This is a genomic window from Pilosibacter fragilis (assembly GCF_032490495.1).
Lineage (GTDB): Bacteria > Bacillota > Clostridia > Lachnospirales > Lachnospiraceae > Pilosibacter > Pilosibacter fragilis.
The window spans coordinates 1-57,671 of sequence record NZ_JAVYJB010000014.1; the positions used below are offsets into that span (position 1 = coordinate 1).

Below are 57,671 nucleotides of genomic sequence, written 5' to 3' on the forward strand. Positions count from 1 at the left end.
ATGAAAAAGAGTTAGAGAGTCTTATGCCATGGTCAAAAGATCTTCCGGCTGAGTGTTATAGCAAGCGCCGCAAATGAGCGGCGCTGTATTTGGCGTGGGGCGAAGGATTTGACCTTTACGATATTATTTATATGCTGGAAGATTATACAGGGCTTACAGAGGGCTACTGTATTCTGGGTATCAGAGTAACAGACTATACGGGTAAGATGTCCGAAACGGACACAGAAAGCGGGGCGGTAAATGTTTGAGTTTATGGACGGCGTAGTAGATGCGATGGAAGAAACGGGAAAGGTAGTAGTAGACGGGGTGGTATATTGCCTGATATGCGTAGCTAAACTGGCGTTGATAATAACAGCGCCAGTATGGGCGCTGCCGTATACGATATGGAGAAAGGGGCGTAAGCAGTGAAATACAGACAGTGGAAAAAGAACTATAAGAAAAAGCATGGAGTAAACCCGCCGTTAGAGCTGGACAAGCGAAAACAGCGCAGGCTTGCAAGAAAAATGGCAAGACAGATAAATAAAACCTTGCCAACAGCAGCAGAAACATTGACGGCAGCTATTAACCGCTGGGCGCAGAGTATAAAGCCAGCACTGGCGACATTATGCGAGAACGTAGCAGCGGCGTTTAGCAATATGGCAGCAGGATTGAGAGAAGAAAGCGAGGCGGTAGAAAATGACTAATATTTTACTGGGAATTATAGCACTGGAATTGCTGGCTATATTTTCAAAGCTGGACAAACTGGAAGAGAGGGGCAGAGAGAATGAATAACGTATCACTTACAGGGCGGCTTACAAGAGAGCCAGAGCTTAGATATGGCGGGCAGGACAATAGCACAGCTATTACCCGCTTTACGCTTGCAGTAGACGACGGGAAAGACACAGATTTTATAAATATTAAGTGTTTCGGACGTACTGCGGAATGGGCGCAGAAATGGTTAAGCAAAGGCAGCAGGGTAGAGGTTACTGGCAAGATTAAAACAGGCAGCTACGAGAGCCAGCGCACGGGCAGTAAGGTATATTACACAGAGGTTGTGGCAAATAGCGTAGGCTTTGGAGAGAGCAAAGCAGAGGCAGAGGCGAGAGGGCAGCAGCTGCCGGAGAGTGACGGGTTTATGAATATCCCAGAGGGAGCAGACGAAGAGCTACCGTTTAATTAACAGAAAGCGAGGTACAGAACATGGAGCAGGAAGAAACAAAGACAACAGCGGCGGCAGGGGTAGAAATGCCGCCAGAGGCTGAAAGCTGGGTACAGCTGCATGAAAGCGAATTAACAGAGCTGATGCAGAAACAGGCAAAGGCTGCAATAACGGAACTGAAACGACAGGAAAAGCAGGAGAGGAAGAAAGAGAAATACCACAATACTTTTACGCTTATGAAATGTTACCGTGATGCGGTTTTTCATATCGAGAACGCCATAAGCGACGGGCAGCAGTTAGAGCTTAAGGGCATGACGGACGAGCAGCAGCGTACATACTTAGAGAGTATCAGACGCACACGCTTTAAGACATTGATAATGACAGCACATATAGACAAGGCAGTAGAAGAGATAGAGCGTCGCAGAGAGGCAGCAGGCAGAGGCGTAGAGTACAAGGCTTTTGAAATGTATTTCATGCAGGGTATGGACTATGCGGAAATTGCAGAGGAACTGGACACAGGAAAGAACACACCGAGGCGCTGGGTTACGGGCATCATAAACGAGCTGTCAGTATTATTGTGGGGGATTGACGAAGAGAGGGTAAAGTAAGTGTTTGAAAAAATAAAAGCATGGATAAAAAGAAAGCGGGAAACAGCGAGAGAACAGCAGGCGGCAGACAGGTTGATAAAGCATATAGAGCAGGCGTTAGGATTTGAGCTTTACGAGCAGCTAAGAGCAGCAGGCGTGCCAGTAAGAGAAATGATAACAGAGCAGCAGCGGGTAATATCGTGGTAAAAACGTGGTGTTTACATGGGAAAACAAAAGAGATACAATGGTAGCATGAAATGAGTAGGCGATAGCTTAAGCCATGTGCGGCAGCAGTTGCCTACTCTTTTTCTATTCATTCTTTAGCCTCCACCCAGCGCATGAAACTTAGGGCGCTGGGGAATGAAGAAAGAGAGGGGACAGTATGAAAGCATGGGCTAAGAGTTTTTATTTATCAGCGGCATGGGAAAAAACCAGAGCCGCTTATTTAATGTCACAAGATTATATTTGTGAACGCTGCGGGCAACCAGCAAAGATAGTGCATCATAAGCGCTGGCTTAACAGAGAGAACATAAACGACATAAGCGTTACGTTGTGCTGGGATAACTTAGAGGCGTTGTGCCAAGACTGCCACAACAAGGAACACCACAAACAGGAGAGACATAAGCGGTATCGGTTCGACGAGAACGGCGGCATACTCCCCCCATATCAGAAAAATAATTAAAGGGGGCGAATACCGAGGGGGATACCCTAAAATTACCCTACGGGCGTGCGCACGGGTGGTGTAGGGGGTGTGGTGCGGCGCAGGAATGGAAAGCGGGGTAAAGGAATGGCAACAAAGAAAGAGAAAACCAAAGAACAGAGGATAAAGACAGAAAAGACCAGACTTAAAGGAATTTTTAAGGACTTAGACGAAAACAAAAGAAAATTAGTAACGCCGCTGATAGAAAAGGCTGCATTTATGAGCGTTGAGCTGGACGACTTGCAGGCGACACTTGAAAAAGACGGCTGGACGAGTGAATACCAGAACGGGCAGAACCAGTGGGGAACAAAGAAAAGCCCAGAGGCAGAAACATACATAGCGCTTAGTAAGAACTATGCAGCAGTAATAAAGCAGCTGACGGAATTAGTACCAGCTGCAAAACGAAAGACAAGCAAGCTGGCAGCCTTGCGGGAAGAGTAAGCAGGATTGCCGCCATATCGAAATTATATCTATGAGTACCACGCAAAGATTACAAGCGGCGAAATCATAGCGGGAAAATGGATAAAAAAGATATACGAAATCATTATAAACGGGCTGCAAAAGCAAGAGTATTTTTTTAATGCAAAGGCAGCAAACAAGGCTATAAAATTCATAGAGAATTTTTGCCACCACAGCAAAGGGCGTAATGATTTAATCAAATTGGAACTATGGCAAAAAGCCATAGTTTCTGTTGTTTTTGGCATACAAGACGCAGAAAAAATACGTGTTTTCCGTGAAATTTTTATTGTTATTGGCAGAAAAAACGGAAAAAGTTTATTTGCATCTGCGATTATTGCATATATGGCATATTTAGAGCCAGAGTACGGGCAAGAGATATATTGCTTAGCACCAAAATTAGACCAAGCCGCATTAGTGTATGACGGATTTTATCAAATGGTACAGGCAGAGGACGAATTAGCAGAGCTGGCAAAGAAAAGGCGCAGCGATATTTATATTGCAGAGAGCAACACGGTAATAAAACCGATTGCTTTTAACGCTAAGAAGTCCGACGGATTTAACCCGCAGCTTGTAGTATGCGACGAAATGGCAGCATGGAGCGGAGACGCTGGACTTAAGCAGTACGAGGTTATGAAATCTGCTTTAGGCGCACGTACTCAACCAATGATATTAAGCATAAGCACTGCGGGATATATCAACGACAGTATTTATGATGAACTGATGAAACGTAGCACAAGTTTCTTGAAAGGAAACAGCAAAGAGCGCAGGCTATTACCATTCCTTTACATGATTGATGATATAGAGAAGTGGAACGACATAGACGAGCTTAAAAAGGCTAACCCTAACATGGGTGTATCTGTAAAAGAGAGCTTTTTTATAGACGAAATAGCCGTAGCAGAGGGCAGCTTAAGCAAAAAAGCAGAGTTCCTTACAAAGTATTGCAATATCAAACAGAACAGCTCTATTGCATGGCTGGAATATCAGACAGTAGAGAGCGCAGGCGTAGAAAAGACCTTAGAGGACTTTAGGGACTGCTACGCAGTGGGCGGCATTGATTTAAGCCAGACAACAGACTTGACGGCGGCAAGCGTGGTTATTCAGAAAGACGGCATACTGTATGCGTTTACACAGTTCTTTATGCCACGGGGCAGGCTGGAATATTTGCAGGCTACGGACGGTGTGCCGTATGACATTTTTGTAAAAAAAGGACTGATAACACTAAGCGGCGAGAACTACGTAGACTATCACGACGTTTACGGCTGGTTTACTATGCTGCTGGAAGATTACGGCATACGACCTCTAAAAATTGGATACGACAGATACAGCGCCCAGTATCTTATTACCGATATGGCAAATTACGGTTTTCACATGGACGACGTTTACCAAGGCGAAAACCTTACACCAGTTATACGGGAATTTGAGGGCATCATAAAAGACGGCGATTTTAAGATTGCCGACAACAATTTACTAAAGACACATTTCTTGAATGTTGCGCTTAAGCACAACATGGAAACAAGAAAATTCAGACCTATAAAGATTGAGCAGCGGGCGCATATCGACGGCTTTGTATCTGTCATAGATGCAATGACCGTGCGGCAGAAATACTGGGAAGAGTGCGGCGAGCTGCTTAAAAATGCCGCATAGAAAGGAGCGTAAACGGCATGAAATTTTTAGATTACCTTTTTCATGGTAAAGAGCTGCGATATATCGACAGCTATTTTAAAATGCTGAACGGATACAGCCCGACGTTTACCAGCTACAACGGCGGCGTATATGAAATGGACTTAACCAGAACAGCAGTAAATAGTTTTGCTACGCATTGCAGCAAATTAAAGCCAGAGATTGAGGGCAGCGCCCTTAAGTCGCTGGAAAAGACACTACAGCATAAGCCTAACTATTTCATGGATACAACAAAATTTATTAAACGTCTGGCAACGTATGTAGCGGTGGAACACACCGCTTTTATTATACCTATCGACGACGAATACGGACGGCTTTGCGGCTGGTATCCGTTGAGAGCGCAGCGTTGCGAGGTAGTAGAGGCAGCAGGGCAGGTATATTTACGTTATCTTTTTGCGAATGGAGAGTATGGAGCGATAGAGTTTGAGCGTGTAGGCATTATGACAGATTTTGAATACACAGACGACCTTTTCGGAGAAGATAACAGGACGCTTAAGCCGACAATGCAGCTGATACATACGCAAAATGAGGGAATTATAAACGCTGTAAAAAATTCTGCAAATATTCGTTTTCTGGCAAAGGTAGCAAATATGTTAAAACCAGAGGACATAAAGAAAGAGCGGCAGCGTTTTACAGAGGATAACTTAAGCGCAGACAATGACAGCGGCATGATTATTTATGATAACAAGTTTAGTGAACTGAAACAGGTAGAAAGCAAGCCGTATACACCAAACGCATTGCAGATGCAGCATATACAGGAAAATGTATGTACGCATTTTGGTACAAATATGGATATTCTGCAAAATAAGTTTGATGAAAATACGTGGAACGCTTACTACGAGGGAAAAATAGAACCGTTTGCAATACAGTTATCGCTTGTTATGACAAATATGAGCTTTACCGAAAGAGAAAGAGCATGCGGTAACGCTATTTTCTTTTCTGCAAACCGTCTGCAATATGCCAGCAATGCAACAAAGCTAAGCGTAAGCACGCAGCTTTTCGACCGTGCGCTACTGAACAGAAACGGCGTAATGGATATTTGGAATATGGCGCACGTAGAGGACGGGGAAAAGTATTATATCCGCAAGGAGTATACAGAGGTAAGCGAACTGCAAAAGAGCAATGAAAAACCGCAGATAATCATACAGCAAACGCCAGCAGCGACAGGACAAGCGACAGAGCCGCAGCAGACACCGCCAGCGGCAGCAGGAGAGCCGACAGGCGAGCTGAAAGAGAAAGAGGGTGTAAATAATGCCGATTAAGAAAGAACGGGAATATAGGGCGCTGGCTGCGCCATTAACTGCACAGGCAGCAACAAAACTGATACAGACAGAGTATTACGTAGAGGGCTATGCAACTACGTTTGATACACCGTACTTATTATATGAATTTGAGGACGGTACAAAGATTTACGAAAGAATAGACGCACACGCACTGGACGGCGCAGATATGAGCGACGTTATCATGCAGTACGACCATGAGGGCAGGGTATTTGCCAGACAATCTAATAAGACGCTGATTTTACAGCCAGATTACAAAGGGCTTAAGGTGGCAGCTGATTTGGGTAAGACAGATTTAGCCCGTGGGTTGTACCAAGACATAGACGCAGGCATGATAAATAAAATGTCGTGGGCGTTTACGGTAGCAAAGGAAAGCTACGACAGGGAAACACACACACGAAATATTTTGAGAATTAAAAAGGTTTATGATGTATCAGCCGTGAGTATTCCAGCAAACGGAGATACTGAAATAAGCGCCCGTGCTTTTGCGAATAGGAGATATGAGCAGGAGCGGCAGGAGTTGCTTAAAAGACGGGCAGCAATACTAAAGATTAGAGCGAGCTTATAAAAAACAAAGACAAGAAAGGAAACATAACCATGAGATTAAAAGAAATCGAGGAAAGATTAGCAGCAATTAAAAACGAGCTTACCACAAGAGCAGCGGAGCTGAAAGAGGAAGAAATTACAGCGTTGGAAAATGAGGTAACGGCTTTACAGGAAGAGAGAGCAGCAATTAAGGCGGCGGCAGAAAAGCGTAGCGCATTGCTTGCAAGAATTGCAGCAGGAGAAAACGTAGGAGACGGCGAGGGCGACGGCAGCGGACAGCAGAGAGTGCTTAGAAATTTTAAGGGAGCAGCTGGCGAGGGAGACAACGACGACAAATACGGCAGCATGGAATACCGCAAAGCATTTATGAAATACGTATGCAGAGGCGAGGCACTGCCGAAAGAGTACAGACAGAGCGAAGTAAGCAAGAGTACAGACGTAGGCGCAGTAATTCCTACGACAGTGCTTAACCAGATTGTAGAAAAGCTGGAAAGCACAGGTATGATTTTGGCACTTGTAACCAGAACAGCATACAAAGGCGGCGTATCTATTCCCGTATCCACTGTAAAGCCTACTGCAACATGGGTAAATGAGGGAGCAGGCAGCGACAAGCAGAAAAAGAATATTGCAAAAGACGGCATGATTACTTTTGCATACCATAAGCTGCGCTGCGCAGTAGCTGTATCGCTGGAAGTAGATACAATGGCAATCAGCGCTTTTGAGACACTGCTTATTAACAATATCGTTGAGGCAATGACAAAGGCACTGGAACAGGCGATTATTGACGGAAACGGAACAGGAAAGCCGAAAGGAATTTTAGCAGAGACACCAGCAGACGGGCAGACAATCGAAAGCGCCGCACCGTCTTACGCAGATTTGATTAAGGCAGAGGGTGCATTACCTATGGCTTATGAAAATGGCGCTGTATGGTGCATGAGCAAAAAAACCTTTATGGAATACGTAGGCATGACAGACAAGAACGGGCAGCCTATCGCAAAAGTGAACTACGGAACATCTGGAAAGCCCGAAAGAACGCTTTTAGGTAGAACCGTTGTACTTTGTGATTATGTAGCAAGCTACAGCGCAGCACTTGCGAAAGATACAATTTTTGCGTTCCTTTTCAATTTCAAGGACTACGTGCTTAATACCAACTACTCTATGGGAGTAAAGAAGTATGAGGACAACGACACAGACGACCAGATTACAAAGGGCATTATGCTTGTAGACGGCAAGGTAGTAGACAAAAACAGCCTTGTAGTTGTAAAGAAAATCGAGGCAGTGTAATTAACAAGGCAGCTGGTGTATAAGCACTGGCTGCCAGAAAGCGAGGTAGACCATGAAAGGGCATTTAGACGCTAAAGAGCTGGAAAGCTACAAGAAAGAAGATTTGCAGGAACTGGCAAAGCAGCTGGGAGTAGATGCAGAGGGAACAAAAAAAGAAATTGCCGCACGCTGCGCAGCAGTCGAGGTAGAGATACCAGACGACAGCGAACTTACAGAAGAGGAAAAGAAAGCAGCGGAAGAGGCGGCGGCAGAGGCAGCAGCCAAAGCCGAGGAAGAGAGAAAGGCGGCAGAGGCAGCAGCCAAAGCCGAGGAAGAAAAGAAAACAGCAGGACTGGTAAAAGTGAGAGTAAAGAACCGTTTTCTTGATAAGGAATTGAACCAGATTAAGGATACAGGAGATACTTACACAGTAACCAGAGAACGTGCAGCAGTTCTGGTAAATGCAGGAGTAGCGGAAGAAACAGAGTAAGAAAGAGGGTGCAGGCTATGGCAGCAACTGCCACAACATTAACCGAAAAGATGCGGGCGGCGCTGCGTATCAGCAGCACAAGCGAAAAAATCACGGAAGAAATAAACGACTGCATAGCCGCCTGCAAAATGGATTTGCAGGACGTAGGCGTAAAGAAACTGGAAGAAACAGACGCACTGATTATTAGAGCCATTACGCTATACTGCAAGGCAGAATTTGGATACTCTGATAAATCAGAGCAATTCTGGAAATCTTACGAGTGCCTTAAAATGCACTTAAGCCTATCCAGTGAATACACAGGCGGCGTTACGCCAGATACTGCGGACGACGAAGTAGGAGAGCAGGATATTAAGGATTTGTTTGGATAGGAGAAATAAGAGCAATGGCAATTAAGAGAGTTACATACGATACCCTTAAATTTCTGGTAGCGGAAATTAAAGAACGCTATGCAGAAAAAGGCGACATAGGGGCGCTGGGGGGGCTTGATAAGGTAGCTGTAGAAAATCTTACAGAAGATTTGAAAAGCCTTATAAACGGGAAAGCAGATGCAGCTACAACACTTGCAGGCTATGGAATTAAAGACGGAATGACCGCAACAGAGGTAGCCGCCGCTATTTCCACAGCGATTGCAGGGACAGACCACTTAAGCCGTGTAATGGTAGACAGCACGGGAGACATTGATACAGTAGCGGACGACGCAGAAAAGAAAATTTACATGGTAAAAAATGCCAGTGGAGAGGCAGGAAACCTTTACAGCGAATACATGGTAATTAACGGTAAACTGGAAAAGGTGGGAGACTGGAAAGTAGACTTAAGCAGTTATGCAAAGACTACGGAAGTAACGGCAGCCATTGCAAATGCACTGACAACATACGCAAAGACCGCAGACGTGACAAAAGCAATCAACGAGGCAGTAGCGGGACTTATCCAACTGGACGACTTAAGCGTAACAGTTACGGGTGCAGGCAATGTGATTACAGGGCTTGCGTATGATAACAAAACAGGCAAATTTACAGCTACAAAAGGAATAACGGCACTGACAGCAGCAGACCTTACAGAAATTACGCAGCAGGAAATAAAAGCCTTGTTTGCATAAGTGAGGTGCTGGCATGAGGTGGTTTAGCTTTACCAGCTTAAAGGCATTGATACAGGAAATGAAAGCCAGAGAAAGCAGCAATATGCAGGCTGTAAATAATACGTTTTCAGAAGTTTACGAAAACATGGAAACATTGGACGGGCGCATAGATGCCTTAGAGCATAAAACAGATGCTGCATATCTGGGTAACTGCTATTGCGGTAGCGTTTATTTGGGCTATGTGTCCGAAACGGACACCTAAAAGAGAGGTAAGGTATGGACTGGGTAGACGAAATAACGCTGATAAGCGAGGCAAGCGAAAAAGACAGGGTAAACAAAAACGGATTTGCGACAAAGCCGAAAGAAAGCACCCGTACTGTATTTTGTAATAAAAAATCAGTGGGGTATAGCGAGTATTTCAAGAGCCAGCAGACAGGAAAGCTGGTAGAGGCAAAGTACGAGGTACATAAGGCAGATTATGGCGGCGAGGACGTAGTAGAAGTAAACGGGCGGCGCTATTTTGTACTTAAGACCTACGATACAGGGACAGACACCATAGAGCTTACGCTTACAGATTTACGCCACAGAAACGAGGTGTAAGCATGGGAGAATTTAATACAGTCGGGCTGGAAGATATTATAGACGCTTTCGGCAGGAGAGAAACCGCCACGGTTGAGGCAGTACCGAAAATGCTTAAGGCTGGCGCAGATGTGCTGATAGAGGCACAGAAAGCAGAGGCACAGGCAATGGGACTGAACGAAACGGGCGGTTTTATCAATTCCATAAAAGCTACGGACGTAAAGGGCGACGATACGGAGAAATACGTAGAGATATACCCGCAGGGACGGGCAGGGCATGGAAACGACAGGAAAGGCGATAAAAGCAAAGTGCGCTATGCAACAATCGGCTTTGTGGCAGAATACGGGACAAGCAGCCAGCAGGCACGCCCGTATATGACAACGGCAAACGCCAAGGCGCACGAAAAGGTAGTAGAGGCGCAGCACAGTATATGGGAGAGTGAAACGGGCAAATGAGCATACAGGAGATTTTAGAAAGCGCAGGGCTGCCAGCCCAGAGGGGCGTATACACTGGACGGGATAAGCCGGACGCATACTATACGTTTCTGCGGCTGCTGGGTACGTCTGCGGTAAATGCAGACGACGAAGAGAAAGAGCGCAGGGAAATGTATAGAGTTACGCTTTTCCATAAGGGCGATTTTGAGGCGCAGCTTGATAAGACAAAAGAGGTATTGATAGCAGCAGGCGTTTATATCAACAGCATAGATGCAGAAAGCTACGAAACAGAAACGGGGTACTGGTTAGTGCCTATCACAGTCGAGATTTTGAAAGAGGAGTGATTAAACAATGACACTGGGACTGAAAGATTTATATTATGCCGTATGCACAGAGGCAGACGGCGTAGAAAGCTACGGAGCGCCTAAGAAAATGGCAGAGGCAATGACAGCCGATTTATCCGTAAAGACCGCAGACGGCAGTTTATATGCAGACGATACGTTAAGCGAGAGCGTCACGGAGTTTGCAAGCGGCACGCTTAAGCTGGGAATTAAAGACCTTACGCCGGAAGTGCTGGCAGAGCTGCTGGGGCAGGAAGTGGACGAGAACAGCGTAGTATGGGCTGGAAAAGAGGACGAGCCGCCGTATGTTGCGGTAGGGTTCAGAGCAAAGAAAACGGGCGGCAAATACCGCTATGTATGGCTGCTTAAAGCAAAATTCAAAGTACCGTCTGAAAAGTATGAAACTAAGGGCGAGAGCATCAAGTTTAATACGCCGGACATTGAGGCAGATTTTACAGCCAGAAAGAAAGATAACCGCTGGAAAGCAGACTTTGTGGGAACAGAGGACAGTAAGGCGGCTAAGACATGGTTTACAGCCGTACCCGAACCGGCAGCGGCAATGAAGGAAGTATAAGAGAAAGGAGAGAGGCGCAGCGCAGGCTGCGCCTTAATTTATAGCATGAGCGCAATTAAAGACGGACGTATGCCCGTAGAACTGAACGGCAAGACCTATTATTTACTGTTTTCCCTTAATGCACTGGACGAGATGCAGGACAGATTTGGGGGATATGACAAGCTGGACAAGGCTTTTGACCAGAGTAACCCGACCATGATTAAAGATTTACGCTGGTTGCTTACCCTCATTATCAACGAGGGCATGGAAGAGGGAGAAACACCGCTTACAGAGCAGCAGGTAGGTAAGTTAATTCATATCGGCAATCTGCCGCAGATTAAAGACGCTATTTTCTCTGCTTTTGTATATTCCACAAACGGCGGGGAAGAGAAAGAGGCAGCAGACGGAGAGGCAGACACAACAGAAGAGGGAAACAGAGTAGCCGTGCAGGACGAATAGACACCGCACGGCTGCTTTATATAGCAATGGCTATGCTGCATTACACGGAAAGCGAGGCGTGGAAAAAGACACCTTACCAGATTATTAAGCTATTCGGCTATCACAAGGAGTATAACCCGCACATTTTCGGGCAGGAAAGCAGCAGCGCACCAGCACAGGCAGCAGAGGGCATGGACGACATAGACATAGCGTTAGGGGGCTTGTAAATCATGGCTGATAAAACAGACAATATTAAAACCAAACTTAGTTTTGACGGCGAGGCACAGTATAAAGCAGCCTGCAAAGAGATTAACAGCACCCTTAAGCTGCTTAACTCTGAAATGAAACTTGTAACGGCAGAGTATAAGAGCAATGCGAGCAGTGCAGAGGCGCTGAAAGCCAAGCAGGAAGTATTACGCAAAACTTACGACGAACAAAAGAAAAAGGTAGAGGAAACAGAAAAAGCCCTTGCAAAGTGCAAAGAGGCTACAGGAGAGAACAGCGAGGCAAGTAAAAAGCTGGAAACGCAGCTTAATTACCAGAAAACAGCCCTTGCGAATACAGAAACAGAGTTAGGAAAGACCACTACAGAGCTGGACAAGGCAGAAAAAGCCGCAGACGGAATGGGAAACGAGGTAGAGGACAGCGGCAAACAGGCGAAAGAGGCAACAAGCAAATTCAGTGGCTTTACAGAGGTTGTAAAAAAGGTTGCAACAGCAACGGCAGCAGCGGTGGCGGCAATCGGCACGGCAGCCGTAGCAGCAGGCAAGGCACTTTATGATATGGCGAGTGATACGGCATCTGCGGGCGACCAGATAGACAAGGAAAGCCAGAAAATGCAGATAAGCGCAAGCCTATACCAGCAGTTAAGCTATGCCTGCGAGAGAAGCGGCAGCAGCGTAAGCGACTTAACAAAAGGCGTTAAGAACATTACTACAGAGCTGGGGAAAACAGCAGAGGGAGCGAAAGGCGCAGGGGCAAGTTTTGAGGCTATCGGCGTATCGCTGAAAAATACAGACGGAAGTATAAAAAGCACGGAGCAGGTGCTTTTAGAGAGCATAGACGCACTGGCGGGCATGGAAGATGAAACACAGCGAAATGCAGCCGCACAGGATATTTTTGGAAAGAGCGCAGCCGAGCTTTTACCGTTGCTTAATTCTGGCGCAGACGGAATTAAGCAGCTTATGGACGAAACAGAAGAATATGGCATGATAATGTCGGACGAGGCAGTAGCAGCAAGCGCAGCGTTTGAGGACAGTTTAAGCCGCCTGCAATGGACATTTAGCGGCGTAAAGAACAGTATCACTGGCGAAATGCTGCCGTCTATCACAATGATTATGGACGGGCTAAGCGACCTTATGGCGGGGCAGGACGACGCAGGCGAGAAGATAAAGCAGGGCGTTACTGGAATAATCAGCAATATTTCACAAATGATACCGCAGATATTGGAAGTGATAACGAATATAGCAGGGGCAGTGCTGGAAAGCGCACCCTCTATTATGCAGGCATTGGCGCAGGGAATTATAACGGCGCTGCCTACGTTATTGCCGACCATAACAAACGTAGTAACCAGCATTGCAACTATGCTGATACAGCTACTGCCGCAGATTTTAGAGGCGGGTATGCAGATACTCATAAGCCTTGCGCAAGGTATCGCACAGGCGCTGCCTACATTGCTGCCGACAATCGTAACGGTGGTTACGAACATTGTAACCATGCTGATAGAAAATATACCGCTGCTGATTACAGCAGCCTTACAGCTTATTACAGGGCTGGCGCAGGGACTGGTAGCAGCGTTGCCCGTACTGATTGAGGCGCTGCCGGAAATCATAACGGCTATCATAAATGCGTTGATTGAGGGTATACCGCTTATTATCGAAAGTGCGGGCGATATTATAGTTGCGCTGATTGACGGCATCATAGATGCAATACCGCTTTTAATCGCAGCTATGCCGCAGATTATTGCAGCCATTGTAACAGGACTGATTACGGGGCTGCCTAAGATTTTGACGGCAGCAGGCAAGCTGGTAACAACAATCATAAACAAGATAAAAGAGCTGCCTACTCTGATACAGCAGGCAATCGCTGCGGGCGTTGAGAAAATAGCAGAGTGGGGCGCAAATATGCAGGAAAAAGGCGACACGGTTATAACAGATTTTGTAACGAAAGTTATAGATATTGTTAAGGAGCTGCCGCAGAAAATCTGGAACAGTATAGTAAGCGCAGTTACCAGAGTGGCTACATGGGGCGCAAATATGCAGACCAAAGCCAAAGAAGTAATGAACACAATGCTTATGAACATTGTAACGATTGTGAAAGAAACGCCTGCTAAAATCTGGAACAGCATAGTAGGAGCAGTTACCAGAGTGGCTACATGGGGCGCAAATATGCTTACGAAAGCCAAAGAGGTAATGAACACAATGGTAACAGGCATTGTTACTATCGTGAAAGAAGTACCGCAGAAAATCTGGAACAGCATAGTAGGAGCAGTTACCAGAGTGGCTACGTGGGGTACAAATATGCTTACGAAAGCCAAAGAGGTAATGAATACAATGGTAACAGGCATTGTTACTATCGTAAAGGAAATACCAGAGAAGATATACAACAGCATTTCTGGCGCAATTTCCAAAGTGGCTACATGGGGTACAGAAGTAAAGAACAAAGCCGTAGAGGGCATGAAAAATGTAATTACTGGCATAACCGACGTATTTAAGGATATTGGCAGTACGTTTGCTGGGTTCGGTAAGAACATGGTAGAGGGCATCTGGAACGGCATACATGGAGCTACGCAGTGGATAAAGGACAAAATAAGCGGCTGGGTAGGTAATGTTACCGACTTCCTTAAGGGATTATTTGGAATTAACAGCCCGTCTAAGCTGATGCGTGACGAAATCGGCGTATATCTGGCGCAGGGTATCGGCGTTGGCTTTTCTGATGAAATCGGCGGCGTTAAGAAAATGATTGAGGACAGCGTACCGCAGGAGTTCGACGTAGGCGCAAAGGTAAACGTAGGCAAAGAGCTTACAGACGATTACGACGACAAAAAGCCAAAGCCGAGAGGTGGCGGCAGTGCAGCAGGCGGCGTAGTTGTCAATCAGTATATTTATGCGAATACTACGGACTACGCAAAGCAGCAGAAAGAGGCAGCCCGACAGTTCAGAATGATAGCAAGGACGGTGTAACGCATGGAAAATGAAAAACTGACTTACATAAATTCAAGGGGCGAGCGGTTAGAGCTGGGAGTAGACAGCGTATACCATTGCAACATAAGTAAAGACGTAGAGGGCATTTCCGGCGTTACGAGCGTCATTTACAGCACAAACAGTATGGGACAGCACGGCGACACCTACGTAGGGCAGCGTATCGAGGCAAGGGACATAGACGTAGTGGGGCATATCAACACACGGGATAAGGCGCAGGCATTGGAACTGCGCCGCCGTATGCTTAAGATATTTAACCCAGAGCTTAGCGCTACGCTGGTGTATGAGTACGGCGGCTTTAAGCGTGTGATTGATTGCAGGGCGTATGGAGAGCCTAAGATACTAAAGAAAGAGGTACTTTATGAGTTTGATTTACAGATAGAGTGTCTTAACCCGTTCTGGCGGGAGGAGGAAGAAACAAAGGAAGATATAGCAAGCTGGGTGGCTGCGTGGCATTTCCCTTGCGTTATCGAAAAGGACAGCACAAAGAGCATGATATACGGATACCGAGCGGAAAGCGTAATAGTGGACTGCTACAACGAGGGCGACGTATCCACAGGAATGAGGATAAGGTTTACAGCACTGGGGACAGTTTCAAACCCGATACTGCTTAATGTGGATACAGAGGAATTTATACAGATTAACGCCACTATGAAAACGGGCGACGTGATAGAGATTAACACGAAGTACGGCAGCAAGGGCGCTAAGCTGATAAGGGACGGCGTAGAAACCGACTATTTCCGCTACATTGATGTAGACAGTACATTTATGCAGCTTGCCATAGGCGACAATATGTTTAGGTATGATGCAGCCAGCGGCGTAAATTCTCTGGAAGTATCCATATTCTACAGCAAGGAATTTTTAGGAGTGTGACGGTATGGAGCTTAGAGTATTCGACAAGACAGTACAGCCGCTGGGAGCTATAGACGAGCTGGCAAGCCTGCTATGGCATACAAAGTATTTTGACGTAGGAACTTTTAGCCTGCTTGCGCCGATTACGGACAATAACAGCCGTTTGCTGGTAGAGGGTAACTTAATAACCAAGCACGACGGAAAAAAGGAAGTAAAGACCGCTGACGGCGGCGTATGGCGCAGGGCAGCGCAGATAACCTACGTACACATTACCAAAGACGAGAACGGCTTAGAGCAGTTAGAGGCACAAGGCTATATGCTTAGCTGGTGGCTTAATAAGCGCTGCATTTATCCGCAGATTGTGGCGACAGGTACAAACCAGTATCTTATAAACCTTATGGTAAAGAACAACTGCGGCAGCGCAGCAGGAACAAAGCGGCGTTTTCCATTGCTTACATTTCTGGCGCAGGAAACCATAGACGGCGTGGCGGTTGAATATGCAAACGAGGTATACGCACAACTGGGGCAGGAAGTAAAGGCAAGGGCGCAGGCTGGAAAGCTGGGCTATGACATTCTGCTTAACGAAAGAGAGAGACTGTTTGGCTTTTATCTGTATAAGGGCAATGACCTTACAGCCACAAATACCGAGGGTAACACACCCTGCATATTTTCAAGAGATTTTGATAATGTCAACGAGCAGGAATATACAGCCAGTATAGAGAACTGCGGCAACTTTATTTATGTGCAGGGAGCAGCTGACGACGACGGCAGCCAGCCAGTAACCACAGTGGACGGCGAGGGCGCAACGGGGCTGGATTTAGTAGAGGTATTCTGCGACGCTACGGACATTGCCAGAAAGTACCAGCAGGGGGAAACAGAGGTAACAATACCGCTGAATACCTATATTGCAATGCTGAAAACGAGAGGCAGCGCAGAACTGGAAAACTACGGCAAGAACATAAATTTTGTAAGTACCATAAATACAAATTCAAACTTAAAATTTAAGGCTGATTTTGATTTAGGCGACCGTATTACTTGCAAAGAAACCAAGTGGGGCATACAGATAGATGCACGCATTACAGAAGTAGCAGAAACATACCAGAAAGGCGAGGAAACCATAGAGGCGACTTTTGGCGACAGCCTGCCGACACTGGTAGACCAGATTAGGAAAGTGAGGTAGCAGAAATGGCAAACAGCTTACCGTTTAATGCCGTGGCAGTAGACGGAGAGTACGACAGGGTATATAAAGCCGAGGATTGGGCGTGGTACTTTGCTACTTTCATTGCAAACGGCATTTTTCCAAAGCCAAGCGACGGGCTACAGGTGGTAGCTTACAGCGGCATGGAAATAAGAGTAAATGCAGGCTATGCCTTTATAAACGGCTACGCCTTTAGAAATCCTGCAACGCTTAGCGTAACACTGGATACGGCAGAGGGAGCGCTTAACAGGGTGGACAGGGTAGTAGTTCGCTGGGATTTGCCGCAAAGAGATATGTATATTGCGGTGCTGAAAGGCACACCGTCTGCAAAGCCGACAGCAACGGCAGTAACACGCACTACGGAAATATGGGAGCTTGCGCTTGCAGATATTTACGTAGGCAAGGGCGTAACAAGGATACAGACGCAGAACATCACAGACCAGCGGTTTAATAGCGCAGTCTGCGGCATTGTAACAGGAACGGTGGAAGAGATAGACGCAAGCGTGCTTACAAAGCAGTTTACGGACTTTTTCAACACCTACAGCGCAGCCGTGCTGGACGAGTTCAGCGCATATAAGCAGAGTATGGAAAAGTACCTTACAGAGATTGCGGGCGTATATGACAGCTACGTAAGCAAGACAGAGGGCTTATTTGCACAGTATGAGAGCCAGTTTAACGAAAGATACAGCAGTTTTGAAAGCACGCTTGACAACTGGGACAAGGAACTTTTAAGCGCCTATACAGAATTTATGGCAAAAATTAAGTTATTCCAGTCGGACGCTGAAAACGAATTTAACACATGGTTTGAGAGTATCAAGGACAAGCTGGGCGAGGACATAGCAGGCAGCCTGCAACTGCAAATTGAAGAGCTGGCAGCAGCCATGCAGGAAGTGAAAAAGCAGGCAGAGGCAGGCACGAAAGAAACAAAAGAGGCAATAGCAGCGCTGGACGAGCGACTTAAGAGAGTAGAAAGCGGCTGGGGCATTGACTATAAGCATGATGCTGTGCTGGGATTGTGTTACATGGGTGCAGCATACATGAGCCAGCATTACGAAAGAACAGTAGAAACGGCAGTGTTAGGGGCTACCTACGTGGGTAATTCCTATCTTGCAAATACATTTTAGAAAGGCGGCAGACCATGAAAGGATTTCCTAAAGTATTAAAGACAAAAGAGGATTATTACAACTGCCTTGCTATGGTAGCAAGCGGAGAACTGGCGGCAGCAGATTTGCTGGCGAAAATCGAGAGCGCAGAGAACCAGCGTTATATTGAGTGTGGCGTAGCAGCTGTAGAGGAAGAGAAAAAGGCGGTTACGGTATATTACTGCGACGAGGCAGCGGTAGGTATGAAATTTGTAGCGGGCGACGTATCCGGCACGGTGCAGGGAGTAACACATATCCAGACCGACGAGGCAGCGGCAGCAGGAGAGGCAGGAAACGACAGAACAGCCCTTACACTTTCCAAAGCGGTAAAAGCGGGCTGCAAGGTAATTGCGCTGGAACGCACAGACACCGTGGCAGGAATGACAACAGACGACATTGCAGCACTGAAAGGAGTATTAAAGCAGTATGAGTAGATTATTAGTGGACGACGTTACAAAGACCGACGCAAGGGCGCTTTTGAACGTAAATAAAATGGCTACAATCAGCGATATTGTAGCACCGAGCAATGAGTACATTTACGCCAGCGGAGCAAATGAACTGACCGTAGTAGAGGGCTGCGTAATTGCCGTGGGTGGTGCTGGAATTTTCAAGACAGCAAATACCATTCTTACGGCTGCTAATCTGGACGCAGGCAGCGCTTTTGCGGTAGGTAAAGACTATTACGTATATATCTGCGACAGCAGAATTGACAGCGCAGACGAGAAATACGTAATTTCCCTTAACTCTACATACCCGACAGGCTGGAACGCTACAAACAGCCGTAAAATCGGCGGCTTTCATTATGGACGCTGCCGCAAGGTGGACAGCAATTTACAGCCGCTTAATGGCAGCAGTGTTATTTTTGGCACAGGCTGGGAAAGTGCAGTAAGCAACGGCATTGTACCACGTTCTGTATGGACACTGGGACACCGCCCGAAATGCAGCCCAGAGGGTATGGTATATTTAGGCGGTGGCACATGGGTAGATATTTACCTTAATTCTGACGACGGAGCAAAGGGCTTGAAATCAGAGTACGGCTGCGCACCTATGACGGGTACAGAAAGCATGAACTGGTATAACTTTGTAGAACGTCTGGCAAAGAGCGGTAAACGCCTGCCGAACTATGCAGAATTTTGCGCTTATGCTTTTGGCAGCCCTGCCGGACTGGATAACGCAAATACAAACGCATGGAGCGCCACCAGCAACACAGGTAGGGGCGTAACAGGCAGTGTGGTAAATGCCGTTTCTTCCGTGGGCGTTGTAGATGCCGTGGGGCGTGTCTGGGAGTGGCTGGACGAGCTTATTACAAGAGCGGAACACGCCACAAATGCAGACTACCACGCAAGCGTAGCGTGGGGCTGGGACAAGAAAAGCCCATTGAACACAGGCGAGAAGTCTTACGACGTTGGTAACATTTACCAGTATTACGCATATTCTCTGGCGGCGCTGCTAGCGGGCGGCAGCTGGAGCAATGGGGCGAATTGCGGCGCTCGTGCCGTGGGTTGCAGCTATTACCCGTGGAATGTCATTACGAACATTGGCGCTCGTGGGGCGTGTGACTCTCTGTAGACGGCGGGCGAAAGCCCAGCCGGATAAACGGGGGTAAGGCATGGACATACAGACAAAAACAGATATTATACACCAGAAAATATACGATTTTCTGCTATATATTTACCCTCTGCTTACGAAGTACCCAAAGTATGAGAAATTCAGTTTACAGACGGCGACCAGAAACGCAATTCTTGAAATGCTGCAAGAGGTTATAAAGTGGGATAAGACGGCAACGAAAAGCCATTTATACACGGTGGATACGGCATTGCAGGAAAGTAAAGAATTGCTGCGGCTGGCGCATGATTTGAAATATAGCGCCATGAACGCACGGCACTACGGCGAGAGCTGCCGCAAGCTGAAAGAAATAGGCGTTATGCTGGGCGAACTGATAGAAGAGGTAAAGACCAGAAAATAGCAGGATATGGGGCAGCTGCTTACTTACAGCCTCTGGCGGCGCTGATAGCGGGCGGCAACTGGAACAATGGGGCGAATTGCGGCGCTCGTGCCGTGAATTGCAACAATTACCCGTGGAATGTCAATACGAACATTGGCGCTCGTGGGGCGTGTGACTTAGTGAGAACATTACAGGCACAGAGTTCTACGGAATACTGGCAAGGACTTAGAAAGGGATAAGACCGAGTGTTTAATATCCTATAGTCAGAGCGGCTGTCCCGCCGTGAGGCAAAGAGAAAAAATACGGCTGCTGGTTAGTAGCTACGGCGAAAGGCAGGAGCTTAATACTTGAAGAGAGTAGGATACATTACCGATAAGGACGGGCGGCGCATTACGCTTTTAGAGGCTATGGGCGACTATGGAAACGTACAGAAAGCCTATAACAAAGCCAGAAAGTGTAAACGCCACAGAAAAGACGTACTGATTTTTACGAAAGACAAAGAGGAAAACTTAGACAAGGTGCGGGAAGATATTCTAAACCTTGCCTATGAGCCGAGCGAATACCATTACTTTAAGGTGTACGAACCGAAAGAGCGGCAGATAATGGCGCTGCCGTTCTATGACAGGGTGGTACAGCACGCCATAAACAACGTGTTAGAGCCTATATTTGATAAGAGGTTTATATCGCAGTCTTACGCCTGCCGGAAAGGTAAAGGTATGCACGCTGCGTCTGATACGCTAAAAGAGTGGCTGTATGAGTGGAACAAATACCACCCAGACCAGCCGCTTTATGCTATCAAGGCAGATATACACCACTATTTCCAGAGCATAGACCATGCGGTATTAAAAACTGAAATACGTAAGGTTATAAAAGACGCTGGGGTACTGGCATTGCTGGACAGGATAATAGACCACAACGGCAATATGCCGGACGGCGTAGGGATACCAGTAGGAAACCTTACCAGTCAGTTATTTGCAAATATCTATCTGGACGCATTAGACCAGTTTATTAAGCATGAGCTGGGCGTAGAGGCGTACATACGATATATGGACGACTTTGTAATATTAAGCCCAGACAAGGAACAGCTGCGCAGCTGGCTTGCACGGATAGAGCAATTCTTACGGGAAGAGCTTAAGTTAGAGTTTAACCCGAAAACTACCATACTGGCAGCAAAGAACGGTATAGACTTTGTAGGCTACAAACACAGGGCAACGCACAGGAAAGTACGAAAGGACAGCATAAAGCGCATAAAGCGTACTATCAAGAAGTGCGAGAGCGGGAAAATCACAAAAGAGCAGTTACAAAAGAGTATACAGAGCTGGACGGGACACGCAGGACATGCCGACAGCTATAACCTACGAAAGAAAATAGAAACGCTGGCAGAGGCAGCCATAGAAAAGGCTGCTTAAGCGGCAAAATGCAGGAGCGAGTACATGAGTAGCAATTTATTAAGGGTAGTACAAGAACAACAGGAAACCATAGAAAAGCAAAGCAGGCTTATTGCTGATTTAATAGCCACTCTGGAAAGCTGGGAGCAGACAGCAGGCTACGACGGCGCAGAGCTGAAAGAGCGGGCAAAAGATTTGCAATTAAGAGAAAGGCAGGATTTATGAACATGACTATTACAGAATTTATTGAGGCGGCGGCACATAACAAAATTATCCAGCTGGTAGTATTGGCGATTGTGTGCGACACGGTTTTTGGCGTGCTGCGTGCAATCAAAGAGAAGAAATTTAACAGCTGCGCAGGCATTGACGGGGCTATCAGAAAAGTAGGTATGCTTATTTCTCTGGTATTCATGCTGGCAATCGACGTACTGATTAAGATTAACTTAATCGGATTTATACCGGAGCAGGCACGTACATATTTAGGGCTTGATACCGTGGGCGTGGCTGAATTTTTCGCATTGCTTTACATTGCCTATGAGGTAGTGAGCATTTTTAAAAATATGGCATTATGCGGGCTGCCCGTAAAAAAGGTATGGGAAAAGGTGCGGGAGTTTCTGGCGAAGTATACGGACGAACTGCCGGACACAGACGAACTGGACGGGGACAGCACCACAGGCAACGTAGAGGAACACAGGACACAGGAAAGATAAGAATAATAAGGACATAGCAGCAAAGAGCGCTTGCGGGACACCGCAGGCGCTTATTTTGTATGCGGAAAGGCAGGAAATATGAACATTAACAGAAAGATAAGTAAGTACAATTTCAATAAGGGCAGCGTTTCCAGAATTAAGTATATTGTTATACATTATGTAGGCGCACTGGGCGGCGCAGAGGACAACTGCCGATATTATGGCGGCGGCAATAGAAATGCGTCGGCGCATTACTTTGTAGGATTTAACGGCGAGGTATGGCAGTGCGTAGAGGACGCTAATATAGCGTGGCATTGCGGAGCGTCGAGCTATAAGCACGCAGAGTGCCGAAACGCTAATAGTATCGGTATTGAAATGTGCGTAAGGAAGAAAAACACAAAGAGCATGGGCGCAACAGATAAAGACTGGTATTTTGAGGACGCAACAGTAGAGGCAGCGGCAGAGCTTACCCGTTACCTTATGAATAAATACGGCGTGCCTGCATCTCATGTAATCAGACATTACGACGTAACGGGCAAGATTTGCCCTAACCCGTATGTATATAACACCAGCGCCCACACATGGGACGAGTTTAAGCGTAAAATCAGCGGACAGGCAGAAACACCGCAGGGCGGCAATGAAAAAACAATCTGGAATTTTCTTACAGGAAAGGGCTTAAATGCTTATGCCGTGGCTGGTATTATGGGTAATCTGTATGCTGAAAGCGGGCTTATGCCGAACAACTTACAGAACATCTATAACAATAAGCTGGGTAAGACGGACGCAGAATATACAGCAGCGGTGGATAATGGCAGCTATGGCAATTTTGTAAAGGACAGTGCAGGCTATGGGCTGGCGCAGTGGACGTATTGGAGCAGAAAGCAGGCGTTACTTAATCATGCAAAACAGGCGGGCGTATCCATTGCAGACCTTAATATGCAGCTGGGCTTTTTATGGGAAGAATTGCAGGGATACACAGCAGTAATGGACGCACTGAAAAAGGCGGGCAGCGTGCGTGCTGCATCTGATGCCGTTCTTACTGGATATGAAAAGCCAGCAGACCAGAGCGAAACAGTAAAGAAAAAGCGTGCAGAGTACGGCGAGGGATACTATAAAAAGTATGCAGCAGGAAACGGTACAAAGTATTACAGAGTGCGCAAGAGCTGGACGGACGCAGCAAGCCAGCTGGGGGCGTTTACGTCGCTGGAAAATGCAAAGAGCGCTTGCAAGGCGGGCTATACCGTATATGATGATAACGGCAAGGCGGTATATGCCGCAGCGGGGCAGCAGGCAAGCGCAGGCGTTCCGTTTAGCGTACAGGTAGATATTTTAGACCTTAATATCAGAACGGGAGCAGGCACAAACTATGCAAAAACAGGAGAAACCACAGGAAAGGGAGTATTTACCATTGTGGAAGTGAAAGCCGGACAGGGCGCAAGTGCTGGCTGGGGACGCTTGAAGAGTGGCGCAGGCTGGATTAGCTTAGATTATGCCACAAGATTAGCTTAAGTTTTCGAGGGTGGGCGGTTCGCTGTCTGCCCTCTATTTTTTTGCAATTTTATAGGATTTTCTGCATAAAAGCGTTGACAAGTTACCCAAATGGGTATATAATTAAATTATGGAAAGGAGATAAGAACAAATAAGAGGCAAAGCCACTGGAAAGGAGAAACGGCACAATGGGTAAGAAAAAGAAACAAAAGAAAAAGCCTATCAAATGGCGAGACTTGGCAATCAACGCATTGATAGACTTAATCATAGGAATTATACTTATCATAATTGGTAAGTACATAGGTTAGGGCGAAAGCCCTAACCAACAGGCGGGCGATAAGCCCGCCGCCTATAAAAAATATAACACAAACCCACAGCCGAGTAAAGAGTATGCTTTTGAAATTAGGAGTATTTTTAGTAGCAGTAGGACTTGTAAAGCTGCTTATTGCTTTCATTTTGAGAGCGAAAGAAAAGAGAGGTAAGGCATGAATTTAGGCGAAAACATAAGGAAAGCACGAAAAGCGGCAGGCGTGACGCAAAAGGAACTTGCAGAGCGCCTGCAAGTTTACCCGAAAGATATAAGCCGTTGGGAAAACGGAGAAAGAACGCCGAGCGTGCCAGCGTTTGCGAAAATTTGCAGAGAGCTTAACGCCTCTGCTGATGAAATTTTAGAATTGAAGTAGATACGAAAGCGAGGGCTTACTATGACAAAGAAAAAGGTAATTTTATTGGTAGTGGCTGCATTATTTGCAGTAAGCGGTTTAACGGCGCTGCCGCCTGGAAATATAACAGGCGGGGTGGGCTGCATTGTGGTTGCGGCAGTATGCGCCTATTTTGGACTGAAAAAGAAAAGCGCAGGAAAAGAGAACGGAAACAGAACGCCAGCGCCTGCCGCTGCATCTGGTGGCAGAATTTTAGATACAATCAGAACGAAAGTAGTAGGCGTGACGTTCAATAATGAGGACGGAGAAAACAGGCAGGATATTTTAAGCAGAATGTCCGGCAGTGAAGATATTACAGTAGAAAAGTATACATACAACGGAGAGCCTGCCGCATACGTAAAGTGGGGCGATAAGGTAATAGGCAATCTATCGGCAGAGCTGGCGGGGGACTTAGCGAGAAAGTACCCGAAAGCCCGCTACACCGCAGAAATACTGGAAATTTCTGGGGGGGGGGGTACAGACGTTCGGGTGCAATATAGAGCTTGACGTAATCGAGGACACAACGCCCAGCGTAAGCCAGCATACGGGAGAAACTACGGTATATGTAGACCGTAGCAACAAAAAATACCATAGTAAGCCTAACTGTTCGGGAATGAAAAACCCAAAGAGCATACCGCTAAGCCAAGCAAAGAAGAAATACACCGCTTGTAAAAAGTGTTGTAAATAGGTAAAGGCATAAGCCGCAGACTTGTAAAAGAGTTTGCGGCTTTTCGTCGTATATGGGGAAAGAACAGGAACGAAAGAGAGGTAGCAGAAATGGCGAATAAGAAAGGCAGCCGACAGCTGACATGGACAGACCGTATAAGCCTTGAGGCGTTGAAAAAAGCGGGGCATAGCGTGATAGAGATAGCAGAGCAGCTGGGCGTACACCGCAGCACTATATATAATGAGCTTAAGAGAGGGCAGTATATGCACCGAAACAGCGACTATACGGAAGAACTGCGCTATAGTCCAGATATTGCACAGGAAAAGGCAGAGGAAAATTTAAAGGCGAGAGGCACACAGCTTAAAATAGGGAATGATATTGCATACGCAAATTACATAGAGGATAAAATAGTAAATGAAGATTACAGCCCAGCGGCGGTACTGGGAGAGCTGAAAGCGCAGGGAAAAGAGGGGGACTTTTCCGTAACGGTATGCGTAACGACTTTATACAGCTACATTGATAAGGGCATTTTCCTTAAGCTGTCTAACAAGGATTTGCCAGTAAAGAAGAATAAAAAGCGGAAATATAAGAAAGTGCAGCGGCAGCAGTCAAGGGCAGCAGCAGGCGAGAGTATAGAGAAACGCCCGAAAGAGATAGATACACGGGAAGAGTTCGGCAACTGGGAAATGGACAGCGTTTTAGGCAAGCGGGGAAAGTCAAAAAATACGCTGCTGGTGCTGACAGAGCGGAAAACCAGAAACGAGATTATATTTAAGCTGCCAGACCATACAGACGAGGCAGTAGTAGCGGCGCTGGATAGATTAGAAAGGAAATGGGGCGCTGATATGTTTAAGCGGGTATTTAAGACAATCACGGTAGACAATGGCAGCGAGTTTGCAGACGCAGAGGGCTTACAGCGTTCTATTATCAACGAGGGAGAAAAGCGGACAAAGGTATATTACTGCCACCCGTACAGCAGTTGGGAGCGTGGCACGAATGAGGTAACAAATAAGATGATACGCCGGAAGATACCGAAAGGCACAAATTTTGACGACAGGACAGAGGAAGAGGTAGAGAGTATAGAGAACTGGATAAACGGATACCCACGCAAAATACATGGCTATCATTCAGCAGGGGAATTATTCAAGGAAGAGGTAAAGCAGCTTGCATAACAACGGATACAGGGAGCGTGAGAGGCTGGCAGCAGTGGCAGCCTTACTACTGCGTTGCCTAAAAGTGAAAATATACAATAAAACAGGCTGCGTATTGTGCAAAATGGCAAAACGATAAAAACATGAAAAAATGTCGATTTTAATGTTGACATTTTTAGAATCCGGGAAAAACGTCGAAATGCATTGACAAAACATATCCTCATGTTAAAATGGACTTATATGACGATTTGTAGCTGTGAAAATACCAGGCAGTTACGATTATTTGAAATACAGGAGGGGGAACCAATGAAGTTTTTCATTGATACAGCCAATGTGGATGAAATCCGCAAAGCAAATGACATGGGAGTGATCTGCGGAGTTACAACAAATCCGTCCCTGATCGCAAAAGAAGGAAAAGATTATGTTGAGACTTTAAAAGAGATCGCTTCTATCGTAGACGGACCGATCAGCGGTGAGGTAAAGGCAACAACAACTGACGCGGAGGGAATGATCGCGGAGGGCCGCGAGATCGCGAAGATCCACCCGAATATGGTCGTTAAGATCCCGATGACGGTGGAAGGCTTAAAGGCGACAAAAGTGCTTTCTTCCGAAGGCATCAAGGTGAATGTGACCCTGATCTTCTCCGCCAACCAGGCACTTCTTGCAGCCAGAGCAGGCGCAGCTTATGTGTCCCCGTTCGTAGGACGTCTCGATGATATCTCCCAGCCAGGTATCGATCTCATCGACACTGTTGCAGAGATCTTCGCTCTCCATGATATCGAGACAGAGATCATCGCGGCAAGCGTACGACACACCATGCATGTAACAGAGTGTGCACTTGCAGGCGCTGATATCGCGACGGTTCCGTATAAAGTAATCGAGCAGATGACACATCACCCGTTAACTGACCAGGGAATTGAGAAATTCCGTAAAGACTATGAAGCAGTTTTCGGCAAATAAGGGAAATTCATGAGGACGCCTCCGGGCGTCCTTTTTTTGCGCGCTTTTCTGTGATAAAGAGGTAGTGAAAAGAATAGAAAACGTGGAAAATTGCAAAGGAAAAAATTAAATAATATAAAATATATAAACAATACAAACAACAATAAACAGAATATAAAGAGAAAGGAAACAAAAAAAAATGGAAACATCAGAAACAAAACAGAACAAGGCGGCATCTGTCGTTATCCAGACTGCGGTTATCCTGTTTGGTCTCACGGTCTACGCTGCGGGAGTCGTCCTCTTCATTCTGCCGTTGGACATGATCGCCGCGGGAACCACAGGACTTGGTCTTATGGCACAGCATTTCTTCGGGATCCCTCTTTCCGGCTTCGTGGCGGTCTTCAATATCGCCATGTTCGGTCTCGGCTGGCTGGAGTTGGGGAAAAAATTTGCGGCGACGACCCTGCTTGCGACATTTTATTACCCGTTCATCCTTGACCGCCTGACCGCCCTGGCGGGAGACTTCGTATTCACAACGGATCCCATGCTCTGTGCCATCTTTGCTGGGATCATGATCGGATTCGCTCTGGGGTTCGTGATCCGCTCCGGTGCCTCCACCGGCGGCATGGACATCCCTCCGCTTGTCCTGCAGAAACGCTTTAAGGTTCCGGTATCTGTGTCCATGTACGTTTTCGATGTGGCGATCCTCTTATCCCAGCTTTTGTTCCGCGACCGGGAAAAGATCCTCTACGGGATTATCATGGTCATGGTCTACACCGTGATCTTGGACAAGATGCTCATGATGGGCAAAAAGCAGGTACAGGCGAAGATCATCAGCGAGAAATACGAGGAGATCAATATCGCAGTGCAGGAACAGCTTGACCGTGGAACCACATTATTCCAGATCGAGGGCGGGCACTTAAGAAAGACGTCCATGGCCGTCGTCACCGTAGTTTCCGGCAGGGAACTTCAGAAATTAAACCGCATCGTGATGGACATCGATCCGGAAGCATTCATGGTGGTTCACCAGGTCGGAGAAGTCCGCGGGCGGGGCTTTACTGAGATGAAACGTCATCTGCAAGCAGAAGGTTTAAAAAATTAACTGCATCACGAGACAGGCATTAGAAAAAAAGTTTCTTAAATTTTTCTGACGAAAAGGGATAAAAATGTTGCTAAGGCGGGGAAAAACTCCTTGAATTTTGCATCAAATCCGTTTATTATTACACTAGGCAGAAATTTGATTTTCGTCAATTTAAGGAATAATGGAGGACAGCAAAATGACAAAAACGTCGGCAATCAACAGAATTCATGAATTGCTTGATGACAACAGCTTTGTTGAGGTTGGTGCTTATATTACTGCCAGAAGCACTGATTACAACATGCAGTCTCAGGAAACCCCTGCAGATGGTGTTGTTACCGGTTATGGTACTATCAATGGCGCTCTCGTCTATGTGTACAGCCAGGACGCGTCCGTAATGGGCGGATCCATCGGCGAAATGCACGCAGAGAAGATCGAGAAGCTCTATAGTATGGCTATGAAAATGGGCGCACCCATTGTTGGTCTGGTTGACTGTGCAGGATTCAGACTCCAGGAAAGCATGGATGCCCTGGACGGCTTCGGCAAACTTTATGTCTGCCAGGCAATGGCATCCGGTGTGATCCCGCAGATCCAGGCTGTGTTTGGAAACTGCGGCGGCGGAATGGCTGTGGCATCTGAAATGGCTGATTTCACATTTATGGAACAGGACGCAAAAATGTTTGTGAATGCTCCGTTTGTAATCGCTGAGAACGATGCTGATAATTCCAGCGCTGAGTATCAGGCAAAAGAGACAGGAAACGTATGCGCGACTGGCTCCGAGAAAGAAATTTTCACAGAGATCAGAAACCTTGTTTCCATCCTTCCGGCTAACAACGAGGATGACATGTCTTACAGCGAATGTGAGGATGACTTAAACAGAATCTGCACAGATATCGAGAACTGCGCAGGCGATACATCCATCGCACTGTCCATGATCTCTGATGACAGCTTCTACATGGAAATGAAGAAGGACTACGCACCGGAGATGGTAACGGCATTTATCCGCTTAAACGGAGCTACCGTTGGCTGTGTTGCAAATCGCAGCGAAGTTTATACAGACGGCGAGAAGACTGCTACTTATGACGCAGCCCTTACCGCAGCAGGATGTGAGAAAGCAGTAGCATTTGTAAACTTCTGCAACGCTTTCGAGATCCCGGTACTTACACTCGTCAATGTAGATGGTTACAAGAACTGCAAATGCAACGAGAAGAAGATCGCGAAGGCGGCAGCACGCCTGACCTACGCATTCGCAAACGCTGACGTTCCGAAGGTAACTGTCGTTGTCGGCAAGGCAAACGGAACAGCAGGTCTTACCATGAACAGCAAGTCCATCGGTTCTGACATTGTATACGCATGGAAGAACGCGAAGATCGGTGTCATGGAAGCAGTACCGGCTGTGAAGATCATGTATGCTGACGAGATCACAAAGGCTGACAATGCGGCAGCCCTGATCAATGAAAAAGCAGCACAGTATAATGAGATGCAGGCAAGCGCACTTGCGGCAGCAAAGAGAGGATATGTAGACGATATCATCGAGGCTTCCGAGACAAGACAGCGTGTAGCTGCTGCATTTGAGATGCTGTTCACAAAAAGAGAGGATCGTCCGTCCAAAAAGCACGGAACGATCTAATATGAGGTGGCTGAAATATGAAACAGAGAATTAGAAGAATCTGGCTTGCACTCTGCATGGCAGTTTGCCTCTTCGCGCTTGCAGGATGCTCTGCAGCCGTTGACACCGCTGAAACGATCGATCCGCAGATCGAAATGGCGATGCAGTCCGGCTCCCAGCAGTACCTGGATCTGTTCAACCAGATGGATGACGCTTCCATCGAACAGGCCCTTGCAACAAGCGTAAAGAACAAAGATACTGTTATGGAGAATGCGTTAAAATCCTGGGATTCCATTAAGGATGACCTTGGCGCGTTCGTTTCCAGCGAGACAGCAGTCGTTACAAAAAGTGATGACGGCTATGTCGCAAGAATGAACACTGTTTACGAGAAGAGAGCGATGGAATTCACTCTGATCGCAGACGAGGACCTCAACAAGGTTGAGACAATTTCCTTCTCTCCGGTTTACACAACAGGCGAGAAGATGGCGAAAGCCGGAATGAATACCTTAATGGGTATGGGCGTTGTATTCGCAGTCCTGATCTTCATCAGCTGGCTGATCAGCATGTTCAAATACATCAACGTATTTGAGGCAAAGATGAAGGCAAAGAAGGCTGCAGCAGCACCGGCACCGGCGGCAGCACCGCAGGCAGCACCGGCAGCTCCGGCTCCGGCACCGGCAGCAGCACCGGCTGAGGAGGAGAACCTCACCGACGACACAGAGCTCGTTTCCGTGATTACAGCAGCGATTGCAGCTTACGAGGGAAAAGAGACTGTTGACAACGGACTTGTAGTCCGCTCCATCAAACGTGTTTCTAACAGAAACTGGAATTAATATTATCAGGAGGAAATCACAATGAAAAATTATACAATCACAGTAAACGGTAATGTATATGAAGTAACAGTAGAAGAGGGCTTCACAGGCGCAGCTTCCACACCGAAGGCAGCAGCACCGGCACCGAAGGCAGCACCGGCACCGGCAGCAGCTCCGAAGGCAGCACCGGCACCGGCTGCAGCTCCGGCAGCTCCGGCTGGCGCAGCAGGCGCAGTAGCAGTTACAGCTCCGATGCCGGGTAAGATCCTTGGCGTTAAGGCATCTGCAGGTCAGGCTGTTAAGAGAGGCCAGGTTCTCCTGATCCTTGAAGCTATGAAGATGGAGAACGAGATCGTTGCGCCGCAGGACGGCACTGTTGCAACAATCAATGTTGCTGTTGGTGATTCCGTAGAGCCGGGTGCTACACTCGCTACATTAAACTAATTTTCTGCTGACTGCAGATTCCACATGGAGGGATTAACATGGAATACATTCAAAATACACTTTTGAATCTTCTTCAGCAGACAGCATTCCTGAATTTAAGCGTAGGAAACCTGATCATGATCTTAGTTGCGTGTATCTTCCTTTACCTTGCGATCGGAAAAGGATTTGAGCCGCTTCTTCTTGTACCGATTTCCTTTGGTATGCTGCTTGTAAATATCTACCCGGATATTATGCTGAGCATTGAAGATTCTTCTAACGGAGTTGGAGGACTTCTTCACTACTTCTATTTACTGGATGAGTGGAGTATTCTTCCGTCCCTGATCTTCATGGGTGTAGGCGCGATGACAGACTTCGGTCCGCTGATCGCTAACCCGAAGAGCTTCCTTTTAGGCGCTGCCGCACAGTTCGGTATCTACGCCGCTTACTTTATGGCTATTTTCATGGGCTTCAATGACAAGGCAGCCGCAGCGATCTCCATCATCGGTGGTGCTGATGGCCCAACATCCATCTTTCTTGCAGGTACGCTTGGACAGACTGAGTTCATGGGACCGATCGCCGTAGCAGCTTACTCCTACATGGCTCTCGTTCCGATCATTCAGCCGCCGATCATGAAACTCTTAACAACGGAAGAAGAGAGAAAGATCAAGATGGAACAGCTTCGTCCGGTATCCAAACTTGAGAAGATCCTCTTCCCGGTTATCGTTACGATCGTAGTTTGTATGATCCTTCCGACAACAGCTCCGCTCGTTGGTATGCTTATGGTTGGTAACCTCTTCCGTGAGTCCGGCGTTGTTAAACAGTTACAGGAGACAGCTTCCAACGCTCTTATGTACATCGTTGTAATCGTTCTCGGTCTTTCCGTTGGCGCTACAACAAGTGCTGAGAGATTCTTAAAAGTTACAACTATCAAGATCGTTATCCTTGGACTTATCGCGTTCGCGTTCGGTACAGCAGCCGGCGTTATCTTTGGTAAGCTCATGTGCAAGGTAACTGGTGGTAAGGTTAATCCGTTAATCGGTTCTGCCGGAGTATCCGCAGTTCCGATGGCAGCCCGTGTATCCCAGAAGGTTGGTTCTGAGGCAGATCCGACAAACTTCCTTCTTATGCACGCAATGGGACCGAACGTAGCCGGTGTTATCGGTACAGCAGTTGCTGCCGGTACCTTCATGGCTATCTTCGGAGTTTAATTGAAACCGAAACTTTTAATATAGGGGAGGTCTGCCCGGGCAGATCTCCCGGTAGGAGGATAATAAAATGGCAGAAGTTCAGAAAAAGCCGGTTAAGATCGTTGAGACCGTTCTTCGTGATGCGCATCAGTCTCTCCTTGCAACAAGAATGACGACTGATCAGATGCTTCCGATCGTTGACAAAATGGATAAAGTTGGCTACTACGCAGTAGAATGCTGGGGCGGCGCTACTTTTGATGCCTGCCTGCGTTTCCTGAAGGAAGATCCGTGGGAGAGACTCAGAAAACTGAGAGCTGGATTCAAGAACACGAAGCTTCAGATGCTGTTCCGTGGTCAGAATATCCTTGGATACAATCACTATGCAGATGATGTGGTTGAGTACTTTGTGCAGAAATCCATCGCAAATGGTATTGATATTATCCGTATTTTTGACTGCCTGAATGATATCAGAAACCTTGAGACTGCCGTTAAGGCAACAAAAAAGGAAGGCGGACATGCCCAGATCGCCCTTTGCTATACATTAGGCGATGCGTATACACTTGATTACTGGAAGAATATCGCTTCCGAGATCGAGAGCATGGGCGCTGATTCCCTCTGCATCAAGGATATGGCAGGTCTTTTAACTCCGTACGCGGCTTCCGAGCTTGTTACGGCATTGAAACAGGGCACAAAGCTGCCGATCGACCTGCATACACACTATACCTCCGGTGTTGCTTCCATGACATATTTAAAGGCTGTGGAAGCAGGCTGCGATATCATTGACTGCGCAATGTCTCCGCTGGCTCTCGGTACATCCCAGCCGGCAACTGAAGTTATGGTTGAGACATTCCGCGGCACCAAGTATGATACTGGCTATGACCAGAATCTGCTTGCAGAGATCACCGATTACTTCACACCGATCCGTGAGGAAGCTTTAAAGAGCGGCCTTCTGAACCCGAAGGTTCTCGGTGTAAACATCAAGACGCTCCAGTATCAGGTACCGGGCGGAATGCTTTCCAACCTTGTTTCCCAGTTAAAGGAAGCTGGTCAGGAAGACAAGTACCGCGCAGTGCTTGAGGAGATCCCGAGAGTAAGAAAAGACTTCGGTGAGCCGCCGCTTGTAACTCCGTCCTCCCAGATCGTTGGCACACAGGCTGTCATGAACGTTCTTGCCGGCGAGAGATATAAGATGGTTCCGAAGGAGTCCAAGAAGATCATGATGGGTGAATTTGGTAAGACGGTGAAACCGTTCAACAAAGAAGTCCAGAAGAAGATCATCGGCGATGCGACTCCGATCACCTGTCGTCCAGCAGATCTGATCGAGCCGCAGTTACCGAAATTCGAGAAGGAATGCGCACAGTGGAAGCAGCAGGATGAGGATGTATTATCCTATGCTCTGTTCCCGGCTGTAGCAAAAGACTTCTTCGAGTACCGTGAAGCCCAGCAGACGAAGGTTGACCAGAAGACTGCAGACAAAGCAAATAAAGCTTACCCGGTATAATTTTGCAGTAAATCTGAAGTGTAATTGACGAAAAAACATGAGGCCCGGCGTTTCCATGAGGAGATGCCGGGCTTTTGTGCTGTCATGCATTCGAAAGAAACTGGCGGTGGAAGCTTCTGCAGGTTATAGTTTCTTTTTTAAGTTTTTATTAAGAAAATGCGGCAATATTTGGAATTTGTGTGAAGTTTCTCCTGCGCGGTTGACAGAAAAGTGCCTTTATCATTATAATGGATATGATGTCGATTTTATGCAAAATTTCACGAAACCGGCAGTGGGAGAGAAGAAAAACATGACAAAGAGACAAAAAAGATTTCTGGCGCTGATGCTGGGGGCGGTCCTTTTGGGAGATTGTGCGGCTCACACCGGAACGATGATATCCGGGCTGTCTTCCGTATACGCGGCGACAGGCTCGGCGACAGTAAATGCCACGACTCTGAATGTGCGGAGTACACCGGGGACGACGGGATCTATCGTAAAAAAACTTGCCTACGGAGCTGCTGTGACAGTGGTTTCCGAGACAACGGGATCCGACGGGAAGATCTGGTATAAGATCCAGTTTTCCTCCAGTTCAGGGACACAGGGAGGCTATGTCCGTTCAGACTATATCAAATTCCCGGTATCCTACAGCTATGACGCGAACTTTGAGAGCTATTTAAACAGCCAGGGATTCCCGGAAAGCTACAAGACGTCTCTGCGGACCCTTCACACGGAACATCCGACCTGGGTCTTCCAGGCCCAGAAGACGGGGCTTAACTGGAGCGATGTGATGGAGGCGGAAGGAGCAGTCGGAACGAATCTGGTATCGAAGGCGAGCATTTCATCCTGGAAATCCACAGACTACGGCGCTTACGACTGGAATACAAGCACCTGGACCGGATTCGACGGTTCTTCCTGGGTGGCGGCATCCAAGGACATTGTCGCCTACTATATGGATCCGAGAAATTTCCTAAACGATACCTATGTATTCCAGTTTCTGCATCACGCCTTCGACAGCAATACCCAGACGAGAGCGGGACTTACGAGCCTGATCACGGGAACATTCCTGGAAAAGACGCCGGAGGAGACGACGGCAGCCCAGAGTATCCAGGAGACTTCGGGGTCCGGTACAGCGGCAGTCATAAACAGTAAAACGAATACTGAAGTTTCCGGCTCCCTGCAGCAGGGGGAAAACTACGGACCGGGAATGAGTTCTGGAACGTCCGGCGGAAGTCCTTATGGAAGCGGCAACATAAGCTCTGGCAGCGAAAATCAGGGTGTGAGCCTTGAGGGGCCGGGTTCTACGGTGAGCTCCGCGATCAGCCAGAGAAAGATGTATACAACGGCACTCCCGGAGGTAGAGTATGGTCCGGGAATGGACGCGTCTGCCATCACCGATGACAATACCGGCGCGTCAAACACTTCACCGGTACCGACGGGACAGACTTATGTGGATATTATTATGAAGGCGGCGGCCCAGACTGGCGTCAACCCGTATGTCCTTGGCGCTATGATCCTTCAGGAGCAGGGGATAGGTAAATCCGGAAGTATTTCAGGAAAGACCTCCGGCTATGAAGGCTACTATAATTTCTTTAATATCGGCGCTTTCGCTTCCGGCTCCATGTCAGCCGTCACGAGAGGTCTTTGGTACGCGTCCCAGTCGGGAAGCTACGGAAGACCGTGGAATTCTATCGAAAAGTCCATCATCGGCGGCGCGACCTACTACAGTGAGAATTTCCTGAAAAATGGACAGGATACCTTCTATTTAAAGAAATTTAATGTGCAGGGCAGCAGCCCCTACAAGCATCAGTATATGACAAACGTGGAAGGAGCGGCCGGGGAGGGCGCGAAGCTCGCGAGGGCCTATACGGATGAGATGAAGAAACAGGCGCTCGTGTTCAAGATCCCGGTATTCAACAACATGCCGGAAACTGCCTGCGCGAAGCCGACCGTGACGGGAAGCCCGAACAACAAGCTGTCAGGGATCACCATCGACGGATATTCCCTGACACCAACCTTCAATAAAGATACGGAGAAGTATGATCTCATTGTAGACTCTTCAGTTTCCTCTGTAAATATCCGTGCTACGGCTATCGACTCCAAGGCAGCAGTCAGTGGAGCAGGATCGATCAGTCTCGGAAGCGGAACGACGATCGTGAAGATTCAGGTGAAGGCGGAGAACGGTGATGTCCGCACATACCAGGTTTCCATTGCGAAAGGAAACGGAAACGGCAGCACCACCGTAGTTTCCCCGTCGACGGGAAGTTCCACAGGTTCTTCGTCCTCGGGCTTTACGACGACCGGATCTACGGTAGGCCCTGGCGGATCGACCGGAATATCCAATAGCGGGAGCAGTTTCGGCACCACTGGCCCTGGAAGCACAAATTCCGGATCACAGAGTTCTTATCCGGAAGGCGCCTCCGGATCTGGAAAGCTCGTGACGTCATCGACAGGAACGAGCGGCTCTTATCCGGAGGGCGCGACCGGCAGCGGAAAGCTTGTGACCGGCAACTGATATGGGAATATCGGGTCATAAAAAGATCCATTTCAGGAAAGACTATGCTTGGAAGTACAGGCGGAAATTATGGAAACAAGACAATGATCAGCCTGGAAAAAGCTGGAATAGGAGATAAAGAAATATGAACAAATACATGAAAAAACTGGCGGCGGGGCTGTTGGCGTTCGCACTGATGGTCATGCTGTTGCCGGCTGGCGTGGTGGTTTCATTTGCGGCCAGCGGAAAACTTTCGTTTTCCGACCCGACCGTTTCGGTGGGAGACCAGATATCCGTCACGATGAAGATCGTCGCGGACGCAGCGCTCGGTTCTTCCGATGTGATGCTTCAGTATGATGCGGATGCCCTTGAATTTGTCAGCGGTACGAACTCCAATGGCGGAGCAGGATCTGTCCGTGTCATCGGCTCTGCGGAGGCTGCGGACCAGAAGACGTTCAGCTTTACATTAAAATTTAATGCCTTGAAGGCTGGAACTTCCTCTATCACGGTGAAATCCCAGGAAGTTTACGATGCCGACTCCAAGGCAGTGACTCTCAACCATATTGGAAGCTCTTCCGTAAAGATCAACGCGGCGGATACTTCTTCCAGGGACGCGTCCTTAGCGTCCCTCACGATCTCACCGGGTACTTTAAAACCGGCGTTCTCCGCGGATACGACCGAGTATACCGCTGCGGTTCCAAGCGATGTGACATCCATCACGGTCAGCGCACCGGCAAAGGACGGCGGCGCAAAGGTGACTGTCAGCGGAAATGATGATCTCCAGGACGGAGAGAACACCATCACCTGTACCGTAACAGCGGAGGATGGGGAGACAACAAAGACCTACACCATCGTTGTCACAAAGTCTGACGACGCGGCAGCTTCCGCCGGTGAGACAGACGCGGATTCCGCAGAGACGAACGCAGGAGTCATCGGTGAGGACGGCAGCTGGACTGTTGCGGATACCTTTGATGATTCTGAGCTTCCGTCAGGATTTACAGCGACGGAGATCGAGTATGAGGGCAGAAGCGTAAAGGCAGCTACAGATGATTCTGGAATGACCTTACTTTATATGACAGATGATTCCGGCAACGGGGACTTCTTTGTATACAACAGCGAGACAGGCACTTTATCTGCTTATGTAGTCGTGAAGATGGCAGAGAAGACAGTCGTAGTGCTTCCGCCTGAGTGCATCCCGGAGGGAACAGCACTCCCGGACGGTTTTGCCGAGTGCACCATCGATATCGGAGATCACACAGTCCACGGCTGGATCTGGAAAGACAGCGGAGATTCCGCACCGGAGTATTGTGTCGTTTACGGACGTAACGAGAACGGTGAGGAAGGCTTCTACCGCTACGATCAGAAGGAGATGACGCTCCAGCGTTACTTCCAGGATCCGGACGCAGCAGATGCCCGCAGCAAGTACTTAAAGGTTGCTGAGGATTACAACAGTCTGCTTAAGGATTACGAGATCCGCGGAATGTTCGTGATCGGGCTTTTTGCACTCAGTATTCTCTTAGTGATCATCATTATCGTTCTCTTACTCAGAAAGCCGAAGGCACCGAAGAATCCGGGCCGCGGCGGATATGATGACGATTACGGTGACTACGAGGGCGGACGGAAAAACAGAAAGTCCGAGCCGAAAAAGGCGCAGAAGACCGGAAAGTCCGAGAAAGCGCCGGAGAGAAGAGCTGCGTCCAGACCGGCTGCCCGCGGGGAAGAGCTTTTCGATGAGGAAGAGGAAGAAATCCAGATCCCGCGAAGAAGACCGGAGGCAGCCGAGACACGCCGGCCGGCAGCGAAGAGACGGGAAGCTGTGAGGACAGAGAATGTTCCAGAGAGAACAGACACTCCGGAGAGACCGGTGAGAAAGAATGTGGCGGATATGGAAAAAGATCTGTCAAAGAACCTTGCGAAGGAGGCCGCGAAGGCAGCGCCGAAAGCGGCACCGGCTGAGAAGAGGAACGAGGATGACGATGACTTCGAGTTTATCGATCTGGATCTGTAAAAGAGTATAATAAAAATGCCGTGAGAGGTAAAAGCAATCTTCTCACGGCATTTTTCGGTTGTCGCGTACTCGAAACAAACTATTGGCAACAATTTTTCGGCGGCATCAGAACGGTATATCAGATCGATTTAAAAAGAAAAATTTGGATGAAAAAGAAAAAGGTCTGATTTCTGCTGAAACTCAGACCTTTTCTCTCATACGGAGCAAATTTGTAATTACCGGTTCATCTCACTGACAGGTCCTGTGGAATGATGCTCATGGATGATCCGGTCGATTTCCTTGAAGTCAGAGGACGGGAGGTCGCCCGGAACGGTGTTCTTGACGCTGGATGTGGCGTTTCCGAACTGCATGGCCTTTTCCGGATCTCCATATTTTAAGAGACCGAAGAGAACACCGGCGACATAGGCATCACCGGAACCGATGCGGTCGATCACATCGATATCGTTGTACGGCGTTTCCGTGTAAAATTTATCGGATCGGGCATCGTAGACGATGGAGGTGAAGTTGTGTTTTCTTGGGCTGATGACCGTGCGCTGGGTGGTGGCAACGATCTTTACGCCGTAATCAGTGGCATAGCTCTTCATGATATCCTTCAGGTCACCGGTCTTCTTGAACATGCGGCGGCTTGTCTCCTCAGATACGAAGAGGACATCGACTAACGGAAGGATCTCCTCGATGGTTTTTCTCGCTTCCTCTTCACCCCATAAGTTCGCACGGTAGTTTACGTCGAAGGAGATCGTAGCTCCGGCAGATTTGAACCTTCGGATCAGCTCCACAGCGACATTCTGCATGTTCTGGCAGAGAGCCAGGGAGATTCCGCTTGTGTGGAACATTCTCGCGGAGTGGTAGATGTCCTCCGGGATCTCGCTCATCTTGATCCTTGTGACGGAAGCCTGGTGGCGGTCATACACGATCGTAGGCTTTCTCGGAGCGGCGCCCATCTCGTAGTAGTAGAGACCGAGTCTTGCGTCCGGCGTATCATCGTAGACCAGATAGTCATCGGATACTCCGACAAAACGGATCCTGTTCTTGATAAAAGTTCCGAGCTCATTCTGCGGAAGCTTGGAAACGATACCGGTACGAAGTCCCAAAAGGGCAACGCCGGAAGCAACGTTGAGTTCTGCTCCGCCGGCACGTTTTTCAAAAATATCGCCATCGACGATGCGGGCATGGCGCGGCGGGGAGAGACGCAGCATAATCTCGCCAAATGTGATCAGATCGAAAGAATTCTTATCCATATCATTTCCTCCGGGTTCTATATGTTTTGTGAAATTTTTAGCATACTATATTCACAGTATAATCCCAGAAACGGAATTCGTCAAAGGATTTTCAGTGTTTTTTGCCTATAATTTTCAAGAAAACTGAAAGAACCGACCGGAATGCAGATGCAGGAATCAATTTGATGGAAACATGAGAAAAACATGTGAAATTTCCCCTTTAATTCTTCGGAAAAGTGTGATAGTATTAAATATTATATATAACAGTTCGATATCTGGTCCTGCTGGAAAATGGCAGGAGTTAAAATAATAGAAGAAAGATGTACGGGCATGTTATTGAAAAAACGAAATGGAGGAATTGATATGGCTGAGAATATGACACCGGCTGAGGAAACAAAAGAAGTAGTTTCCAAAAACTTTATCGAGCAGGAAATCGATAAAGATCTTGCGGAAGGAGTATATGACCATGTCCAGACCCGGTTTCCACCGGAGCCAAACGGCTACCTTCATATCGGACATGCAAAATCGATCATCTTGAACTCCGGTCTCGCAAAAGAGTACGGCGGAAAGTTCAATCTTCGTTTTGATGATACGAACCCGACGAAGGAGAAGACGGAGTTCGTGCACTCCATCACGGAGGATGTAAAGTGGCTCGGAGCTGACTTTGAGGACAGACTGTTCTTTGCTTCCGACTACTTCGATACGATGTACGAGTGCGCTGTAAAGTTAATTAAAAAGGGAAAAGCTTTCGTCTGTGATCTCTCTGCTGATCAGATCAAGGAATACCGTGGTGACTTCACAACACCTGGTAAGAACAGCCCGTACCGTGACCGTTCTGTCGAGGAAAACCTCCAGTTATTTGAGAACATGAAGAACGGCATGTATAAGGACGGAGAGAAGGTTCTCCGCGCAAAGATCGATATGGCATCGCCGAATATCAACATGCGTGATCCGGTCATCTACCGTGTCGCTCACATGACACACCACAATACCGGTGACAAGTGGTGCATCTATCCGATGTACGACTTCGCTCATCCGATCGAGGACGCGGTTGAGCACATCACACACTCTATCTGTACTCTTGAGTTCGAGGATCACAGACCGCTCTACGACTGGGTCGTAAGAGAGTGCGAGTTCGAGAACCCGCCGCGCCAGATCGAGTTTGCGAAGATGTACCTGACAAACGTGGTAACGGGTAAGCGTTATATTAAGAAGCTCGTTGAGGATGGAATCGTAGACGGCTGGGATGACCCGCGTCTTGTAACGATCGCAGCCCTCAGAAGAAGAGGATACACACCGGAAGCTCTGAGAATGTTCGTAGAACTCGTGGGCGTTTCCAAGGCAAACAGCTCCGTAGACTACGCGATGCTGGAGTACTGTATCCGTGAGGATCTGAAGTTAAAACGTCCGAGAATGATGGCTGTCCTTGATCCGGTAAAGCTGATCATTGACAACTATCCGGAAGGACAGACAGAGATGCTGAGCATCCCGAATAACCTTGAGAATCCGGAGATGGGCGAGCGTGAGGTTCCGTTCTCCAGAGAACTCTATATCGAGCGTGAGGACTTCATGGAGAATCCGCCGAAGAAGTATTTCCGCCTTTTCCCGGGCAACGAAGTACGTCTCATGGGCGCATATTTCGTGACATGCACAGGCTTTGAGAAGGACGAGAACGGAAATGTGACAGAGATCCACTGCACATACGATCCGGAGACAAAGAGTGGTTCCGGCTTTACCGGCAGAAAGGTAAAAGGAACGATCCACTGGGTATCCGCTCCGACAGCCGGAAAGGTAGAGTGCCGTCTCTACGAGAATATCGTCGATGAGGAGAAGGGCAAGCTGAACGCTGACGGAACCCTGAACTTAAATCCGAACTCCAAGACAATCACAACTGCCTATGTAGAGCCAAAACTCATGGAAGCAAAGGCATATGACAGCTTCCAGTTCATGAGAAACGGTTACTACTGCGTAGACTGCAAGGACAGCAAGGAAGGACAGCCGGTATATAACCGTATCGTTTCCTTAAAGAGCTCCTTCAAGCTTCCGAAATAAAGATTTATGGAATTGATCGTACCGTTAAACGTACAGGGGGGGAGACCCTTGTACGAACAGATCTATCAGTATATCAAAGATGAGATCCGAAAGGGCAATATCAGGCCGGAGAAGCAGCTCCCTTCATCCAGGGAGCTTGCGAAGAGCCTGAAGGTCAGCCGGAGCACAACGCAGCTCGCCTACGAGCAGCTGGTGTCCGAGGGCTACCTTGAGGCGGTTCCGAGAAAAGGCTATTTTGCGGCGTCACTGGACGGAATCTTTCCGCCGGTGGCGCAGTCTGTTGCTGCCCGGCCGGATCAGAAAAAAGAGCTGTCTTTGGGCATGGAAAAGGAAAGTGTCCGGGGGCAGCTTTTTCGTGAAAAATTTGAAGTCGATTTTTCTCCCAGAGGCATCGATCTGGAAGGATTTCCCTATGCGACCTGGAGAAAGATCAGCCGCTCGGTTTTAAAAGAAGAGGACCGGGAGCTGTTTTTGAAGGGAGAGCCCCAGGGAGATCTGATCCTCAGGGAGGCGATCCGGGAGTATCTCCATGCAGCCCGCGGCGTAAACTGCGATGTTTCCCAGATCATCATTGGCGCGGGAAACGAATATCTTCTGATGTTGCTTTCCCAGATCATCGGAAGGGACGCGGTGATCGCCATGGAGAATCCCACCTACCGCCAGGCATACCGGGTGCTATCCGGTGTGGGACATAAGGTACTGCCGGTGGGGATCGATAAGAATGGATTCTGCGTGAAGGAACTTGAGGGGCAGGATGTACAGGCAGCCTATGTGATGCCGTCCCACCAGTTCCCGACAGGAACCGTAATGCCGGTGAGAAGAAGACAGGAGCTCCTTTTCTGGGCGGGAGAGCAGCCCGGAAGATACCTGATCGAGGATGACTATGACAGTGAATTCCGTTACAAGGGAAAACCGATCCCGGCACTTCAGGGGATGGACCAGAACGGATGTGTCATTTACATGGGAACATTCTCGAAGGCCATTGCTCCGGCAATCCGTGTGGGATATATGGTGCTGCCGGAGGCGCTGCTGTCGGTATACCTGGCGAAAGGAAGATTTTATTCCTCCACCGTGTCCAGGGTCGACCAGAGGATCCTGGCGAAATTTATTTCCGGCGGATATTTTGAGCGCCATCTGAACAGGATGCGCGAGATCTATAAGGGAAAACATGACGTGCTTTTAGGGGAATTAAAGCCGCTGGAAAAGCGGTTTGAGATCACAGGAGAATTCGCGGGACTTCATGTGCTCTTAAAAGACAGGAAGAAGGAGCCGGAACAGCAGCTTTTAGAAAAAGCAGCAGAAAAAAAGGTCCGCGTCTACGGACTTTCCGGGTTCTATATGGAGAGAGCGCAGGCGAAGGAGATGAGTACGATCGTTCTCGGATATGCAGGACTCACGGAGGAGGAAATCCGAAAAGGAGTAGACCTTTTACGGAAAGCTCTTGAGTAAAGAATAAGCGGATTGGATAGAAGAAAGCTGGTATGCAAAGACGCGCGCCAGCTTTTTTCGGACTTAAGTCAAGATTAGGTTTTACAGACAGCTGCACTGGGGGAGAGATTGGGACAGGGCATATGCTTGTGACCAGGCGTGCATGGGAACAAAGCGCAAAAAAACGGGATACGCATCCGAAAATGCGTATCCCAAGGATTGATTCCGTTTACTGGAACACATCATGCTTCTCATATCCGAGATCGGCGGAGAGGGATGATGCGTAGAACTGTACGAGATCTTTCTGGGTGTCAAGAAACTCCGGAGTATCGACCCGGATCTCCGGGGCGATGATTCCAATGGAACCGGCGAGTTCACCGTCGGAGTTGAAGACCGGTGCCCCGATTCCAAGGGCGTCGGTGACATACTCTCCGTGAGTGATGGCGTAGCCATCCTGGCGGATCTTTTTTAATTCCTCGCGCAGGTCATCCGGGCGGACATGAGGGAAAGCCTGATCGTGGAGAATAATGTTTTTGAAGTATTCGTCGATGAAGGCCGGTGTCTGCCATGCGAGGAGGACCTTACGGATCGCGCCGCAGTGCATATACATCTCATAGCCGAACTCTTCAACAACTTTTAAGTGGCTCGGACCATCTACCTTTTCAATCACAAGTCCCTTATTTCCCACTGGAATTACGAGGTATGCGTCTTCTTTTGTCTGTTTTGCCAGCTGTGCCAGGATACCGTGGGCGGCATCCTGGAGACGGATCCCTCTTGCAGCGGCTTTTCCCAGAGGAATCAGCGCCGGGCCAAGACGGTAGGTGTGGGATCTGTCGTCGCGGATTACATATTTCTTCTCACAGAACGTCTGCAGAATCCGGTGAACCGTGCTCGGGGGCAGATCCATCGCCTCTGCTAGTTCCGCGATTGAGAAATTGCGGTTTTTTTCTTTCAGGACTTCCAATAGCTCCATGGAGCGGAGAAGACTTTGTATCATTCGGTTTTTCCTTCCTCCGTATCGTCCTCAACTACAACGGAGGATGTTTTTTCTTCCGGTACGTTTTCCTCTTTTACAGAGTCTTTTTCGTCTGTGGGTTCCGGACATGCCGTCTCTTCGGAATCTTTAGTCTCTTCTTTTTTTACGGAATCATCCGCAGCGTTTGTGTCTTTTCCGGAATTGATCGTAATATAAGTTCTCTCTGGAGCAGGTTCCGTCTTTTCTTCTGTTTCCTCAGAAGGGGTCTCCTCTTCCTCGTATTCATGAAAATCCTGGTCCAGCTCATCGTTGAAGGATTTTAATTTCAGATAGTAGGAGATACCGGCCGCAACTGCGCCGCCGAGCATCGCGCCAAATGCGATAAGAAGGCCTGATTTCTTTTTTGACATGGTTTATTCTCCTTTCCGCTGCATTACGCGGTTCCGAAAATCTGAGGATTCCGCCTGCAGCCGCCAGTCTGCTATTTATAATCATAATCGAATTCCAGGGAAAATGAAAGACATAATTATGAAAAAAGTTAAAAAAATGTATAAATTATTCAAGTAAATTGCCGGATTTCACCAGAAAACGGGAACTAGACAGCACAGCGGCATGCAGACCCGCAGAGAGGTTCACAAATTTTTCATAAAATAATTAGCACTCGTGACTTGACAGTGCTAACAACATGTGCTATAACATGACTTGTGACGAGGGGTCAGGGAAAAGACCTGAGTCAGACTGAAGAAGATAAAAATGAAAAAGAATTGTGACTGAAATCACAGGATAGTCGCAAGAGCTTGTAAAATGACAAGGAGGAGTCAGTAATGAAATTAGTACCATTATTTGACAGAGTTGTTTTAAAACAGTTAGTTGCAGAAGAGACCACAAAATCCGGTATCGTTCTTCCGGGTCAGGCAAAGGAAAAACCGCAGCAGGCAGAAGTGATCGCTGTTGGTCCTGGCGGAGTTGTTGACGGCAAAGAGATCAAGATGCAGGTAAAACCGGGCGATAAGGTAATCTACTCCAAGTACTCCGGAACAGAAGTAAAGGTAGAGGAAGAGGATTATATCATCGTTAAGCAGAATGATATCCTTGCAGTGATCGAATAATCGGAGAATTATATCCGGGACCGCGTGTGCGAAGCGCTCAGGGCGGTCCGAAATTCAGAATTCAGAACGAAGTAACCGGAAAATGGTTACAGGAAATCTTGATTGGAGGAATTTTAACATGGCTAAGGAAATTAAATATGGCGTTGAAGCCAGAAAAGCTCTTGAAGCTGGTGTAAATAAACTTGCTGATACTGTCCGCGTAACGATCGGACCGAAAGGAAGAAACGTTGTTCTCGATAAATCCTTCGGCGCTCCGCTGATCACAAACGATGGTGTTACCATCGCGAAAGAGATCGAGTTAGAAGACCCGTTTGAGAACATGGGCGCACAGCTCTTAAAAGAGGTTGCCACAAAGACAAACGACGTTGCCGGTGATGGTACAACAACAGCTACCGTTCTTGCACAGGCAATGGTAAACGAAGGTATGAAGAACCTGGCTGCAGGCGCTAACCCGATCGTATTAAGAAAGGGTATGAAGAAAGCCACAGACGAGGCTGTCAAGGCAATCGCAGAGATGAGCGAGCCGATCAGCAGTAAAGACCAGATCGCAAGAGTTGCAGCAATCTCTGCAGCAAGCGATGAGGTCGGTGAGATGGTTGCAGACGCGATGGAGAAGGTTACAAACGACGGCGTTATCACCATCGAAGAGTCCAAGACAATGAAGACAGAGCTTGACCTTGTAGAAGGTATGCAGTTCGACCGTGGATACATTTCCGCATATATGTGCACAGATATGGAGAAGATGGAGGCAACTCTTGACGATCCGTATATCCTGATCACAGACAAGAAGATCGCTAACATCAACGATATCCTTCCGCTCCTTGAGCAGATCGTAAAGACAGGCGCAAAGCTTCTTATCATCGCTGAGGATATCGAGGGTGAGGCTCTCACAACTCTTATCGTCAACAAGTTAAGAGGTACATTCAGCGTTGTAGGTGTTAAGGCACCGGGCTACGGCGATAGAAGAAAAGAGATGTTAAAGGATATCGCGATCTTAACAGGCGGTACCGTGATCTCCGATGAACTTGGTCTTGACCTCAAGGATGCTACAATGGAGCAGCTTGGCCGTGCAAAATCCGTTAAGGTTCAGAAAGAGAACACCATCATCGTTGACGGTCTCGGCGACAAGAAAGAGATCGCTGACAGAGTTGCCCAGATCAAGGGTCAGATCGAAGAGACAAAGTCCGACTTCGACAGAGAGAAACTTCAGGAGAGACTTGCAAAACTCGCTGGCGGTGTTGCAGTGATCCGCGTAGGTGCTGCTACTGAAACAGAGATGAAGGAAGCAAAACTCCGTATGGAAGATGCTCTTGCAGCTACGAAGGCAGCTGTTGAGGAAGGTATCATCGCAGGCGGCGGATCTGCTTATGTTCACGCAGCAGAGAAGGTTGCAGCTGTTGTAAATGAGATGGAAGGCGACGAGAAGACAGGCGGAAAGATTATCTTAAAGGCTCTTGAAGCTCCGTTATTCCATATCGTATCCAACGCAGGCCTTGAGGGCGCTGTGATCGTTAACAAAGTTAAAGAGCTCCCGGTTGGCCAGGGCTTCGATGCTTACAATGAGATTTTCGTTGATATGATCAAAGCTGGTATCCTTGATCCGGCTAAGGTTACAAGAAGTGCATTACAGAACGCAACAAGCGTTGCTTCCACACTTCTTACAACAGAGTCTGTTGTTGCAAACATCAAAGAAGAGACTCCGGCAATGCCGGCAGGTGCAGGCGGAATGGGCGGAATGATGTAATCCATCTCCGAAACTGCAAAATTTCAGGAAAATTAATAAAGCCATCGGCGGTTCTGTGAGCCGTCGGTGGCCTTTTTCATGTAACAGGAAATTTATGGGGATTCCCTGTCACATAAAAAGGTACGAACAATTCAGGGCATTTTTGAGAGCCTGCTGTTCTGGTATTCCCCAGACCAGGTTACATCCCGGTTGAACCAGGAGAGAGGCGGGAATGCTCTGGCATCCTCCTCGCTGGAAAACTCGATCTCCGCAAGCATGAGACCGGCGAATTTCCCCTCGAAGACGTCGAATTCCACAGTGAGATCCTCACGGCCCGGGACCGGGATCAGGTAGCGCTTTTTTGTGAGGATATTTCCATCTGCTTTTGTGAGAAGATGGGCGTAGGCTTCTTTTGTCAGCGGGAGATTATATTCCTCTCTGGCGAGAAGTCCTTTGGATTTGTAGGTGAGGTAACAGGTATCGTCCTCCTTACGTACCCGGACTACCGGCTCTGTGCAGAGGTAGGCCTGTTCGATCTCATGACATGGGAAAAGCTCGTAGTTTTCAGGAGGGGACGTGACAAGAAATTTGCGTTCGATTTCCATAATTATTTCCTTTCTGGATCCTGTATATGGGGGATTTTCTGAACGGAAAATTCCGCACAATACAGAGGTGATAGTGGATTTTGCCGATTTGGAATGCGAAGCATCGGCAAAAACGGCTGCTGCCGGTGCAAGGCGGGAACAGTGACATATTGTAATAAATCATACCATATTGCAAGGAAAAAGTAAGGTCTTTTATTCACAAATATGGTACAATCATTGTAAGAAAAGTTGCTGTTTGTGAATGAAAAATCCTCGAACAGCAGCAGGGAAAGAAAAATATCTGGAAACTGCTCATACTTTGATGATAAAAACAGAAGGAGGAACATCGTATGTGGACAAGGGCAGAATTAAAAAACAGAGCGAAAATGTGTCTGAGCCGTTATTACTGGGCGGCGTTTCTTGTGAGCCTGATCTTTGCGATCCTCAGTGGATTTGGCGGATCGAACGCGAATACCCAGAGGATTACAAGTTATCTGGAGCAGAATGAATCAGGAAACGGTCAGACTGATCAGAGCAGTCTCATCCTTGGCGAGCTGGGAGGAGATGGAAGCCTTAGCGGAAATACTGGGAGTGGTCTTGCCAGCGGGATCGAGCTTGTCCCGGGACTTGGTGATGCCTACGGACCGGGAGCCGGAAATGCCGGATCTATGGTTGCGAGCAACCTGTTTTACCGGCTTTTTGCGGGGGCTGTGGTCGTTATTGTGATCATTTCCGTCGTGATCGGAATTTTTGTACAGCCATTGTTTGAGATCGGACGAAACAGATTTTATATGGAGAGCCGCGTGACGGGACAGTCGGCGGGCATTGGAAAACTCTTCTGGGGATTTTCCAACGGATATTTAAAGCTTTTGGGGACCCAGTTCCTTCGCTCTTTGATCACAGAGGGCATCGTGTTCCTGTGCATGGCACCGGGATTACTGACACTTGCATTTAACAGGTTCCTGATTGACTGGATGGGAAGCGCTGTTCTGATGGCATGTGGCGCCGTGGTGGGAACCTGTTTTTCCATCTACTTCCAGTACTGTTATCTGATGGTGCCGTATATTCTTGCCGAAAATCCGGATATGAAGGCGAGAGAGGCTTTAAGACTCTCAAAAGAGATGATGGACGGACAGAAGTGGAACGCGTTCGTTCTCGGCCTTTCCTTCATAGGATGGCAGCTTCTCGGAACGTTGCTCTGCGGTATCGGTACCTTTTTTGTTCAGCCGTATGTTGACGCGACCTTCGCGGAACTCTACGCAGTTCTCCGCGGACCGTATTCCGGGCGTCTGAATGGATTCGGCGGGGAACCGTTTGTACAGAATAACGCCCGCTACGGCGGTCAGTACGTGGAGCCGGATAGTGTGAGAGATGTCGGTGAAAGAGGAAATTACAGTGGTTATGGTTCCTATGGAAATGGAGATCCGAATGGCGGATACGGCGCGTATGGAAACGGAAATATGAATGGAGGTTACGGACAGAATAACGGAAACGGGTATTCTTATGGACAGAACCAGAACAGCGCTCCGGACAGCTGGAGTGATGTGCCGAAGGAGACATATAAGTACAACGGACCGGAGCAGACCATCAATCCGTCTGTTTCAGGGCAGGCCGCTGCAAATGACCGCGGAACGGATGTGAAAAAATCGGAAGGTGGACCGGGACGCGGATATTATCTGAATGGAAAATTTTATTCGTATACGGATGATGAGAAAAGCGAGCAGTAACCTCTGGAAAACTTCCGGAGGCAGATTGGCAAAGAAAGGTGAGAAGTTTTAAATGGCAAAAGTATACGCGTTTGTGGCAGACGGCATGGAAGAGGTAGAGTGCCTGGCTGTGTGTGATTGCTTGAGAAGAGCAAAGGTGGATGTGAAGCTTGTATCCATCATGGGAAGAAAGATGGTGACAGGTTCCCATGGATTTAAGATCGAGGCGGACAGCCTGTTCGAGGAAATCACGGACGATGCTGACGTATTGTTCCTTCCGGGCGGACTTGCCGGAACGAACAATCTGAAGGCGCATGAGGGACTTGCAGAGATGTTAAAAGCCCATGCGGCAGCAGGAAAACGCCTGGCTGCGATCTGCGCGGCACCGAGTATCTTAGGGGAGCTTGGCCTCGTGAAAGGCCACCGCGCCACATGCTATCCGGGCTTTGAGACGAAGATGGAGGGCGCGGACTGCAGAGGTGACGGCATCATCACAGACCGCCTGATCAGCACCGGGCGCGGTATGGGCTGGGCAATCGACCTTGGTTTAGAGCTTATCAAACTCCTGGTCAGCGAAGAAGAGGCTGAAAGGATCAAGGCAGCGATCCAATACATAAAATAGCCGTATGTTTGTGTAAATACAGGTATTCATCAGAAAGTTTTGGAATGCCCGGTGCACCAGGGCATTCCTTTTTGGCGCGGCAGGCCGCTGAAAGAATGTCAGGAACAGCAGATACGGCAGTCTGCGCCTGGAAAAAATTAAGGAAAACCGTAAAACCCCTGTGTTTTTCTGGAATTTTTACAATTTAGGTCTGGTCTTTTCAAACGTCTTATGTTATAATTCCAAGCGGTGCTATGTGCGCGTGACGGAGAAGTGATGCCTGCGGGCGGATTTTTCGCTGAGCGGCGGTCATAATGCCGGAAAACGTGTAACGCCAAAAAGCGGCAGTTACGAGATTATACGGGCGGGAAATTTCTATTCCCCGCTATCGATATATTTAAGGAGGAACTCATAAAATGAGCGTACAGGTGGAGAATTTAGAGAAGAATACGGCAAAACTTACAATCGAAGTGCCGGCAGAAAAGTTTGAGGAGGCTGTACAGCACTCCTATAATAAGAATAAGGGTAAATTCAATATCCCGGGCTTCAGAAAAGGAAAAGCTCCGTTCAACATGATCAAGAAAATGTACGGTGTTGGCGTATTCTACGAGGATGCTGTTGATGAAGTGATCGACGCAAGCTATCCGGACGCTGCAAAAGAGAGCGGTCTTGATATCGTCTCCCGTCCGTCTATTTCCATTGAGGAGATCGAGGAAGGCAAAGCTTTCGTTTACACAGCAGTTGTAGCTGTTAAGCCGGAAGTTACTCTTGGCGAGTACAAGGGCGTAGAAGTCCAGAAGACAAAATCTGAGGTTACAGAGGAAGATATCGAGACAGAGATCAAGCGCGCAAGAGAGAAAAACTCCCGCCTCATCACTGTTGAGGACAGAGGTATCGAGGATGGAGATCAGGTAACGATCGATTTCGACGGTTCCGTAGACGGAAAGAGATTTGAGGGCGGAAAGGCTGAGGATTATCCGCTTACGATCGGTTCCCACACATTTATCGATAACTTCGAGGAGCAGTTAATCGGTAAGACAACTGGCGAAGAGTGCGAAGTAAACGTAACATTCCCGGCTGAGTACCATGTAGAAGAGTTAAAGAACAAACCGGCTGTATTCAAAGTAAAAGTAAAAGAGATCCAGAGAAAAGAGCTTCCGGAAGCTAACGATGATTTCGCAAGCGAGGTATCTGATTTCGATACAATGGAAGAGTACAAGAAAGACCTTACAGAGAAGTTACAGGCTGAGAAGATTGAAGCAGCTAAGACAGCAGACGAGGACAAGGTCGTTGCTAAGGTGATTGAGAACGCAACAATGGAGATTCCGGATCAGATGGTTGAGGAGCAGGTAAACGGCATGGTGAACGACTATGCGCGCAGACTTGAGAGCCAGGGAATTTCCTTCAAGCAGTACGTTGAGATCACAGGCATGACAGCTGAGAAGATCGGCGAGCAGATGAAGCCGCAGGCGATCAAGAGAATCCAGACAAGACTCGTTCTTGAGGCAGTTGTAAAGGCTGAGAACATCCAGGCTGACGACGCAGCGGTTGAAGAGCAGTTCGACAAGATGGCTGAGGACTTCAAGATGGATAAAGAACAGATCAAGGGTATGTTCGGCGAAGAGCAGATGGCACAGTTAAAGGAAGATCTTGCAGTTCAGAAAGCAATCGACTTCCTTGTAGCTGAGGCTAAGTTCGTTGACTAAGTAAAGCAACATACTTTATGACTAATCTGCACGGAAAACATGGTGGGGAATGGTCCGACAGAGGAACAGAAACCACATACAGAGGGGGTTGCTGCGGAGAGTTTTTCTGCGGCAATCCCTAATCGGTTATACAGGGATAGTTCCAAAATATGTGGAAAAAGGTGGATTTCTGCCGGGCCGGTCCCAGACACAGGCGACAGATTCACCGGAAAAGTTACTGTTCACGCCTTGCGCAAACAGTAACTGATTTTGCCGATGCTTCGCATTCCGAATCGGCAAAATCCACTACCGCCACTGTATTGTACGGAATTTTCAGTTCAGAAAATTCCTACCCGTGTACAGTAACCCAGAAAATGCATAAAAAGGAATACTTTGGTAACAGATATAAAAGAAAAGATGGAGGAAAAAATATGAGCTTAGTACCTTACGTGCTTGAATCTACAAGCAGAGGAGAGCGTTCCTACGATATCTATTCCAGATTATTAAAAGACCGTATCATTTTCCTAGGAGAGGAAGTAAACGATGTGACAGCAAGCCTTGTTGTTGCACAGCTTCTTTTCCTGGAGTCCGAGGATCCGAATAAGGACATCAACCTTTACATCAACAGCCCGGGTGGTTCTGTAACGGCCGGTATGGCGATCTATGATACGATGAATTACATTAAATGTGACGTGTGCACCACCTGTATCGGTATGGCTGCAAGTATGGGCGCGTTCCTTCTCTCCAGCGGCGCGAAGGGCAAACGCTTCGCACTTCCGAATGCTGAGGTTATGATCCATCAGCCGTCCGGTGGAGCCCAGGGACAGGCGACAGAGATCAAGATCGTTGCAGAGCAGATCTTAAAGACAAAAGAGAAGCTCAACAAGATCCTGGCTGCAAACACCGGACAGCCACTCGACGTGATTGCCCGCGACACAGAGAGAGACAACTACATGACAGCCGAGGAAGCTGCCGCATACGGTCTGATCGACCGCGTGATCTCCGGCCACTAGGACCGGACGGCGCGAAGGCGGAAAACAGTGCCGGAGCGCAGCGAGACATAAAGAATTTAGAATTGAGGTGCGAACATGCCAGTAAGACCAGAGGAAAAGATCAGATGTTCCTTCTGCGGAAAGAATCAGGATCAGGTCAGAAAAATGATCGCCGGTACCAACGGCGTCTATATCTGTGACGAGTGTATCGAACTCTGCAGTGAGATCCTTGAGGAAGAACTCGGAAACGAGGAGGAGGAGAGACCGGATTTCTCCGGAATCAACCTCTTAAAACCGAAGGAGATCAAAGAATTTCTGGACGACTATGTGATCGGACAGGATGAGGCGAAGAAAGTTCTTTCCGTGGCTGTTTACAATCATTATAAGAGAATCACATCGAAGATGGAAAGTGATGTTGATCTTCAGAAGAGCAACATCCTGATGCTCGGTCCGACCGGCTCCGGCAAAACTTATCTTGCGCAGACACTTGCGAAGCTTTTAGGTGTTCCGTTTGCAATCGCAGATGCAACGACGCTGACTGAGGCCGGTTATGTCGGCGAGGACGTGGAGAACATCCTCTTAAAATTGATCCAGGCAGCAGATAATGATGTGAGCCGTGCGGAGTACGGTATTATTTACATCGATGAGATCGATAAGATCACAAAAAAATCCGAGAATGTGTCCATTACCCGTGATGTTTCCGGCGAGGGCGTCCAGCAGGCGCTGTTAAAGATCCTGGAAGGTACTGTTGCAAGCGTTCCGCCTCAGGGCGGCAGAAAGCATCCGCAGCAGGAGCTGATCCAGATCGATACGACAAACATCCTGTTCATCTGCGGAGGTGCTTTCGACGGTCTGGAGCGGATCATCGAGTCCAGACTGGAGACAAGTTCCATCGGTTTCGGCGCGAAGATCGTGGATAAGAAAAATACGGATATCAGCAAGCTGTTAAAGCAGGCGATGCCGCAGGATCTCACGAAATTCGGCCTGATCCCGGAGTTTGTGGGAAGAGTTCCGGTTATGGTATCCTTAGACCTTCTGGATGAGGATTCCCTTGTGCGGATCCTCACAGAGCCGAAAAATGCCCTCGTAAAGCAGTACCAGAAGTTATTCGAACTGGATGATGTGAAGCTGGAGTTTACTCCGGATGCCGTCCACGAGATCGCCCATATGGCGGTTGAGAGAAAGACAGGCGCCAGAGGACTCCGCGCGATCATGGAATCCGTCATGATGGATACGATGTACGAGGTTCCGTCTGATTCCAATGTGGGAATCTGCACCGTGACGAAGGACGCGGTGGACGGAAAGGAAAAGCCGGAAGTCGTTTACCGCGACGTGACGGTGCCGAAAAAAGCATTGGCCGGAAGATCCAGAAAAGAGAGTAACGGGGAGATCGCGTAACGGACGGCGTTCCCGTATGAGAAAAATTGTACCTGCAGGACCCGTATCCCGCAGATAAGAGGGGCTGCTGCGCACAGAAATGTCACGGCAGCCTTTTTACACAACAGAATTTGCCCGTAACTGCTGACAGGCATCGGAAAGAAGCCGGGCAGTTGCGTTCATAGGAGAAATAATGGAAGATAAGAAAATTACGATGCCGGCGGTGGCACTCCGCGGACTCACGATCCTTCCGGGAATGGTACAGCATTTCGACATCAGCCGGGAAAAATCGATCCGCGCCATTGAGACAGCCATGATGGGAAACCAGAAGGTATATCTCGTGACCCAGCGTCATCCGGAGCAGGAAACACCTGCGGTCGCGGATCTGTACCAGATGGGAACGATCTCCCAGATCAAACAGCTCGTGAAAATGCCGGGCGGTATCATCCGTGTGATGGTGGAAGGCGAAAAGAGAGCGGCGCTTCTCACTCTGTTTGAGGAGGGACCGTATCTGGAAGCTGAGGTCGCGGAAGCGCCGATGCAGGAAGAACAGCTTACCGACACTGTGAAGGAAGCCATGAGCCGGATCGTTAAGGAAAAATTAGAGGAATTCGGAAACGCGAATCCGAAGGCTGTGAAAGATTTTATCGGAAGTCTTCTTGTGATCACGGATCTGGAGCAGCTTCTGACCCAGACAGCAAATGAATTTCCGTGGGATTTTGCTGTGAAGCAGGAGATGCTGGAGTGTGATTACTGGAGCCATCTGTATGACCGGATCGTGTACTACCTGATGCGGGAACTCGAGATCCTTATGATCAAGCGGGATTATCAGGGAAAAGTGAAGGAGCACATCGATAAGAACCAGAGGGATTATATTTTAAGGGAAGAATTAAAAGTGATCCGTGAGGAACTGGGAGATGACAGCGGGACGGAAGATGCCGACGGATATATGGAACAGCTGGAAAAGCTGAACGCGGACAAGGAAACGAAGGAAAAGATCAAAAAAGAAATTCAGCGTTTCAAGGGTATGCCGGGAGGAAGTCAGGAGGCGAATGTTCTCCGTACCTATATCGAGACGGTGCTTGAGATGCCGTGGAAGAAGGTCTCAAGGGATAATCAGGATATCATTCACGCGAAAGAGATCCTGGAGGAGGATCATTATGGTCTGGAGAAGGTTAAGGACCGTGTACTGGAATTCCTTGCGGTCCGTGCCCTCACAAAGAAAGGCACAAGCCCGATCCTCTGCCTTGTGGGACCGCCCGGAACAGGTAAGACCTCCATCGCGAGATCGGTTGCCCGCGCCCTCGGAAAGAAGTATGTCCGGATCAGCCTTGGCGGCATTCACGACGAGGCGGAGATACGCGGACACAGAAAGACATACGTGGGAGCGATGCCGGGCCGTATCGCCGATGCAATGCGTCAGGCAGGCGTGTCAAACCCGTTAATGCTTTTAGATGAGATCGATAAGGTCTCTGCCGACTATCGGGGAGATGTCTCCTCAGCACTTTTGGAGGTCCTTGATGGGGAGCAGAACGTGAAGTTCCGCGACCACTATCTGGAGATCCCACTGGATCTCTCAGGCGTTCTCTTTATCGCGACGGCAAATGATGCGTCGACAATCCCGAGACCGCTCCTTGACCGTATGGAGGTTATCGAGGTATCCAGCTATACAGAGAACGAGAAGTTCCATATCGCAAAGAAGTATCTCATTCCGAAACAGTTAGAGAGAAACGGCCTTACGGAGGAGATGCTTTCCTTCAGCGATAAGGCATTGGAGAAGATCATCCACAACTATACGAGAGAGGCCGGTGTGAGAAATCTGGAGCGCCGGATCGGTGAGATCTGCAGAAAAGCGGCGAGGGAGTTTCTGGAAAAGAAGAAAAAAACTGTGCATATCACAGAGGGAAATCTTCAGAAGTATCTCGGAAAAGAGAAGATCACCTTCGAAAATGCCAATGAGGAGGACGAGGTCGGAATCGTAAGAGGTCTTGCGTGGACAAGCGTCGGCGGCGACACACTTCAGATCGAAGTGAATGTAATGCCGGGTGATGGAAAGCTTCAGATGACAGGACAGATGGGTGATGTCATGAAGGAATCCGCGCAGATCGCGCTGACTTACGTTCGTTCCGTGGCAGACCGGTACGGTGTGGAGAGCAGGTATTTTAAGGAACATGACCTGCATTTACATATCCCGGAGGGTGCCGTGCCGAAAGATGGTCCGTCTGCGGGCATTACGATGGCAACAGCCATGCTCTCCGCGGTGACCGGAAAGAAGGTTTGCGCAAGCGTTGCCATGACCGGTGAGATCACATTGAGAGGCCGGGTACTGCCGATCGGCGGTTTAAAGGAAAAGACATTGGCAGCAAGAATGGCACATATGAAGAAGGTTCTCGTGCCGGATAAGAACCGTCCGGATATGGCAGAGATCTCGAAGGAGATCACGAAAGGCATGGAGATCGTGTTTGTGAAGACTATGGATGACGTAGTACGCGAGGCGTTCGTGTAATGCGAGGCTACAAAGGTTGGCGGCTTTCTGACAGGTCCTGCCTGTTGGAGGGCTGTTGACTCTGGTATGTAAAAACAAGGGTAACGGTTCTGAGGGTCTGCGCATGTGCTGCGCCGACTGTAAGAAAGCATAGTTTGGCAGGCAGAAATCCCAGCGACAAAGTCATTCTGAAATGGATTTTTGCGTGTGACAAGGAAAGTGCTGAAGTGTTACATACAAGGAGAAATATATGGTAATCAGAAATGTGGAACTTGAGACCGTCTGCGGTGTGACGAGCACGCTGCCGGAGAACACGCTGCCGGAGTTCGCCTTCGCGGGAAAATCAAATGTGGGAAAATCTTCCCTGATCAACGCGCTCATGAACCGGAAGGCGCTGGCGAGAACGTCCTCCCAGCCGGGAAAGACCCAGACGATCAACTTTTATAATATCAACGGAGCTCTCTACTATGTGGATCTCCCCGGCTACGGTTACGCGAAGGTCCCGCAGTCTGAGAAGATAAAATGGGGCAGGATGATCGAGAATTATCTCCACAAATCCCAGATGTTAAAGTGCGTTTTCCTTCTTGTGGACATCCGTCATGAGCCGTCCGCCAATGACAAGACCATGTACGACTGGGTCGTTTATAACGGATTCCGTCCGGTCATCATTGCCACAAAGCTCGACAAGATCAAGCGCAGCCAGATCCAGAAGCAGGTAAAACTCATCCGCACCGGTCTCGGCATGGAAAAACAGGATATCCTGATCCCGTTCTCCGCCGAGACAAAACAGGGCCGGGAGGACATCTGGAATCTTATTGACAAGATGGCAGCAGGAGAAGATCTTCTGACCGCCGAGGAGGAGATCCAGGCGGAGAAAGCTGCGGAGTGGGCGGCGAAGAAGGCGGCGAAAGAGGCGCAGCAGAACCTTTAAATTTTAGAAGTACTGAAAAACGGCATCCGCCGCAGAAATTTCCCTGCGGCAGGTGCCGTTTTCGCGTACAATTCAGAAAATTTGCCGGAGGCAGACTTCAAAACGCATATCTTAACCTTTCATCAAGGTCTTCATCACATAAGCGTAGATATCCTGACTCCGCTCCTTCCAGTGGCTGGCCATAGTCTCAGCTTGATCCTTGTCGGGGACGGAGAGGTCGAAGCCGATGAGGACAGATTTGCCTTCCCGGACTTCACAGTGGACGATATAGTCCTGATTTGTGGATTTATAGAAATCGGAGATGACGCCGACCTCGTTTCTTAAGCGGAATTTGTTCTCCTTTAAGTAGCTGTCGATATCCTCGATGATCGCCGGGGAGATATTGTTTCCGAAGAAGGAGAGAGTGTCATCGCCCTCTTTGGTGATCTCATAGCGGGAGGAGTTGTGGGTGGATTCCATCCGGATCAGCCCTGCTTCTTTCAGTTCGTTTAACGCCTGCTGGAGCGTAAAGTATGTCGTATATTCGTGATCCAGAAAGAAATCCGTGAGCTGGGAGTTTGTCAGCGGAAAATTGACGTGGTCCAGCATGTAGAGGATCATAAGTTTGTAGAGCGTGATCGGATCAGATAACATACGCAGGGGCTCCTTTGCGATATAATCGGTAGAACATGTTCTATTTTACAGGTTTCTCCTCATGGATTCAAGCCTTTTTTCTTCCATCATATGAAAAAGGTCGAAATTTGTAGTGAATTTGATCTGAAAATGTGCTATGATGATACCACGAATATTTTACG

58 protein-coding genes are annotated in these 57,671 nt (G+C 48.1%); 53 read left to right on the forward strand and 5 right to left on the reverse strand.

The window, feature by feature from the left end:
* Positions 1–404: 404 nt before the first annotated feature.
* From ABCW45_RS12620 to ABCW45_RS12825, 42 genes are all read left to right on the forward strand, one after another.
* On the forward strand, positions 405–683 hold the full coding sequence (locus ABCW45_RS12620; RefSeq protein WP_055056144.1) for a hypothetical protein: 279 nt from the start codon (positions 405–407) through the stop codon (positions 681–683).
* Between the two features lie 80 nt (positions 684–763).
* Positions 764–1,159: a single-stranded DNA-binding protein gene (locus ABCW45_RS12625; protein WP_118684104.1), complete on the forward strand. Its 396-nt coding sequence runs from the start codon at positions 764–766 to the stop codon at positions 1,157–1,159.
* Between the two features lie 20 nt (positions 1,160–1,179).
* On the forward strand, positions 1,180–1,746 hold the full coding sequence (locus ABCW45_RS12630; protein WP_003023366.1) for a sigma-70 family RNA polymerase sigma factor: 567 nt from the start codon (positions 1,180–1,182) through the stop codon (positions 1,744–1,746).
* Positions 1,747–1,932, forward strand: coding sequence for a hypothetical protein (locus ABCW45_RS12635; RefSeq protein ID WP_343220964.1), 186 nt, complete (start codon positions 1,747–1,749; stop codon positions 1,930–1,932).
* Between the two features lie 175 nt (positions 1,933–2,107).
* Positions 2,108–2,407 (forward strand): HNH endonuclease, encoded by a 300-nt coding sequence (locus ABCW45_RS12640; protein ID WP_002591264.1) that lies wholly within the window; start codon positions 2,108–2,110, stop codon positions 2,405–2,407.
* 105 nt (positions 2,408–2,512) lie between these two features.
* A complete protein-coding gene (locus ABCW45_RS12645; RefSeq protein WP_343220965.1) occupies positions 2,513–2,866 on the forward strand; it encodes a hypothetical protein in 354 nt (117 codons plus the stop codon).
* A gap of 6 nt (positions 2,867–2,872) precedes the next feature.
* The gene (locus tag ABCW45_RS12650) at positions 2,873–4,528 is read left to right on the forward strand and encodes a terminase large subunit (RefSeq protein ID WP_343220966.1); all 1,656 of its coding nucleotides are present in this window, start codon (positions 2,873–2,875) and stop codon (positions 4,526–4,528) included.
* Positions 4,529–4,545: 17 nt separating this feature from the next.
* Positions 4,546–5,826 (forward strand): phage portal protein, encoded by a 1,281-nt coding sequence (locus ABCW45_RS12655; RefSeq protein WP_343220967.1) that lies wholly within the window; start codon positions 4,546–4,548, stop codon positions 5,824–5,826.
* Positions 5,816–6,412 carry an HK97 family phage prohead protease gene (locus tag ABCW45_RS12660; RefSeq protein ID WP_343220968.1) on the forward strand — a complete coding sequence of 199 codons (597 nt, stop codon included), beginning with the start codon at positions 5,816–5,818 and terminating at the stop codon, positions 6,410–6,412. The genes ABCW45_RS12655 and ABCW45_RS12660 overlap by 11 nt, the downstream gene beginning before the upstream one ends.
* Positions 6,413–6,441: 29 nt before the next feature.
* Complete coding sequence (locus ABCW45_RS12665; RefSeq protein ID WP_343220969.1) at positions 6,442–7,674, forward strand: phage major capsid protein; 1,233 nt, start codon at positions 6,442–6,444, stop codon at positions 7,672–7,674.
* A gap of 52 nt (positions 7,675–7,726) precedes the next feature.
* Complete coding sequence (locus ABCW45_RS12670; protein WP_343220970.1) at positions 7,727–8,143, forward strand: hypothetical protein; 417 nt, start codon at positions 7,727–7,729, stop codon at positions 8,141–8,143.
* A 17-nt stretch (positions 8,144–8,160) separates the two neighbouring features.
* Positions 8,161–8,511 (forward strand): phage head-tail connector protein, encoded by a 351-nt coding sequence (locus tag ABCW45_RS12675; protein ID WP_118684094.1) that lies wholly within the window; start codon positions 8,161–8,163, stop codon positions 8,509–8,511.
* Between the two features lie 14 nt (positions 8,512–8,525).
* Positions 8,526–9,239: a hypothetical protein gene (locus tag ABCW45_RS12680; RefSeq protein WP_118084366.1), complete on the forward strand. Its 714-nt coding sequence runs from the start codon at positions 8,526–8,528 to the stop codon at positions 9,237–9,239.
* Positions 9,240–9,252: 13 nt separating this feature from the next.
* Positions 9,253–9,480 carry a hydroxymethylglutaryl-CoA synthase gene (locus tag ABCW45_RS12685; protein WP_343220971.1) on the forward strand — a complete coding sequence of 76 codons (228 nt, stop codon included), beginning with the start codon at positions 9,253–9,255 and terminating at the stop codon, positions 9,478–9,480.
* A gap of 14 nt (positions 9,481–9,494) precedes the next feature.
* Positions 9,495–9,818 carry a hypothetical protein gene (locus tag ABCW45_RS12690; protein WP_343220972.1) on the forward strand — a complete coding sequence of 108 codons (324 nt, stop codon included), beginning with the start codon at positions 9,495–9,497 and terminating at the stop codon, positions 9,816–9,818.
* Between the two features lie 2 nt (positions 9,819–9,820).
* Positions 9,821–10,252, forward strand: a complete 432-nt coding sequence (locus tag ABCW45_RS12695; RefSeq protein ID WP_118019561.1) for an HK97-gp10 family putative phage morphogenesis protein — start codon at positions 9,821–9,823, stop codon at positions 10,250–10,252.
* The gene (locus tag ABCW45_RS12700; protein ID WP_118771914.1) at positions 10,249–10,575 is read left to right on the forward strand and encodes a hypothetical protein; all 327 of its coding nucleotides are present in this window, start codon (positions 10,249–10,251) and stop codon (positions 10,573–10,575) included. The genes ABCW45_RS12695 and ABCW45_RS12700 overlap by 4 nt, the downstream gene beginning before the upstream one ends.
* Positions 10,576–10,582: 7 nt before the next feature.
* Positions 10,583–11,146, forward strand: a complete 564-nt coding sequence (locus ABCW45_RS12705) for a major tail protein (RefSeq protein ID WP_118771913.1) — start codon at positions 10,583–10,585, stop codon at positions 11,144–11,146.
* Between the two features lie 69 nt (positions 11,147–11,215).
* Positions 11,216–11,584 carry a hypothetical protein gene (locus tag ABCW45_RS12710; RefSeq protein WP_243010027.1) on the forward strand — a complete coding sequence of 123 codons (369 nt, stop codon included), beginning with the start codon at positions 11,216–11,218 and terminating at the stop codon, positions 11,582–11,584.
* Between the two features lie 209 nt (positions 11,585–11,793).
* Positions 11,794–14,745: a phage tail protein gene (locus ABCW45_RS12715; RefSeq protein WP_343220973.1), complete on the forward strand. Its 2,952-nt coding sequence runs from the start codon at positions 11,794–11,796 to the stop codon at positions 14,743–14,745.
* Between the two features lie 3 nt (positions 14,746–14,748).
* Positions 14,749–15,636, forward strand: coding sequence for a phage tail family protein (locus tag ABCW45_RS12720; protein WP_003023324.1), 888 nt, complete (start codon positions 14,749–14,751; stop codon positions 15,634–15,636).
* 4 nt (positions 15,637–15,640) lie between these two features.
* Positions 15,641–16,795: a siphovirus ReqiPepy6 Gp37-like family protein gene (locus ABCW45_RS12725; protein ID WP_118684081.1), complete on the forward strand. Its 1,155-nt coding sequence runs from the start codon at positions 15,641–15,643 to the stop codon at positions 16,793–16,795.
* 5 nt (positions 16,796–16,800) lie between these two features.
* Positions 16,801–17,937, forward strand: a complete 1,137-nt coding sequence (locus ABCW45_RS12730) for a hypothetical protein (RefSeq protein ID WP_002591281.1) — start codon at positions 16,801–16,803, stop codon at positions 17,935–17,937.
* A gap of 14 nt (positions 17,938–17,951) precedes the next feature.
* Positions 17,952–18,389, forward strand: a complete 438-nt coding sequence (locus ABCW45_RS12735) for a hypothetical protein (protein ID WP_055056154.1) — start codon at positions 17,952–17,954, stop codon at positions 18,387–18,389.
* On the forward strand, positions 18,382–19,524 hold the full coding sequence (locus ABCW45_RS12740; RefSeq protein ID WP_343220974.1) for a phage major tropism determinant: 1,143 nt from the start codon (positions 18,382–18,384) through the stop codon (positions 19,522–19,524). The genes ABCW45_RS12735 and ABCW45_RS12740 overlap by 8 nt, the downstream gene beginning before the upstream one ends.
* Before the next feature lie 40 nt (positions 19,525–19,564).
* Entirely contained in the window at positions 19,565–19,921 is a 357-nt protein-coding gene (avd, locus tag ABCW45_RS12745; protein WP_002591284.1) for a diversity-generating retroelement protein Avd, read from the forward strand.
* Positions 19,922–20,247: 326 nt separating this feature from the next.
* Positions 20,248–21,309 (forward strand): reverse transcriptase/maturase family protein, encoded by a 1,062-nt coding sequence (locus ABCW45_RS12750; protein WP_118293891.1) that lies wholly within the window; start codon positions 20,248–20,250, stop codon positions 21,307–21,309.
* A gap of 24 nt (positions 21,310–21,333) precedes the next feature.
* Positions 21,334–21,513 (forward strand): hypothetical protein, encoded by a 180-nt coding sequence (locus ABCW45_RS12755; RefSeq protein WP_117553022.1) that lies wholly within the window; start codon positions 21,334–21,336, stop codon positions 21,511–21,513.
* A 2-nt stretch (positions 21,514–21,515) separates the two neighbouring features.
* Positions 21,516–21,998: a phage holin family protein gene (locus ABCW45_RS12760; protein ID WP_002591287.1), complete on the forward strand. Its 483-nt coding sequence runs from the start codon at positions 21,516–21,518 to the stop codon at positions 21,996–21,998.
* A 78-nt stretch (positions 21,999–22,076) separates the two neighbouring features.
* A complete protein-coding gene (locus ABCW45_RS12765; protein WP_118771982.1) occupies positions 22,077–23,486 on the forward strand; it encodes a phage tail tip lysozyme in 1,410 nt (469 codons plus the stop codon).
* A gap of 464 nt (positions 23,487–23,950) precedes the next feature.
* Complete coding sequence (locus ABCW45_RS12770) at positions 23,951–24,148, forward strand: helix-turn-helix domain-containing protein (protein ID WP_118628823.1); 198 nt, start codon at positions 23,951–23,953, stop codon at positions 24,146–24,148.
* A 21-nt stretch (positions 24,149–24,169) separates the two neighbouring features.
* Positions 24,170–24,673 carry a hypothetical protein gene (locus ABCW45_RS12775; RefSeq protein ID WP_343220975.1) on the forward strand — a complete coding sequence of 168 codons (504 nt, stop codon included), beginning with the start codon at positions 24,170–24,172 and terminating at the stop codon, positions 24,671–24,673.
* A 270-nt stretch (positions 24,674–24,943) separates the two neighbouring features.
* Positions 24,944–26,005, forward strand: a complete 1,062-nt coding sequence (locus tag ABCW45_RS12780; protein WP_118628825.1) for an IS30 family transposase — start codon at positions 24,944–24,946, stop codon at positions 26,003–26,005.
* Between the two features lie 285 nt (positions 26,006–26,290).
* Positions 26,291–26,944, forward strand: a complete 654-nt coding sequence (gene fsa / locus ABCW45_RS12785) for a fructose-6-phosphate aldolase (RefSeq protein ID WP_117469846.1) — start codon at positions 26,291–26,293, stop codon at positions 26,942–26,944.
* A 178-nt stretch (positions 26,945–27,122) separates the two neighbouring features.
* Positions 27,123–28,025: a YitT family protein gene (locus ABCW45_RS12790; protein WP_117469845.1), complete on the forward strand. Its 903-nt coding sequence runs from the start codon at positions 27,123–27,125 to the stop codon at positions 28,023–28,025.
* Positions 28,026–28,200: 175 nt separating this feature from the next.
* A complete protein-coding gene (locus ABCW45_RS12795; RefSeq protein ID WP_242990531.1) occupies positions 28,201–29,631 on the forward strand; it encodes an acyl-CoA carboxylase subunit beta in 1,431 nt (476 codons plus the stop codon).
* 17 nt (positions 29,632–29,648) lie between these two features.
* Positions 29,649–30,443, forward strand: a complete 795-nt coding sequence (locus tag ABCW45_RS12800; RefSeq protein ID WP_117469843.1) for an OadG family transporter subunit — start codon at positions 29,649–29,651, stop codon at positions 30,441–30,443.
* Positions 30,444–30,464: 21 nt separating this feature from the next.
* A complete protein-coding gene (locus ABCW45_RS12805) occupies positions 30,465–30,866 on the forward strand; it encodes a biotin/lipoyl-containing protein (RefSeq protein WP_117469842.1) in 402 nt (133 codons plus the stop codon).
* 38 nt (positions 30,867–30,904) lie between these two features.
* Positions 30,905–32,053, forward strand: a complete 1,149-nt coding sequence (locus ABCW45_RS12810) for a sodium ion-translocating decarboxylase subunit beta (protein ID WP_117469841.1) — start codon at positions 30,905–30,907, stop codon at positions 32,051–32,053.
* Between the two features lie 67 nt (positions 32,054–32,120).
* Positions 32,121–33,533 carry an oxaloacetate decarboxylase subunit alpha gene (locus ABCW45_RS12815; protein WP_343220976.1) on the forward strand — a complete coding sequence of 471 codons (1,413 nt, stop codon included), beginning with the start codon at positions 32,121–32,123 and terminating at the stop codon, positions 33,531–33,533.
* A gap of 289 nt (positions 33,534–33,822) precedes the next feature.
* Positions 33,823–36,024 carry an SH3 domain-containing protein gene (locus ABCW45_RS12820; RefSeq protein ID WP_343220977.1) on the forward strand — a complete coding sequence of 734 codons (2,202 nt, stop codon included), beginning with the start codon at positions 33,823–33,825 and terminating at the stop codon, positions 36,022–36,024.
* Positions 36,025–36,148: 124 nt separating this feature from the next.
* Positions 36,149–38,011 (forward strand): cadherin-like beta sandwich domain-containing protein, encoded by a 1,863-nt coding sequence (locus ABCW45_RS12825; protein ID WP_343220978.1) that lies wholly within the window; start codon positions 36,149–36,151, stop codon positions 38,009–38,011.
* A 215-nt stretch (positions 38,012–38,226) separates the two neighbouring features.
* Here the strand turns inward: ABCW45_RS12825 and ABCW45_RS12830 are convergent, their stop codons facing one another.
* Positions 38,227–39,249 carry a sugar kinase gene (locus ABCW45_RS12830; protein WP_343220979.1) on the reverse strand — a complete coding sequence of 341 codons (1,023 nt, stop codon included), beginning with the start codon at positions 39,247–39,249 and terminating at the stop codon, positions 38,227–38,229.
* Between the two features lie 342 nt (positions 39,250–39,591).
* Here ABCW45_RS12830 and ABCW45_RS12835 point away from each other — a divergent pair, with 342 nt between their 5' ends.
* Positions 39,592–41,280, forward strand: a complete 1,689-nt coding sequence (locus ABCW45_RS12835) for a glutamine--tRNA ligase/YqeY domain fusion protein (protein ID WP_021906026.1) — start codon at positions 39,592–39,594, stop codon at positions 41,278–41,280.
* A 48-nt stretch (positions 41,281–41,328) separates the two neighbouring features.
* Positions 41,329–42,729, forward strand: coding sequence for a MocR-like pyridoxine biosynthesis transcription factor PdxR (gene pdxR, locus ABCW45_RS12840; RefSeq protein ID WP_343220980.1), 1,401 nt, complete (start codon positions 41,329–41,331; stop codon positions 42,727–42,729).
* 208 nt (positions 42,730–42,937) lie between these two features.
* Here the strand turns inward: pdxR and ABCW45_RS12845 are convergent, their stop codons facing one another.
* Together ABCW45_RS12845 and ABCW45_RS12850 are read right to left on the reverse strand one after the other, a co-directional pair.
* Positions 42,938–43,705, reverse strand: a complete 768-nt coding sequence (locus tag ABCW45_RS12845) for an IclR family transcriptional regulator (protein ID WP_015554838.1) — start codon at positions 43,703–43,705, stop codon at positions 42,938–42,940.
* Positions 43,702–44,094, reverse strand: a complete 393-nt coding sequence (locus tag ABCW45_RS12850; RefSeq protein WP_015554837.1) for a hypothetical protein — start codon at positions 44,092–44,094, stop codon at positions 43,702–43,704. The genes ABCW45_RS12845 and ABCW45_RS12850 overlap by 4 nt, the downstream gene beginning before the upstream one ends.
* A gap of 414 nt (positions 44,095–44,508) precedes the next feature.
* On the opposite strand from ABCW45_RS12850, the gene ABCW45_RS12855 reads away from it, so the two are divergent.
* Positions 44,509–44,793 (forward strand): co-chaperone GroES, encoded by a 285-nt coding sequence (locus ABCW45_RS12855; protein ID WP_015554836.1) that lies wholly within the window; start codon positions 44,509–44,511, stop codon positions 44,791–44,793.
* Between the two features lie 118 nt (positions 44,794–44,911).
* Positions 44,912–46,537 (forward strand): chaperonin GroEL, encoded by a 1,626-nt coding sequence (gene groL / locus ABCW45_RS12860; RefSeq protein WP_015554835.1) that lies wholly within the window; start codon positions 44,912–44,914, stop codon positions 46,535–46,537.
* A gap of 131 nt (positions 46,538–46,668) precedes the next feature.
* Here the strand turns inward: groL and ABCW45_RS12865 are convergent, their stop codons facing one another.
* A complete protein-coding gene (locus tag ABCW45_RS12865) occupies positions 46,669–47,121 on the reverse strand; it encodes a CYTH domain-containing protein (RefSeq protein WP_343220981.1) in 453 nt (150 codons plus the stop codon).
* Positions 47,122–47,450: 329 nt separating this feature from the next.
* On the opposite strand from ABCW45_RS12865, the gene ABCW45_RS12870 reads away from it, so the two are divergent.
* From ABCW45_RS12870 to yihA, 7 genes are all read left to right on the forward strand, one after another.
* Entirely contained in the window at positions 47,451–48,827 is a 1,377-nt protein-coding gene (locus ABCW45_RS12870; protein WP_343220982.1) for a DUF975 family protein, read from the forward strand.
* Positions 48,828–48,879: 52 nt separating this feature from the next.
* Positions 48,880–49,428, forward strand: coding sequence for a DJ-1 family glyoxalase III (locus ABCW45_RS12875; protein ID WP_117513183.1), 549 nt, complete (start codon positions 48,880–48,882; stop codon positions 49,426–49,428).
* Positions 49,429–49,823: 395 nt separating this feature from the next.
* On the forward strand, positions 49,824–51,113 hold the full coding sequence (tig, locus tag ABCW45_RS12880; RefSeq protein WP_343220983.1) for a trigger factor: 1,290 nt from the start codon (positions 49,824–49,826) through the stop codon (positions 51,111–51,113).
* A 410-nt stretch (positions 51,114–51,523) separates the two neighbouring features.
* Entirely contained in the window at positions 51,524–52,105 is a 582-nt protein-coding gene (gene clpP / locus ABCW45_RS12885; RefSeq protein WP_015554830.1) for an ATP-dependent Clp endopeptidase proteolytic subunit ClpP, read from the forward strand.
* Between the two features lie 75 nt (positions 52,106–52,180).
* Positions 52,181–53,482, forward strand: a complete 1,302-nt coding sequence (gene clpX / locus ABCW45_RS12890) for an ATP-dependent Clp protease ATP-binding subunit ClpX (RefSeq protein WP_015554829.1) — start codon at positions 52,181–52,183, stop codon at positions 53,480–53,482.
* Between the two features lie 172 nt (positions 53,483–53,654).
* The gene (gene lon / locus ABCW45_RS12895; RefSeq protein WP_343220984.1) at positions 53,655–55,967 is read left to right on the forward strand and encodes an endopeptidase La; all 2,313 of its coding nucleotides are present in this window, start codon (positions 53,655–53,657) and stop codon (positions 55,965–55,967) included.
* Between the two features lie 229 nt (positions 55,968–56,196).
* Positions 56,197–56,877, forward strand: coding sequence for a ribosome biogenesis GTP-binding protein YihA/YsxC (gene yihA / locus ABCW45_RS12900; RefSeq protein WP_343220985.1), 681 nt, complete (start codon positions 56,197–56,199; stop codon positions 56,875–56,877).
* A 111-nt stretch (positions 56,878–56,988) separates the two neighbouring features.
* Here the strand turns inward: yihA and ABCW45_RS12905 are convergent, their stop codons facing one another.
* A complete protein-coding gene (locus tag ABCW45_RS12905; RefSeq protein ID WP_015554826.1) occupies positions 56,989–57,510 on the reverse strand; it encodes a DUF4364 family protein in 522 nt (173 codons plus the stop codon).
* Between the last annotated feature and the right edge of the window lie 161 nt (positions 57,511–57,671).

Coding starts and splice junctions, on each gene's coding strand:
- ABCW45_RS12625 (WP_118684104.1), top strand. CDS start 764: ATGAATAACGTATCACTTACAGGGCGGCTTACAAGAGAGCCAGAGCTT.
- ABCW45_RS12630 (WP_003023366.1), top strand. CDS start 1,180: ATGGAGCAGGAAGAAACAAAGACAACAGCGGCGGCAGGGGTAGAAATG.
- ABCW45_RS12640 (WP_002591264.1), top strand. CDS start 2,108: ATGAAAGCATGGGCTAAGAGTTTTTATTTATCAGCGGCATGGGAAAAA.
- ABCW45_RS12645 (WP_343220965.1), top strand. CDS start 2,513: ATGGCAACAAAGAAAGAGAAAACCAAAGAACAGAGGATAAAGACAGAA.
- ABCW45_RS12655 (WP_343220967.1), top strand. CDS start 4,546: ATGAAATTTTTAGATTACCTTTTTCATGGTAAAGAGCTGCGATATATC.
- ABCW45_RS12660 (WP_343220968.1), top strand. CDS start 5,816: ATGCCGATTAAGAAAGAACGGGAATATAGGGCGCTGGCTGCGCCATTA.
- ABCW45_RS12665 (WP_343220969.1), top strand. CDS start 6,442: ATGAGATTAAAAGAAATCGAGGAAAGATTAGCAGCAATTAAAAACGAG.
- ABCW45_RS12670 (WP_343220970.1), top strand. CDS start 7,727: ATGAAAGGGCATTTAGACGCTAAAGAGCTGGAAAGCTACAAGAAAGAA.
- ABCW45_RS12675 (WP_118684094.1), top strand. CDS start 8,161: ATGGCAGCAACTGCCACAACATTAACCGAAAAGATGCGGGCGGCGCTG.
- ABCW45_RS12680 (WP_118084366.1), top strand. CDS start 8,526: ATGGCAATTAAGAGAGTTACATACGATACCCTTAAATTTCTGGTAGCG.
- ABCW45_RS12685 (WP_343220971.1), top strand. CDS start 9,253: ATGAGGTGGTTTAGCTTTACCAGCTTAAAGGCATTGATACAGGAAATG.
- ABCW45_RS12690 (WP_343220972.1), top strand. CDS start 9,495: ATGGACTGGGTAGACGAAATAACGCTGATAAGCGAGGCAAGCGAAAAA.
- ABCW45_RS12695 (WP_118019561.1), top strand. CDS start 9,821: ATGGGAGAATTTAATACAGTCGGGCTGGAAGATATTATAGACGCTTTC.
- ABCW45_RS12700 (WP_118771914.1), top strand. CDS start 10,249: ATGAGCATACAGGAGATTTTAGAAAGCGCAGGGCTGCCAGCCCAGAGG.
- ABCW45_RS12705 (WP_118771913.1), top strand. CDS start 10,583: ATGACACTGGGACTGAAAGATTTATATTATGCCGTATGCACAGAGGCA.
- ABCW45_RS12710 (WP_243010027.1), top strand. CDS start 11,216: ATGCCCGTAGAACTGAACGGCAAGACCTATTATTTACTGTTTTCCCTT.
- ABCW45_RS12715 (WP_343220973.1), top strand. CDS start 11,794: ATGGCTGATAAAACAGACAATATTAAAACCAAACTTAGTTTTGACGGC.
- ABCW45_RS12720 (WP_003023324.1), top strand. CDS start 14,749: ATGGAAAATGAAAAACTGACTTACATAAATTCAAGGGGCGAGCGGTTA.
- ABCW45_RS12725 (WP_118684081.1), top strand. CDS start 15,641: ATGGAGCTTAGAGTATTCGACAAGACAGTACAGCCGCTGGGAGCTATA.
- ABCW45_RS12730 (WP_002591281.1), top strand. CDS start 16,801: ATGGCAAACAGCTTACCGTTTAATGCCGTGGCAGTAGACGGAGAGTAC.
- ABCW45_RS12735 (WP_055056154.1), top strand. CDS start 17,952: ATGAAAGGATTTCCTAAAGTATTAAAGACAAAAGAGGATTATTACAAC.
- ABCW45_RS12740 (WP_343220974.1), top strand. CDS start 18,382: ATGAGTAGATTATTAGTGGACGACGTTACAAAGACCGACGCAAGGGCG.
- avd (WP_002591284.1), top strand. CDS start 19,565: ATGGACATACAGACAAAAACAGATATTATACACCAGAAAATATACGAT.
- ABCW45_RS12755 (WP_117553022.1), top strand. CDS start 21,334: ATGAGTAGCAATTTATTAAGGGTAGTACAAGAACAACAGGAAACCATA.
- ABCW45_RS12760 (WP_002591287.1), top strand. CDS start 21,516: ATGACTATTACAGAATTTATTGAGGCGGCGGCACATAACAAAATTATC.
- ABCW45_RS12765 (WP_118771982.1), top strand. CDS start 22,077: ATGAACATTAACAGAAAGATAAGTAAGTACAATTTCAATAAGGGCAGC.
- ABCW45_RS12770 (WP_118628823.1), top strand. CDS start 23,951: ATGAATTTAGGCGAAAACATAAGGAAAGCACGAAAAGCGGCAGGCGTG.
- ABCW45_RS12775 (WP_343220975.1), top strand. CDS start 24,170: ATGACAAAGAAAAAGGTAATTTTATTGGTAGTGGCTGCATTATTTGCA.
- ABCW45_RS12780 (WP_118628825.1), top strand. CDS start 24,944: ATGGCGAATAAGAAAGGCAGCCGACAGCTGACATGGACAGACCGTATA.
- fsa (WP_117469846.1), top strand. CDS start 26,291: ATGAAGTTTTTCATTGATACAGCCAATGTGGATGAAATCCGCAAAGCA.
- ABCW45_RS12790 (WP_117469845.1), top strand. CDS start 27,123: ATGGAAACATCAGAAACAAAACAGAACAAGGCGGCATCTGTCGTTATC.
- ABCW45_RS12795 (WP_242990531.1), top strand. CDS start 28,201: ATGACAAAAACGTCGGCAATCAACAGAATTCATGAATTGCTTGATGAC.
- ABCW45_RS12800 (WP_117469843.1), top strand. CDS start 29,649: ATGAAACAGAGAATTAGAAGAATCTGGCTTGCACTCTGCATGGCAGTT.
- ABCW45_RS12805 (WP_117469842.1), top strand. CDS start 30,465: ATGAAAAATTATACAATCACAGTAAACGGTAATGTATATGAAGTAACA.
- ABCW45_RS12810 (WP_117469841.1), top strand. CDS start 30,905: ATGGAATACATTCAAAATACACTTTTGAATCTTCTTCAGCAGACAGCA.
- ABCW45_RS12815 (WP_343220976.1), top strand. CDS start 32,121: ATGGCAGAAGTTCAGAAAAAGCCGGTTAAGATCGTTGAGACCGTTCTT.
- ABCW45_RS12820 (WP_343220977.1), top strand. CDS start 33,823: ATGACAAAGAGACAAAAAAGATTTCTGGCGCTGATGCTGGGGGCGGTC.
- ABCW45_RS12825 (WP_343220978.1), top strand. CDS start 36,149: ATGAACAAATACATGAAAAAACTGGCGGCGGGGCTGTTGGCGTTCGCA.
- ABCW45_RS12830 (WP_343220979.1), bottom strand. CDS start 39,249: ATGGATAAGAATTCTTTCGATCTGATCACATTTGGCGAGATTATGCTG.
- ABCW45_RS12835 (WP_021906026.1), top strand. CDS start 39,592: ATGGCTGAGAATATGACACCGGCTGAGGAAACAAAAGAAGTAGTTTCC.
- ABCW45_RS12845 (WP_015554838.1), bottom strand. CDS start 43,705: ATGATACAAAGTCTTCTCCGCTCCATGGAGCTATTGGAAGTCCTGAAA.
- ABCW45_RS12850 (WP_015554837.1), bottom strand. CDS start 44,094: ATGTCAAAAAAGAAATCAGGCCTTCTTATCGCATTTGGCGCGATGCTC.
- ABCW45_RS12855 (WP_015554836.1), top strand. CDS start 44,509: ATGAAATTAGTACCATTATTTGACAGAGTTGTTTTAAAACAGTTAGTT.
- groL (WP_015554835.1), top strand. CDS start 44,912: ATGGCTAAGGAAATTAAATATGGCGTTGAAGCCAGAAAAGCTCTTGAA.
- ABCW45_RS12865 (WP_343220981.1), bottom strand. CDS start 47,121: ATGGAAATCGAACGCAAATTTCTTGTCACGTCCCCTCCTGAAAACTAC.
- ABCW45_RS12870 (WP_343220982.1), top strand. CDS start 47,451: ATGTGGACAAGGGCAGAATTAAAAAACAGAGCGAAAATGTGTCTGAGC.
- ABCW45_RS12875 (WP_117513183.1), top strand. CDS start 48,880: ATGGCAAAAGTATACGCGTTTGTGGCAGACGGCATGGAAGAGGTAGAG.
- tig (WP_343220983.1), top strand. CDS start 49,824: ATGAGCGTACAGGTGGAGAATTTAGAGAAGAATACGGCAAAACTTACA.
- clpP (WP_015554830.1), top strand. CDS start 51,524: ATGAGCTTAGTACCTTACGTGCTTGAATCTACAAGCAGAGGAGAGCGT.
- clpX (WP_015554829.1), top strand. CDS start 52,181: ATGCCAGTAAGACCAGAGGAAAAGATCAGATGTTCCTTCTGCGGAAAG.
- lon (WP_343220984.1), top strand. CDS start 53,655: ATGGAAGATAAGAAAATTACGATGCCGGCGGTGGCACTCCGCGGACTC.
- yihA (WP_343220985.1), top strand. CDS start 56,197: ATGGTAATCAGAAATGTGGAACTTGAGACCGTCTGCGGTGTGACGAGC.
- ABCW45_RS12905 (WP_015554826.1), bottom strand. CDS start 57,510: ATGTTATCTGATCCGATCACGCTCTACAAACTTATGATCCTCTACATG.